General features: G+C 41.7%; 49 protein-coding genes (1 of these 49 only partly in view). 18 read left to right on the forward strand and 31 right to left on the reverse strand.

Annotated elements, in window-relative coordinates:
• Positions 1–892, forward strand: partial view of a histone deacetylase family protein gene (locus tag OIZ54_RS14550; RefSeq protein WP_264390680.1) — the 3' portion only. The gene continues 26 nt to the left of window position 1, outside the view; 892 of the gene's 918 nt are visible here — the last part of the coding sequence; its start codon lies off the left edge, out of view; its stop codon occupies positions 890–892.
• A gap of 48 nt (positions 893–940) precedes the next feature.
• Here the strand turns inward: OIZ54_RS14550 and OIZ54_RS14555 are convergent, their stop codons facing one another.
• The 14 genes from OIZ54_RS14555 to rsmD form a co-directional block, all read right to left on the reverse strand.
• A complete protein-coding gene (locus OIZ54_RS14555; RefSeq protein ID WP_264390681.1) occupies positions 941–1,234 on the reverse strand; it encodes a DUF4144 domain-containing protein in 294 nt (97 codons plus the stop codon).
• A 2-nt stretch (positions 1,235–1,236) separates the two neighbouring features.
• Positions 1,237–2,046: a DUF2797 domain-containing protein gene (locus OIZ54_RS14560; RefSeq protein WP_055252638.1), complete on the reverse strand. Its 810-nt coding sequence runs from the start codon at positions 2,044–2,046 to the stop codon at positions 1,237–1,239.
• A gap of 28 nt (positions 2,047–2,074) precedes the next feature.
• Positions 2,075–4,615, reverse strand: coding sequence for an EAL domain-containing protein (locus tag OIZ54_RS14565; RefSeq protein WP_264390682.1), 2,541 nt, complete (start codon positions 4,613–4,615; stop codon positions 2,075–2,077).
• 374 nt (positions 4,616–4,989) lie between these two features.
• Positions 4,990–6,273, reverse strand: coding sequence for a phosphoribosylamine--glycine ligase (gene purD / locus OIZ54_RS14570; RefSeq protein ID WP_024031418.1), 1,284 nt, complete (start codon positions 6,271–6,273; stop codon positions 4,990–4,992).
• 16 nt (positions 6,274–6,289) lie between these two features.
• Positions 6,290–7,111: a class I SAM-dependent methyltransferase gene (locus tag OIZ54_RS14575; RefSeq protein ID WP_024031417.1), complete on the reverse strand. Its 822-nt coding sequence runs from the start codon at positions 7,109–7,111 to the stop codon at positions 6,290–6,292.
• Between the two features lie 97 nt (positions 7,112–7,208).
• Positions 7,209–8,795, reverse strand: a complete 1,587-nt coding sequence (purH, locus tag OIZ54_RS14580; protein WP_004588631.1) for a bifunctional phosphoribosylaminoimidazolecarboxamide formyltransferase/IMP cyclohydrolase — start codon at positions 8,793–8,795, stop codon at positions 7,209–7,211.
• Positions 8,796–9,119: 324 nt separating this feature from the next.
• Positions 9,120–9,410, reverse strand: coding sequence for a DNA-binding transcriptional regulator Fis (gene fis / locus OIZ54_RS14585; protein WP_002957804.1), 291 nt, complete (start codon positions 9,408–9,410; stop codon positions 9,120–9,122).
• Between the two features lie 19 nt (positions 9,411–9,429).
• Positions 9,430–10,401, reverse strand: coding sequence for a tRNA dihydrouridine synthase DusB (gene dusB / locus OIZ54_RS14590; RefSeq protein ID WP_264390703.1), 972 nt, complete (start codon positions 10,399–10,401; stop codon positions 9,430–9,432).
• A 282-nt stretch (positions 10,402–10,683) separates the two neighbouring features.
• Entirely contained in the window at positions 10,684–11,565 is an 882-nt protein-coding gene (gene prmA, locus OIZ54_RS14595; RefSeq protein ID WP_264390683.1) for a 50S ribosomal protein L11 methyltransferase, read from the reverse strand.
• Between the two features lie 66 nt (positions 11,566–11,631).
• Positions 11,632–13,479, reverse strand: coding sequence for an RNA polymerase sigma factor RpoD (gene rpoD / locus OIZ54_RS14600; RefSeq protein WP_054983281.1), 1,848 nt, complete (start codon positions 13,477–13,479; stop codon positions 11,632–11,634).
• Positions 13,480–13,603: 124 nt separating this feature from the next.
• Positions 13,604–15,355: a DNA primase gene (gene dnaG, locus OIZ54_RS14605; protein WP_024031414.1), complete on the reverse strand. Its 1,752-nt coding sequence runs from the start codon at positions 15,353–15,355 to the stop codon at positions 13,604–13,606.
• Between the two features lie 372 nt (positions 15,356–15,727).
• The gene (locus OIZ54_RS14610; RefSeq protein WP_004588626.1) at positions 15,728–16,174 is read right to left on the reverse strand and encodes a GatB/YqeY domain-containing protein; all 447 of its coding nucleotides are present in this window, start codon (positions 16,172–16,174) and stop codon (positions 15,728–15,730) included.
• Between the two features lie 20 nt (positions 16,175–16,194).
• Entirely contained in the window at positions 16,195–16,410 is a 216-nt protein-coding gene (rpsU, locus tag OIZ54_RS14615) for a 30S ribosomal protein S21 (protein WP_002957797.1), read from the reverse strand.
• 145 nt (positions 16,411–16,555) lie between these two features.
• Positions 16,556–17,161, reverse strand: a complete 606-nt coding sequence (rsmD, locus tag OIZ54_RS14620; protein WP_004588625.1) for a 16S rRNA (guanine(966)-N(2))-methyltransferase RsmD — start codon at positions 17,159–17,161, stop codon at positions 16,556–16,558.
• Positions 17,162–17,368: 207 nt separating this feature from the next.
• Here rsmD and ftsY point away from each other — a divergent pair, with 207 nt between their 5' ends.
• The 5 genes from ftsY (at position 17,369) to OIZ54_RS14645 (ending at position 24,575) form a co-directional block, all read left to right on the forward strand.
• Positions 17,369–19,345: a signal recognition particle-docking protein FtsY gene (gene ftsY, locus OIZ54_RS14625; RefSeq protein WP_264390684.1), complete on the forward strand. Its 1,977-nt coding sequence runs from the start codon at positions 17,369–17,371 to the stop codon at positions 19,343–19,345.
• A 232-nt stretch (positions 19,346–19,577) separates the two neighbouring features.
• Positions 19,578–20,255, forward strand: coding sequence for a cell division ATP-binding protein FtsE (gene ftsE, locus OIZ54_RS14630; protein WP_004588623.1), 678 nt, complete (start codon positions 19,578–19,580; stop codon positions 20,253–20,255).
• Positions 20,252–21,238: a permease-like cell division protein FtsX gene (gene ftsX, locus OIZ54_RS14635; RefSeq protein WP_004588622.1), complete on the forward strand. Its 987-nt coding sequence runs from the start codon at positions 20,252–20,254 to the stop codon at positions 21,236–21,238. The genes ftsE and ftsX overlap by 4 nt, the downstream gene beginning before the upstream one ends.
• Positions 21,239–21,498: 260 nt before the next feature.
• Entirely contained in the window at positions 21,499–22,362 is an 864-nt protein-coding gene (rpoH, locus tag OIZ54_RS14640; RefSeq protein WP_004588621.1) for an RNA polymerase sigma factor RpoH, read from the forward strand.
• Positions 22,363–22,703: 341 nt separating this feature from the next.
• On the forward strand, positions 22,704–24,575 hold the full coding sequence (locus tag OIZ54_RS14645; RefSeq protein ID WP_264390685.1) for a methyl-accepting chemotaxis protein: 1,872 nt from the start codon (positions 22,704–22,706) through the stop codon (positions 24,573–24,575).
• Positions 24,576–24,633: 58 nt separating this feature from the next.
• Here the strand turns inward: OIZ54_RS14645 and OIZ54_RS14650 are convergent, their stop codons facing one another.
• The 4 genes from OIZ54_RS14650 to gpmM form a co-directional block, all read right to left on the reverse strand.
• Complete coding sequence (locus OIZ54_RS14650; RefSeq protein ID WP_264390686.1) at positions 24,634–25,365, reverse strand: divergent polysaccharide deacetylase family protein; 732 nt, start codon at positions 25,363–25,365, stop codon at positions 24,634–24,636.
• 224 nt (positions 25,366–25,589) lie between these two features.
• A complete protein-coding gene (locus tag OIZ54_RS14655) occupies positions 25,590–26,855 on the reverse strand; it encodes a S41 family peptidase (protein WP_264390687.1) in 1,266 nt (421 codons plus the stop codon).
• Positions 26,856–26,891: 36 nt separating this feature from the next.
• Entirely contained in the window at positions 26,892–28,031 is a 1,140-nt protein-coding gene (locus OIZ54_RS14660) for a murein hydrolase activator EnvC family protein (RefSeq protein ID WP_264390688.1), read from the reverse strand.
• Positions 28,032–28,034: 3 nt separating this feature from the next.
• The gene (gpmM, locus tag OIZ54_RS14665) at positions 28,035–29,579 is read right to left on the reverse strand and encodes a 2,3-bisphosphoglycerate-independent phosphoglycerate mutase (RefSeq protein WP_004588617.1); all 1,545 of its coding nucleotides are present in this window, start codon (positions 29,577–29,579) and stop codon (positions 28,035–28,037) included.
• A gap of 580 nt (positions 29,580–30,159) precedes the next feature.
• Between gpmM and OIZ54_RS14670 the strand changes: the two genes are divergently transcribed.
• The 4 genes from OIZ54_RS14670 to gpsA are packed head-to-tail and all read left to right on the forward strand — an operon-like array spanning position 30,160 to position 32,411.
• Positions 30,160–30,591, forward strand: coding sequence for a rhodanese-like domain-containing protein (locus OIZ54_RS14670; RefSeq protein WP_004588616.1), 432 nt, complete (start codon positions 30,160–30,162; stop codon positions 30,589–30,591).
• A 31-nt stretch (positions 30,592–30,622) separates the two neighbouring features.
• The gene (grxC, locus tag OIZ54_RS14675; protein ID WP_264390689.1) at positions 30,623–30,880 is read left to right on the forward strand and encodes a glutaredoxin 3; all 258 of its coding nucleotides are present in this window, start codon (positions 30,623–30,625) and stop codon (positions 30,878–30,880) included.
• 34 nt (positions 30,881–30,914) lie between these two features.
• Positions 30,915–31,400 (forward strand): protein-export chaperone SecB, encoded by a 486-nt coding sequence (secB, locus tag OIZ54_RS14680; RefSeq protein WP_004588614.1) that lies wholly within the window; start codon positions 30,915–30,917, stop codon positions 31,398–31,400.
• Positions 31,401–31,403: 3 nt separating this feature from the next.
• A complete protein-coding gene (gpsA, locus tag OIZ54_RS14685) occupies positions 31,404–32,411 on the forward strand; it encodes an NAD(P)H-dependent glycerol-3-phosphate dehydrogenase (protein WP_024031407.1) in 1,008 nt (335 codons plus the stop codon).
• A 97-nt stretch (positions 32,412–32,508) separates the two neighbouring features.
• Here gpsA and trmL read toward each other — a convergent pair whose 3' ends face one another.
• A complete protein-coding gene (trmL, locus tag OIZ54_RS14690) occupies positions 32,509–32,973 on the reverse strand; it encodes a tRNA (uridine(34)/cytosine(34)/5-carboxymethylaminomethyluridine(34)-2'-O)-methyltransferase TrmL (protein ID WP_264390690.1) in 465 nt (154 codons plus the stop codon).
• 159 nt (positions 32,974–33,132) lie between these two features.
• Between trmL and OIZ54_RS14695 the strand changes: the two genes are divergently transcribed.
• Entirely contained in the window at positions 33,133–33,999 is an 867-nt protein-coding gene (locus OIZ54_RS14695) for a cation diffusion facilitator family transporter (RefSeq protein WP_084554422.1), read from the forward strand.
• Here OIZ54_RS14695 and OIZ54_RS14700 read toward each other — a convergent pair.
• The 3 genes from OIZ54_RS14700 to OIZ54_RS14710 are packed head-to-tail and all read right to left on the reverse strand — an operon-like array spanning position 33,959 to position 36,991.
• On the reverse strand, positions 33,959–34,906 hold the full coding sequence (locus tag OIZ54_RS14700; protein WP_264390691.1) for an alpha/beta fold hydrolase: 948 nt from the start codon (positions 34,904–34,906) through the stop codon (positions 33,959–33,961). The genes OIZ54_RS14695 and OIZ54_RS14700 overlap by 41 nt on opposite strands.
• 2 nt (positions 34,907–34,908) lie before the next feature.
• A complete protein-coding gene (locus OIZ54_RS14705) occupies positions 34,909–36,324 on the reverse strand; it encodes an ATP-binding protein (protein ID WP_264390692.1) in 1,416 nt (471 codons plus the stop codon).
• Positions 36,302–36,991 carry a response regulator gene (locus OIZ54_RS14710; protein ID WP_004588608.1) on the reverse strand — a complete coding sequence of 230 codons (690 nt, stop codon included), beginning with the start codon at positions 36,989–36,991 and terminating at the stop codon, positions 36,302–36,304. The genes OIZ54_RS14705 and OIZ54_RS14710 overlap by 23 nt, the downstream gene beginning before the upstream one ends.
• Before the next feature lie 175 nt (positions 36,992–37,166).
• Here OIZ54_RS14710 and OIZ54_RS14715 point away from each other — a divergent pair, with 175 nt between their 5' ends.
• Complete coding sequence (locus tag OIZ54_RS14715) at positions 37,167–37,658, forward strand: Spy/CpxP family protein refolding chaperone (RefSeq protein ID WP_004588607.1); 492 nt, start codon at positions 37,167–37,169, stop codon at positions 37,656–37,658.
• A 67-nt stretch (positions 37,659–37,725) separates the two neighbouring features.
• Here OIZ54_RS14715 and yacG read toward each other — a convergent pair whose 3' ends face one another.
• The 7 genes from yacG to nadC all read right to left on the reverse strand — a co-directional run bounded on the left by yacG (position 37,726) and on the right by nadC (position 44,528).
• On the reverse strand, positions 37,726–37,956 hold the full coding sequence (gene yacG / locus OIZ54_RS14720) for a DNA gyrase inhibitor YacG (protein WP_024031401.1): 231 nt from the start codon (positions 37,954–37,956) through the stop codon (positions 37,726–37,728).
• 47 nt (positions 37,957–38,003) lie between these two features.
• Complete coding sequence (gene pilB / locus OIZ54_RS14725) at positions 38,004–39,680, reverse strand: type IV-A pilus assembly ATPase PilB (protein ID WP_029773362.1); 1,677 nt, start codon at positions 39,678–39,680, stop codon at positions 38,004–38,006.
• A gap of 146 nt (positions 39,681–39,826) precedes the next feature.
• Positions 39,827–40,447 carry a dephospho-CoA kinase gene (gene coaE, locus OIZ54_RS14730; protein ID WP_264390693.1) on the reverse strand — a complete coding sequence of 207 codons (621 nt, stop codon included), beginning with the start codon at positions 40,445–40,447 and terminating at the stop codon, positions 39,827–39,829.
• 1 nt (position 40,448) lies between these two features.
• Complete coding sequence (locus OIZ54_RS14735; RefSeq protein ID WP_319641008.1) at positions 40,449–41,351, reverse strand: A24 family peptidase; 903 nt, start codon at positions 41,349–41,351, stop codon at positions 40,449–40,451.
• A 152-nt stretch (positions 41,352–41,503) separates the two neighbouring features.
• A complete protein-coding gene (locus OIZ54_RS14740; RefSeq protein ID WP_264390694.1) occupies positions 41,504–42,727 on the reverse strand; it encodes a type II secretion system F family protein in 1,224 nt (407 codons plus the stop codon).
• A gap of 57 nt (positions 42,728–42,784) precedes the next feature.
• On the reverse strand, positions 42,785–43,207 hold the full coding sequence (locus OIZ54_RS14745; protein WP_319641009.1) for a pilin: 423 nt from the start codon (positions 43,205–43,207) through the stop codon (positions 42,785–42,787).
• 469 nt (positions 43,208–43,676) lie between these two features.
• Positions 43,677–44,528 (reverse strand): carboxylating nicotinate-nucleotide diphosphorylase, encoded by an 852-nt coding sequence (gene nadC, locus OIZ54_RS14750; RefSeq protein WP_264390695.1) that lies wholly within the window; start codon positions 44,526–44,528, stop codon positions 43,677–43,679.
• A gap of 215 nt (positions 44,529–44,743) precedes the next feature.
• Here nadC and ampD point away from each other — a divergent pair, with 215 nt between their 5' ends.
• Together ampD and ampE are read left to right on the forward strand one after the other, a co-directional pair.
• Positions 44,744–45,298 (forward strand): 1,6-anhydro-N-acetylmuramyl-L-alanine amidase AmpD, encoded by a 555-nt coding sequence (gene ampD, locus OIZ54_RS14755; RefSeq protein ID WP_264390696.1) that lies wholly within the window; start codon positions 44,744–44,746, stop codon positions 45,296–45,298.
• Positions 45,299–45,311: 13 nt separating this feature from the next.
• Positions 45,312–46,163 (forward strand): beta-lactamase regulator AmpE, encoded by an 852-nt coding sequence (gene ampE, locus OIZ54_RS14760; protein ID WP_264390697.1) that lies wholly within the window; start codon positions 45,312–45,314, stop codon positions 46,161–46,163.
• 82 nt (positions 46,164–46,245) lie between these two features.
• Here ampE and OIZ54_RS14765 read toward each other — a convergent pair whose 3' ends face one another.
• Positions 46,246–46,698, reverse strand: a complete 453-nt coding sequence (locus OIZ54_RS14765; protein ID WP_264390698.1) for an REP-associated tyrosine transposase — start codon at positions 46,696–46,698, stop codon at positions 46,246–46,248.
• A 667-nt stretch (positions 46,699–47,365) separates the two neighbouring features.
• On the opposite strand from OIZ54_RS14765, the gene pdhR reads away from it, so the two are divergent.
• From pdhR to lpdA, 4 genes are all read left to right on the forward strand, one after another.
• Positions 47,366–48,115: a pyruvate dehydrogenase complex transcriptional repressor PdhR gene (gene pdhR, locus OIZ54_RS14770; RefSeq protein ID WP_004588597.1), complete on the forward strand. Its 750-nt coding sequence runs from the start codon at positions 47,366–47,368 to the stop codon at positions 48,113–48,115.
• Positions 48,116–48,205: 90 nt separating this feature from the next.
• The gene (gene aceE, locus OIZ54_RS14775) at positions 48,206–50,872 is read left to right on the forward strand and encodes a pyruvate dehydrogenase (acetyl-transferring), homodimeric type (RefSeq protein WP_024031395.1); all 2,667 of its coding nucleotides are present in this window, start codon (positions 48,206–48,208) and stop codon (positions 50,870–50,872) included.
• A gap of 10 nt (positions 50,873–50,882) precedes the next feature.
• Entirely contained in the window at positions 50,883–52,793 is a 1,911-nt protein-coding gene (gene aceF / locus OIZ54_RS14780; protein ID WP_264390699.1) for a pyruvate dehydrogenase complex dihydrolipoyllysine-residue acetyltransferase, read from the forward strand.
• 175 nt (positions 52,794–52,968) lie between these two features.
• Entirely contained in the window at positions 52,969–54,396 is a 1,428-nt protein-coding gene (gene lpdA, locus OIZ54_RS14785; protein WP_264390700.1) for a dihydrolipoyl dehydrogenase, read from the forward strand.
• A gap of 10 nt (positions 54,397–54,406) precedes the next feature.
• On the opposite strand, the gene OIZ54_RS14790 is transcribed toward lpdA, so the two are convergent.
• The coding region (locus OIZ54_RS14790) for a hypothetical protein (protein WP_264390701.1) at positions 54,407–54,629 on the reverse strand (223 nt) is incomplete at its 5' end.

Here is a 54,629-nt window from a genome sequence, read left to right on the forward strand (position 1 = left end):
TCATTGCCGTAAACATAAAATGATTGACGATCATCCTGAGTGCCCAGAGCGCCTAGACTCTATTGCCGATAGACTTTTGGCAAGTGGTGTAGATATTGGCTTAACGCATCTACAAGCGCCTAAAGCGCAGCGTGAGCATTACTTATTAGCCCATGATGAGTCATTAGTTAACCTTGTGGAGCGCTTAGTTCCTGAGCAGGGGCTGCATAACCTTGATGGCGACACCTGGCTTTGCCCTGATTCGTTTAAAGCGGTAGAGCGCGCCGTAGGAGCAGGGTTGTTGGCTGTAGATGAAATACTCGCAGATAAACTCGATGCGGCGTTTTGCGCTGTACGCCCGCCAGGACATCATGCCAATGGACATGCTTCATCTGGGTTTTGTGTATTTAATAATTTAGCTATAGCGGTTAAGTATGCCCAAAGTAAAGGCATTAAACGTATAGCAATTGCTGATTTTGACGTACACCATGGTAATGGCACCCAAGACATATTTATAAACGATGAAAACATATTACTTTGTTCGCTATTTCAATACCCATTTTACCCAAACACGGCCGTAAAAAATAACAGCCACATAGTTAATTCCCCTTTGCCAATTGCCAGTAGTGGCGATGATTTAAAAGAAGTGTTTAATACCCAATGGTTGCCAAAATTAAAAGCTTTTAAGCCAGAGCTGCTATTTATTAGTGCAGGGTTTGATGCCCACCTAGAAGATGACATGGCAAGTTTAAAGTTTGTAGAAGATGACTACAGCTGGCTTACAGAGCAATTATGCGACGTTGCAAAAGAGAGTGGCTGCAAAGGTGTTATATCTTACCTTGAAGGGGGCTATGCGCTATCAGCATTAGGAAGAAGTGCTGTAGCGCATATAAAAGTGCTTAGTGAGTACTAATACCAATCCGCAATAATACTTAATTAAGCGAATTGGTATAACTAAGGGTTATAAACCCAGTAAATCAAACGCCTGCTTGGTATTAAGGGTTTTAATTTTGCCAAGGCAGCATTGCCCTTCATTTAATAAATAAGTGGTTACCAGTTGCGCTAGCTGCTCCTGTGAAAGAGGAGCGCATGCAGTGCCTTGCAGGTCAACGTACTCACCTTGCTTGTTTAACACGCGCACATTACTAAGCTCACTTTGCGTAACGCTGTGCAAACACGCTTCTTGTTCTTGTTTATCGTGCGCTATTTCAAGCTCATTATAAACAATTAATAACTGTGGAAAGCTGTTTAGCATAGTTACCCTACGGTTACCTCGTATGAGGTAAATTTACGCACATTAATAACGCCAGTATCAAAAATTAAGTACTGACCTTTTATACCTTGCAGCACGCCGCTTACTACTGGGTTTTTATCAAAATTAAACGAACTAATTTTAGTAGGGTACTCTGTCACCGGAAAGTTTAAATCAACCACGTCTTCATCAAGTTGCTCTATGGCTGTGGCACCAAATAACTCGCTTAGCTCGTTTAATTTATCGCTAATTTGCGGGATCAGCTCTGCCGCAGCGGCTTTAAGGTCAATGGCTTCGTTTTGACCCTTTAGCATGTTACGCCAATTGGTTTTATCGGCAATAAACTCGGCCAATGCCACCTCAACTAAGCCTGATTGCAAACGTGTTTGTACTTTAAAAATAGGCAGTGCTTGAGTGGCGCCTTGATCAACCCAACGTGTCGGTATTTGCGTATGGCGAGTAATGCCTACTTTAAGCCCAGAGGTGTTTGCTAAATACACATAATGCGGGATCATGCAGTTTTCTTCGCCCCATTGCGGCTCGCGGCAAGTGCCTTTATCGTAATGGCAGGTTTCTGGTTTCATAATGCACATATCGCAGCTAGCAAGCTTGCGCATACACACAAAACAGTGGCCTTGCGAGTAACTCTTTTTGGTTTTTTTGCCACAGTTTGAGCATAAAATGGTACCGCTAAACGTCAGCGTTAACTCTTTACCAATGAGTGCGTTTAGGTCGACTAGGTTGTCGCCCACAGGAAGATGATATTGAACCGGCTCTGTTAAGCTCGATTTTAATTTACGCAAAGTGCCTTGCATCTTTACTTGGCCCCTAAAGATGTTGATATTAAAACGTGGAGTTTAACATCTTTAAACTGTATTGGCTTTTTAAGAAATACAAATAGTCATCTAGGGGAAGTGGCTTAGCGTATAGGTAACCTTGCGCTCTGTCGGCGCCCATTTCTTTTAATAAGTGGTGCACATCTTGGGTTTCTATGCCTTCCATGGTTATAGATAGCCCTAGGTTATGTGCCATATCTATAGCGGTTTGCACAATCACTTTATTGGCGGTGTTATTTGTTAAGTCAAATACAAACGATTTATCTACTTTGAGCTCCGTAAAGCGATAATTAACCAAATAACTTAGTGATGAATAGCCAGTGCCAAAGTCATCAAGGACCACGCGCACCCCTAAATCAGAAAGCTCATTAACCAATGCAATAAGCGCTTCGTGGCTTTCGACTAATGCTGACTCCGTTAATTCAAACTTAAGAAGCTGCGCCGGAACTTGGTATTTTATAAGGACGTTTTCGACTTTTTCGGCTAGGTTTTTAATCGACAGATTTTTTGCACTTAAATTTACGCTAATTGGGTGATCGTTATAGCCTTGCTCGGTTAGTTTGACGATATCTTTACAGGCTTGCTCAATAACCCATAAGGTAAGCTCGTTAATAATACCTGTGTGCTCAGCAAGGGTGATCAGCTCTTCTATCGATACGCCTTTAAAAGCCGGGTCGGGCCAACGTAGCAGCGCTTCAGCGCCACATACTTGATTAAAGTTCAACCCTATTTGAGGTTGGTAATACAACGCTAGTTGGTTGTTTTTAATCGCTTGTTGTAATTTAGCGGCCAATGCCACATCCATTAATATATTACTGCCGTTAGAAGCGCTTACTACTAAATCGTTATTACTTTTAGCTTTTTTAAGTGCCAAGTAACCCCGTTTTGTCCAGTATTCAAAGTCGTCACTGTGGGCTGCGCTACTAATCCCTATGTTATAGGTAAGTTGTAAGTTTAAGCCTTGAATTTCGTATTGTTTGGGTAGGCTATTTATAACTTTAATTAAGGCCCCTTCAAGTGACTCCTGGTTTTGGTTTTTAGTAGATATGCAGGCAAATACCCCACTGCCTAAGTCGGCTAAGCGGGGGCTGTTATTAAAATCTGTATCTAGGTTGGTAAATTCGCGCTCATGGCTAAGCTCTAACTCTATTTGTTTAGCCACGTGCTTTATTAAAGTGTAGCCCTGCGATGGGGTAATAATGGTATTGAGCGAGTTAAAATGGCGAATTTTAATTAAACACAAGGTGGTATTACGCCCCTGTGCTTGTAAGCTCATAAACGCTTGTTTTAATTTGGCACTGTTAAGTAATTTAGTTTGCTGGGTATGTGTAGCATGATAAAGCGCACGCTCGCGCTGGTAGCGCACTCTATCGGCAAGTGCCATAGCCATTAAAATAACTTCACACAATATAGCCACTAAAAACGCGTGACGAATCGCAAAGCTATAATCCAAATAGCCCGTTAATTCTAATGGCTGTATTGCCGCGCCAACAATGAGGGGAACCCACGAAAAAACGTAAAACTTCGCCCACCTAAAGCCCGTGCGTAGTTTGTTATAAATTAAAATAACACACGTAATATATAACAAGCTTAATACACAAAAAAAGATGGGTGCTGCAATGTACTCGGGTATAAATAAAGTGGTGATTGATAATAAAGATATTAAAATAAGTAGCGCTTTACTCATTTTATAGCGCCAGCATTTGTCCTTGTGGTAGCGCAAAAACATGGTGCAAAAGGCGAGCGTAAAAAAGGCCATTGCGTAGTTTGAAAAAATCACTTTTTCGTGTAAGTACAATTGCCACTCTAGGGGCCACAAGTAAAAGCCAAAGCCCATTACAATGCCCATTAAACACAGCGCGCTAATTATATAGCCTATATAAACTAAATAAACGCGGTCTTTAATCCCAAAATAAAGCACTAAATTATACAGGGCAGCCATTAATAACACGCCGGCAAATATGCCCCAAATGCCGGTTTGCGAGCGAACTAAATCAACAAATTCTTTATGGCGATACAAATTAACTGGGGTTTTGCTGATCCCCGTTGTATCTATTTTTATGGCTAAGCGCTCTGTTGTTTTACTCTCAAGTGCAAAACGTATATGCGGTACGCTATATTGAAAAAGCGTAAGAGACTTTACTTTATCACCTAATTTATAGCTTTCTATAAGCTCATTTCTTTTGTTTAACCGATACACGCTTAGGTGATCAACCATCGGGTTATCAAAATGGGCAACAATGTCTTGAGCATCCAAGCTTTTATTTTCAAGGTCTATAAATAGCCAATAGTTTTGCTGCTTAAAGCTCCATTGAATATCGGTTAACGGTTGGTGGGTGATTAGCTCGGGATTTAAAATAATATCGTTGAGTGTGTGAGATTTACTTTCATCTATGTAGTAGGCAAAGTCTAAATATACAGGCGTGGTTTTATCGATGGTATAGCGAGTCGGCACAACCAGGTTAGAAGCGAGTGTGCTAATAATATAAAATATGAAAATCAGTATGGCTATGGCCGCGGCATGATAACGTAAAGCTTTCGTTTCCAACGTTGTATACTTGTAATAACTCTTTTAATTAGTGTAGCACTAAAAAGGCGCATATAAACTGCGCTTTTTTAGTTAAATTTTTAGGGCCTGCTTATCCTTCAGGATTAAAATTTGTTCTAACTAGGGACGATTTAATCGTGGCGCGAGGTTTGTAACCTAGTGGGCTAAGTAAAAACCGAGCAACAAAGAGTTAATCGTCCCTAGGACGAACCTTCGTGCAACGCGTGTTTGGTATTTATACTGCGTTATCGCCTATTTATGGGGAATAACCACACTACATAGGCTCTGCCTTGCCTAAATAGCAAACACACTGCTGCAAATTTAATCTCGAAAGATAAACAGGCCCTAAGTTAAACCAATAATTTAGTTACAGGCTACTGCTCTCGGGCAATCGCTCTGTAAGCAATATCGGTGCGGTACTCCATACCTTCCCAGCTAATTTGTTTTACAAGCTCGTATGCACGTTGCTGTGCCTCGGTAACGGTATTGCCGAGTGCCGTTGCACATAATACACGTCCACCTGCGGTGACAACGTTTTCGCCATCTTGCTTAGTACCCGCATGAAATACTTTTTCATCAGCAGGGTAGTTAACTTTAAGGCCTGATATTGCATCACCTTTAGGGTAATCACCTGGGTAGCCTTTAGCGGCAAGTACAACACCTACGGCTGCGCGCGGGTCAAACTCAATGGTTGTTTTATCAAGCTCTTCGCGGTTTGCCGCTTCAACTAGTTCAACCAAGTCTGATTTAAGACGAAGCATCATAGGTTGCGTTTCAGGGTCACCAAAACGACAGTTGTACTCAATTACTTTTGGCGTGCCCTGGGCATCAATCATTAAGCCTGCGTATAAAAAGCCTGTGTAAGGATGGCCTTCGCTTGCCATACCCTCAACGGTAGGAACGATGACTTCGTTCATAATGCGCTGGTGGATTTCGTCGGTTACTACAGGTGCCGGTGAGTATGCGCCCATGCCGCCAGTATTTGGACCTTCATCGCCATTGTATGCACGCTTATGATCTTGGCTTGTTGCAAATGGCAAAATGTTTTTACCATCAACCATAACAATAAAAGAAGCTTCTTCGCCTTCTAAAAACTCTTCGATCACGACGCGGCTGCCAGCCTCGCCAAAAGCATTACCAGCAAGCATATCGCGAATAGCATCTTCAGCTTCGCGTTCATCCATTGCCACAATAACGCCTTTACCAGCTGCTAGGCCATCTGCTTTTATTACAATTGGCGCGCCTTTTTCTTTTAAATAAGCAAGGGCAGGGTCAATTTGTTCAAACGTTTGGTAATCAGCAGTTGGTATGGCATGGCGAGCTAAAAAGTCTTTAGTAAACGACTTAGAGCCTTCTAGCTGTGCTGCACCGGCTGTTGGACCAAAAATAGCGAGACCATGTTCACGGAACTTATCTACTACGCCTAATACAAGCGGTACTTCAGGGCCAACAATAGTAAGTTCTACATTGTTTTGTTGTGCAAAGCTTAATAGGCCATCTAGGTCTTCAACGTTAATTGCAACGTTTTCTAGTTTTGGCTCAAGTGCAGTACCGGCATTACCCGGTGCTACAAATACAGTGTTTACTTTCGTGTTTTGAGCGGCCTTAAACGCAAGTGCGTGTTCACGGCCGCCGCTGCCAATGACTAATACATTCATGGCGAAATATTCCTATTTAAAGCGGTTTTTTAAATTTCAGCGTCATACGGTCGCTTTCACCAATAGCTTTGTATTTATCAGCGTCTTGTTCGCCAAGGCGTAAGCTAGGTGGTAGCGTCCACACCCCTTTAGGGTGATCGGCTGTATCTTTTGGATTGGCGTTAATCTCACTGCTTGCAACTAATTCAAATCCAGCTTTTTTAGCTAAATCGACTACGTAACTTTGCTTCATGTAGCCGGTTGATTTTTGATCCTCATCAGGTCGGCTTTCATCTAAGCGATGTTCAACTACACCTAATACGCCACCTGGTTTTAACGCTTTATAAAAAGACTTAAATGCACTGAGTGCGCCTTTAGTGTCTTTACCCATGTACCAGTTATGTACATTGCGAAAGGTTAATACCATGTCGGCAGTGCCGGCAGGGGCAATATCAGTGTGCGTTAATGGGGCAAACTCAGAAATTTTTACTTTGCTAAAACGCTCATCCTCGGCCACTTTTTTCTTAAAGCCGGCTAAAGAGCGCTGGTAGTAACCTACCGATGAATCACTCGGAAAATGCGCTGCGTAATATAAGCCTTGCTCTTTAAGTGCTGGGGCTAAAATTTCGCTGTACCAACCACCGCCTGGGGCAATTTCAACCACAGTCATTGTTGGTTTAAAACCAAAAAATGCCAGTGTTTGCTCAGGGTGACGGTATTCATCGCGGGCGCTATTTTTAGCGCTACGCTCGCTTGATTGAATAGCATGGCTAAGGCTTGACTCATGGTTATGGCTAAGTGCCATTGTTGAGGTCAGCGTAAGCGAGGCAACAAGTAGTGACTTTAGTGCAAATTTCATCGTTTGTTCCTTAACATTTTATATAGGTGTTGAACCAGAATACGTGAATTGATTGCAAACAAAAAGGGCTAAACGTTGTGTTTAACCCTTTGTGTGATTAGTGGCGGAAGTGGCGCATGCCGGTAAATACCATCGCCATGCCAGCTTCGTCAGCGGCGGCGATAACTTCTTCATCGCGCATTGAACCACCCGGTTGAATAACCGCAGTAATACCAGCGGCTGCGGCTGCATCTATACCATCACGGAATGGGAAAAACGCATCTGATGCCATTACAGAGCCAGGTACTTCTAGATTTTCATCAGCGGCTTTAATACCCGCTATTTTAGCTGAGTAAACACGGCTCATTTGGCCTGCGCCTACGCCAATGGTCATACCGTCGCGGGCATATACAATCGCGTTTGATTTAACAAACTTAGCCACTTTCCAGCAAAATAGTAAATCTTTAAGTTCTTGCTCAGAAGGTTGGCGCTTAGATACGACTTTTAAATCGCCTTGGGTAACCATGCCTAGGTCGCGGTCTTGTACTAAAACACCGCCGTTAACGCGTTTAATATCGTGGCCAGTTGCTTTGCCACTCCATTGACCACACGCTAATAAGCGTACGTTCTTTTTCGCTTCAACAATTTTTGCTGCTTCGCTTGAAACGCTAGGAGCAATAATTACTTCAACAAATTGACGCTCAACAATGGCTTGTGCTGTTGCAGCGTCAAGCTCGCGGTTAAAGGCAATAATGCCACCAAACGCTGAGGTTGGATCTGTTTTAAAGGCGCGGTCGTAAGCACTAAGAATATCTTCGCCAATTGAAACGCCACATGGGTTTGCGTGTTTAACAATAACACATGCAGGTACATCAAATTCTTTAACACACTCAAGTGCGGCGTCGGTATCTGCAATGTTATTAAAAGAAAGGGCTTTACCTTGTAGCTGAGTAGCTGTTGCAACAGACGCTTCGCTTACGTTGTTTTCAACATAAAAAGCAGCATCTTGATGTGAGTTTTCACCGTAACGCATATCTTGCTTTTTAGTGAACTGCATATTGATAGTGCGTGGGAATTTAGTCTCTTCAGCGGCTTCTTCAGTGTAATCAGGTACCATTTTGCCAAAGTAGTTAGCAATCATGCCATCGTACTGAGCTGTGTGCTCATACGCGGCAATGGCTAAATCAAAACGTGTTTTGTACGTTGTTGAGCCATTGTTGCTTTGCATTTCGCTAATAACGCGCTCGTAATCGTTTGCGTTTACCACGATGGTGACGTCTTTGTGGTTTTTAGCGGCTGCACGAACCATGGTAGGTCCGCCAATATCAATGTTTTCAATAGCATCTTCAAGGCTGCAGTTTTCTTGAGCGACAGTATTCGCAAAGGGGTATAAGTTAACTACAACAATATCGATAGCAGAGATGTTGTTATCTGCCATTACGCTTTCATCTTGTCCGCGACGCGCTAAAATACCGCCGTGAATTTTAGGGTGAAGGGTTTTTACGCGACCATCCATGATTTCAGGATGACCTGTGTGATCTGATACTTCAGTCACTTTTATGCCGTTATCAGCAAGGAGTTTGCAGGTACCGCCAGTTGATAAAATATCTACACCTTGCGCTTCTAGTGCGCGGGCAAATTCAACAATACCGGTTTTATCAGACACACTTAATAGTGCGCGACGAATAGGACGATGAGTATCCATTGTAGTTTAATTTCCTCAGTTAATGAGCTAGCTTAGAAGCGGGCATTTTAACTGATTACTACTCAAAAAACGACTTATAAAGCGCCAATAAGCGTGAGCATTTTGCAACATCTCTACTAAATTGTGCGCATAAAAAAGCACCCTAAGGTGCTTTTTTTGCATGATACCAATTGTATTGGATTAGTAAGCAGTTATAACGATAGAAAAACAAGTCTATAACAAGGCAAAAATTTTACAGTGTAGTTATTCTACATAAGAAATTTTTAACGCCGTTATGGGCTTGTTTAGCTCGTTAGCATGCTTACGCTTTCAATATAATTGGTATTAGTTCATGCCGTATTTTTTAAGCTTTTTACGTAAAGTACCACGGTTGATACCTAGTAAAATTGCCGCACGAGTTTGGTTACCACGTGTGTATGTCATTACTTCTTCAAGTAATGGCGCTTCTAGCTCTGAAAGAACAAGGTCGTAAACGTCTTGCACATCTTGACCGTTAAGCTGCTTTAAATAGTGGTGAACAGCTTTTTTTACTGCATCACGCAATGGCTGCGGTTTCTCGTGTGACTGAACATGAGGGTTTGTGATAAATGGAGAAGTCACGTTTTGTTCGAACATTATTTAATCTCTTTCTTTCTTAGTTAGCTGCTAGTGTTTTAAAGTATTGCGTTAATGCGTCAACCTGTGCTTGTGGGTTGTCGAGCGCATTAAATACTCGCCTAAACTGACCGTCACTGTCATGGGTTTGCAAATACCAAGATACATGTTTGCGAGCGATTCGCGCTCCCATTGGCTCGCCGTAAAACGCATGGAGGTTATCTAAATGCTCCATTAAAATACTTCGCACCTCTGAAATAGCAGGTGGTGGTAAGTGTTCTCCAGTTCGCAAATAGTGGTCTATCTCCCTAAATATCCAAGGGCGACCTTGGGCGGCTCGGCCAATCATGATGGCATCTGCACCCGTATAGTCCAAAACCTGCTTTGCTTTTTCTGGAGATATAATATCACCATTAGCAACCACAGGTATCGACACTGAGCGTTTTATATCCCTAATCGTGGCATATTCTGCTTCACCTTTGTACATACATGCGCGTGTACGCCCATGTACGGCAAGTGACGCAATGCCATAACGCTCAGCTATTCTCGCAATCTCTACACCATTACGGTTGTCCTGATCCCATCCTGTGCGGATTTTAAGTGTGACCGGGATATCAACAGCGTTAACCACTGCATCAACTATCTCTTCCACAAGTTCAGGAAACTGTAATAATGCAGAGCCTGCGAGTTTCTTGTTCACTTTTTTTGCTGGGCACCCCATATTGATATCTATGATCTGAGCACCGTTAGCAACATTGAATTGTGCGGCCTGCGCCATAAGCTCAGGATCAGCTCCTGCAATTTGCACCGCGCGTATACCCGACTCACCGCTGTGATCCATACGGTTCATCGATTTTTCAGTTTTCCAAACCTTCGGGTTTGACGATAACATTTCAGACACGGCCAAGCCTGCGCCTAAGCGGCGGCAAAGCTGTCTAAATGGTCTGTCTGTAATACCTGCCATTGGCGCGACTATTACATTATTCTCAAGTTGGTATGAACCGATACGCACTGTATTCAATAGGCCTCTTTTCAAGGGGCGCTAAGTTTACGGTTTTTTTAGGAAAAATCAAAGGCTATAAATTGAACAAAAGTGACTTTTTTTTGCCCTTTTCGTATTGACTTTTGATAACCGCATGACAAGCGGGTCGATTTGTTTGAAATTTAAACAAAAAATAATTTTGTCAAATTATGCGTGCTAATTTTCTAACTGTAAAAAAATAGTAAAGCCTGTTAAATACAGGCTTTACATGCAAGTTTTGAGTTAAAACTCTAAATTTATAAATGTATGCGGTTAGCTATTTTTTGTGCCGCTTACACGGGTCCAATCACCCTCTAGTGCAATATCGTCAAGCTCAATAAACGGTGCGTAAATATCGGCAACCGATTGGGCTTGCTCTTCTAATATGCCCGACATAGCAATTTTGCCACCCGGTTTAAGTAATCCCAAAATTACACTGTGAAGCTCACGCAGCGGTTGCGCTAAAATATTAGCTACTACAATATCAGCACTAAACTCAGGTTGGTTTTCTGGTAGGTATACCTCAAGCTTATCGGCTACGCCATTACGCTGTGCGTTATCTAAGCTTGCTTCAAGTGCTTGCGGGTCAATATCAATACCTATCATGCGCTCTGCACCAAGTTTAATGGCTGCAATGCCTAAAATGCCCGAGCCACAACCAAAATCTACTACCGTTTTGCCGGTTAAATCTTGGCTTTCTAACCATTTAAGGCACAGTGCCGTTGTTGCATGCGTACCCGTACCAAATGCAAGGCCTGGGTCGAGCAGTACATTAACTGCATCTGGATCTGGAATGTCGCGCCAGCTTGGGCAGATCCACAGTTTTTCGCCGAACTGGATTGGGTGAAAGTTATCCATCCACTCACGTTCCCAGTCTTTATCTTCTAGTTGCTCAATTTTGTATACCAGTGTGTCTTTAATTTCATCATGACGCTTAAGTAATTCAATTACCGCGTTCATATCATGATTGGCTTCAAATAGACCAATTACAGTGGTATCGGCCCAAAACTCTACGGTGCCAATTTTAGGCTCATAAATAGGCGTGTCTTTAGCGTCAATAAAAGTAACAGAGGCGCTGCCTGCCTCCATTAATAAGTCACTCACTGCATCTGCGGTTGCAGCATTGGCATTGATACGGATTTGGATCCAAGCCATGGTTGTTTCCTTTAAATAGAAAAAAGGCCGCTACAGCGGCCTTTTTAGTTTATATGAAGCGCTAAATTATTTAGCGTCTAAAAAGCTTTTTAGTAAATCAGAGCGAGAAGGGTGGCGTAATTTACGCAGTGCTTTCGCTTCTATTTGACGAATACGCTCACGTGTTACGTCAAACTGTTTACCTACTTCTTCTAAGGTGTGGTCGGTATTCATATCAATACCAAAGCGCATACGAAGTACTTTAGCTTCACGGGCTGTAAGGCCTGCTAGCACGTCGTTTGTTGCGCCACGAAGAGATTCCATTGTTGCCGAGTCGATTGGCGAATCAATAGTGGTATCTTCGATAAAGTCACCTAAGTGCGAATCTTCATCATCACCGATTGGTGTTTCCATCGAAATTGGCTCTTTGGCAATTTTAAGTACCTTACGGATTTTATCCTCAGGCATCATCATGCGTTCTGCTAATTCTTCAGGATTTGGCTCACGACCCATTTCTTGTAACATTTGACGAGAGATACGGTTAAGTTTATTAATCGTTTCTATCATATGTACTGGAATACGGATTGTTCTTGCTTGGTCAGCAATTGAGCGGGTAATCGCTTGGCGAATCCACCACGTAGCATAAGTCGAGAACTTATAACCACGGCGGTATTCAAACTTATCTACCGCTTTCATCAAGCCAATGTTACCTTCTTGGATTAAATCTAAGAACTGTAAACCACGGTTTGTGTATTTTTTAGCAATTGAGATTACAAGACGTAAGTTAGCTTCAACCATTTCTTTTTTCGCACGGCGCGCTTTTGCTTCACCAATGCTCATACGACGGTTAATGTCTTTAATACGCTCAATGCTTAAGCCTGTGCTTTCTTCAATTACACATAGCTTTTGGATGCAACGAATAATTTCAGGCTTCACTTCTTCAAGTTTAGCTGAATGTTTTTCGTTAGCATTTATTTCTAGGTCTAGCCACGCTGAGTCAGTTTCGTTATTAGCAAAGTGCTTAATAAACGTTTTCTTAGGTAGCTTAGCAATTTGTACCGCTTGTTTCATGATAAGGCGTTCTTGAATACGCACTCTATCCATCATTTCACGCATGTTGTTAACCATGCGATCAAACTGTTTTGGTACTAATTTAAAAGTTCTGAAAAGCTCGCCAATTTCAAAAATAGCGGCTTGAGAATCTGGGTGCGAACGCCCTTTTTCATCAAAGGTAGCGCGAGCTTTAACGTATAAATCACGTAAGTTTTCAAAGTGAATACGGGCTTCTTCTGGATCTGGGCCTGTATCTACTTCTTCTTCGTCTTCATCGTCATCGCTGTCTTTGTCATCTTCATCATCGTCTTCATCAAGTTGTTCTTCACTTAATTCAGAGCCAATGTGAGTTGCTGAGATTTGCGCTTCGTCTTCGTTAGGGTCGAAAAAGCCTGAAATAATGTCGCTTAAGCGCATTTCTTCTGCTTCAAACTTATCCCACTGTTCAAGTAGGTAAGTAATCGCTTCAGGGTATTCGGCAACAGAAATTTGTACCTGGTTGATACCTTCTTCAATACGCTTAGCGATTACAATTTCGCCTTCACGTGTAAGAAGTTCAACAGTACCCATTTCACGCATATACATGCGCACTGGGTCAGTTGTACGGCCAATTTCTTTTTCTACAGTTGCAAGGGCTGCAGCAGCAGCTTCTGCTGCGTCTTCGTCTGTCGTGGTTTCTTGCATCATTAATTCATCAGCATCAGGCGCGTTTTCGCTAACCTTGATACCCATGTCATTAATCATGCTAATGATATCTTCTACTTGATCTGAGTCGATTATGTCTTGTGGAAGGTGATCATTTACTTCAGCAAAAGTTAAGTAGCCTTGCTCTTTACCTTTTTGAATCAGAAGTTTTAATTGTGACTGAGGAGTTGGATCCATAGAGATTGTTTCTTCCACTCTGATAAGTTGATACAACAGGCGTCATCATAGAGTTAGCCTTTTAACTAACTTTAATAATGTGACGCAGTGAATAGCACAGTATAACAGTTTAAATCAAGTCTGACTAGCTGTTACTCGCTTTTAGCGCTGTCATAAGTAAATGACATTCTAGTTTTTCATCACTTGATAAGCCCTGTGTCTTGTCCTTTATTAATAGGGTCTCTAGTCGATAATTTAAACACTGATCTTCAATAAATTTAAAAGTATTTTGAAAAACAGTCTCTAAACGCTCATCACTAATTTGGTGCTGCCATGTGGCAAGCTTTACTAGTGGTTCGTAATCTTCGGAATCTCTAAATGATTCGAGTAAAACCGCTGTGTTAGCATTGTCTTTTTGCAGTGCGCGCTCTTGTAAGCGCAGTAGCAAACCAATGCCTGCTATGTTCATTTGCGCCAATTCTGGCAAATGGGGCACACTTTTAGCTAACTGTGGGTGCTGAATTAAAATACCAATAGCTTGGCGCATTGGGGTAATTTTAAATTTTCGTTCAACAGCGTGTTGTTGCTTTGGTGTTTTTAAGCGGCTATTTAGTTGCTCACGCGTACGGCCAATTAATCGCCCTAACTGCTCTAAAATATTTTCTTGGTAAAATTCACTCGGAATTTTTTCAATTAACGGCAAAGCGGCACTTAATAGCTTCGCTTTGCCTGAGTCGAGTGTTAGGTCTACTTCTTGGCTAAGCTTATTAAATAAAACTTTGGTAAAATCATCTGCTTGGCTTAAGCGTTGCTCAAACTGTGTTTTACCTTCTTGCTGAACCAGTGAATCAGGGTCTTCGCCGTCAGGTAAAAATACAAAGTGTAATGCTTTGCCATCGTTTAAGTAGGGCAGGGCATTTTCTAGTGCTCGCCATGCAGCGTCGCGGCCAGCTCTGTCGCCATCGTAACAACAAATAACTTTGTCGGTGGTTCTAAATAGCGTATGCATATGCTCGCTTGTTGTTGCGGTGCCAAGCGCAGCTACGGCATATTCAATACCTTGCTCTGCAAGTGCAACTACATCCATGTAACCTTCTACAATGAGTACATGTTCAAGCTTTTTATGTGCTTGTTTTGCCTCATACAGACCATATAGCTCAAAGCCTTTATGAAAAATGCGGGTCTCTGGTGAGTTGAGGTATTTTGGCCCTTGGTCGGCTTGCATTACACGCCCGCCAAAGGCAATAACACGGCCACGTTTATCACGAATAGGGAACATTAACCGATCACGGAAAAAATCAAACTGCCTACCTGGTGTTTTTTCTGAGGCGAGCTTAAGCTCGACCAGCTGTTCTTTTTGCTCTTTTGTTCGGCCAAGTTGTTGGCACAGCGCTTCCCATTCGCTCGGCGCATAGCCAATCATAAACTTTTTAACGGTTTCGCCACTTAAACCACGCCCTTTTACATAGTCAATCACCGCAGCAGAGTTACTGTGGTGCTTTAATTGATGCTGGTAAAAGCGTGCTGTGTGTAACATTAAATCGTAATCTGAGCGCTTTTGCGCTGCCGTGCGCTCAGGTGCTGAGCTACTGCCTTTCTCGCGAGGTACGTCTAAATTTAAAAGGCTTGCGAGCTCTTCTATAGCATCAACAAATTCAAGCTTGTCGTATTCCATAACAAACGAAATAGCGTTGCCATTAGCACCACAGCCAAAGCAGTGGTAAAACTGTTTATCTTGAGAAACAGTAAACGAGGGAGATTTTTCGTTATGGAAAGGGCAGCAAGCTTGGTAGTCTTTACCTGCTTTTTTAAGACCAACTTTAGAGTCTATTAGCTCTACAATATCTGTTCTGGCGAGTAAATCGTCAATAAAATTTCGTGGGATCTTTCCAGCCATGTTTTGTAAGTAGTCCTAACAATTGGTGAGGTGTAATTTCAACACAATGCGCGCATTTATAAAAGGGGTATCGGTAAGCTAAAAAGTTACATTATATCCATGGGCAATAATACTTAATCATTTTTAGGTGCTAAACCTGACGCTAACAGCATACAAAGCTAGGATATTGAAGGTAGAGCAGTGCAGGCGCAGTAAGTGATAGCCCTAAATAACCCATTTTACCTAGCCCTCGATGTGCTTTTGTAGTTACACAATAAATCACTTAATTACATGCACGAGCATTACTTAAAAGCGTTTTGTTTATCTACTTAAACGAAGAAACCGAGCACTAGGCTCGGTTTGCTTTAATCATACTTTGTGTATGTGGGAGTATTAGGCTGTTAATCGTTGCTTAATTAAACCAGAAAGCTTGCCCATATCGGCACGTCCTTCGGCTTTGCTTTTGATTATACCCATTACTTTACCCATGTCTTGCATACCTGCTGCATTAGTATCAGCAATAGCCGCATCAATAAGGGCAACAATTTCTTCTTCACTCAATTGTTGAGGTAAAAAAGTTTCTAGTGCTGCGATCTCATTGGCTTCAATTTCGGCTAAATCTTCACGCCCAGCATCTTTGTACTGAGTGTAAGAATCACGACGTTGTTTAACAAGCTTCACTATAACGGAGGTAATACCTGCGTCGTCTAGTGTTATTTGCTCGTCAATCTCACGTTGCTTGATTGCGGCAAGCACCATGCGAATAGGGTTAAGACGTTGTTTGTCTTTCGCTCTCATCGCATCTTTTTGCGCATCTTTTAGCGTTATTAAAAGGCTCATTTATACAAGACCTAATACTATTAGTATAATTTAACGCGACGTGCGTTATCGCGAGAAAGCTTCTTCATGTGACGCTTAACCGCTGCAGCTTTTTTACGCTTACGCTCAGCTGTTGGCTTTTCATAGTGCTCGCGACGACGAACTTCTGAAAGGATACCTGCTTTTTCACATGAACGCTTGAAGCGACGAAGTGCTACGTCAAACGGTTCGTTCTCTCTTACTTTAATTACTGGCATTAAAAATTCACCTACCTAAATTATGAGCGTTGCTCAAGTTGATCAAACATTGATCAAGTGGTTCAAAAATGGTGCGGTATTGTAATCCGAAGCAACACCACATGTAAAGGATAATATTAACAGAAATGCAGCGGCTTAAATAGTGTTAATTTGGCTGGCGTTGGTATAGCCTACAGAATACTTGCCCTGCTTTTTTCTCTTTAATTAACAGCCAGTTATCTGGTTGTGAAAAGCTGCTTAGCTCGGTTTCTACCTCAACATAAATGAGCGCGTCTTCGCTAAGCCATTGGTTATTTTCTAATAAATCACAGCTACTTTGCGCTAAGTTTTTACGAAATGGTGGGTCAACAAAAACTAAATTAAATGGTGAATTTGTATTCTTTTGCTCTAAATATGAGAGTGAATTAGTGTGTTTTACCTGTGCATTTTCAAGCTTTAAGGTACTAATATTTTGCTCAATTTGCTTAGCAGCCGAGGCATCTAGTTCGATAAACGTGGTGCTTTTAGCAAACCGAGAAAGCGCTTCAAAGCCAAGCCCGCCAGAGCCTGCAAAGCAATCGAGTACTGTTGCATCGCGCGTATCTTGCATTAACCAATTAAACACGGTTTCTTTAATGCGGTCTGTTGTTGGGCGTAGCCCTTCTACATTTTTTACCGGCAGTTTACGGCCACGAAATTGCCCGCTAATTACTCTAATAAAGCCGTCAGTAGATTTGCTAATTGCTTTATTTTTCGTTGTTTTTTTTCTCATTTAGGTCACTAAAAAATGGTATAAGGGATCTAGCTCAGATAATATTGTGCGTAGTTTACGTTTAGCTTCATTTTTCAACCGCATTAAAAGTGTTACTATTTAGCACTTACGTTTTGAACGGTTGTTTGGCCGGCACGCTTTGCTGAGCCACACCAAGCTATTTCAAATTTTAGTTTATCAGATTTTTATAAGTGGTTATTAGCAAGTATGGCAAAAAAAAGTAAATTCATGTCTTGGCTCGGTTTTGGTAAGTCAGATAAAAAACAAGCAGAAGCTGATAAACAACAGGCATTAGCTCAGCAACAAGAAGCTGAGCGCTTAGCGGCAGAAAAGGCCGAAGCAGAGCGTGAAGAACAAGCACGTATTGCTGCTGAAAAAGCACAAGCAGAGCGTTTAGCAATTGAAAAGGCTAATGCAGAGTTGTTTGCAAAAGAGCAAGCCGAAGCACAGGCGCAACAACAAGCACAAGCTGCTCGTCTAGCTGAGCAAGAAGCGCAAATGCGTTTAGAGCAAGAGCGAATGGCTGCACAGCGAGCTGAGCAACAACGTTTAGACACAGAGCGCGAGCAAGCTGAGCAAGATGAAAAATTAGCAATTGAAAAAGCCAACGCTGAGTTGCTTGCGAAAGAGCAAGCTGAAGCACAGGTACAACAACAAGCACAAGCCGCTCGTTTAGCAGAGCAAGAAGCGCAAATGCGTTTAGAGCAAGAGCGTGTTGCAGCAGAAAAAGCTGAAGCTGAGCGTTTAGAACAAGAGCGTATTGCTGCAGAAAAAGCAGAAGCTGATCGCTTAGAACAAGAGCGTATTGCAGCAGAACAGGCAGAAGCTGAACGTGTAGAGCAAGAGCGTATTGCAGCAGAACAGGCAGAGGCTGAACGCTTAGAACAAGAGCGTATTGCACAAGAACAGGCAGAAGCTGAACGCGCAGAGCAAGAACGTATTGCTGCAGAAGCAGAAGCTGAGCGTTTAGAGCAACAGCGAATTGCTGCAGAACAAGCAGAAGCTGAACGTTTAGAGCAAGAGCGTATTGCTGCAGAAGCGGAAGCTGAGCGTTTAGAGCAACAGCGAATTGCCGCAGAGCAAGCAGAAGCTGAGCGCTTAGAACAAGAGCGTATTGCACAAGAACAGGCAGAAGCTGAACGTGCAGAGCAAGAACGTATTGCAGCAGAGGCCGAAGCTGATCGTTTAGAGCAAGAGCGCATTACGGCAGAGCTTGCAAAAGAAGAAGCTAAACTTGCCGAAAAGCCTAAAAAAGAAGGCTTTTTTTCACGTCTTAAAAAAGGGTTATTAAAAACCCGTGTAAATATAGGCTCTGGCTTTGCATCTATTTTTAGTGGTAAAAAAATAGACGATGATTTATTTGAAGATTTAGAAACACAGCTTCTTACCGCCGATTTAGGTGTTGATACCACCATGAAGCTGATTGATAGCCTTACTGATGCCGCCGATCGCAAGCAGCTTAAAGATGGCGATGCGCTTTATGACTTAATGAAGCAAGAAATGGCCGCAATGCTTAAAACAGCTGAGCAACCGCTTGAGATACATGCTGATAAAAAACCATTTGTTATATTAATGGTCGGTGTAAACGGCGTAGGTAAAACGACAACCATTGGTAAGTTAGCTAAGCAATTTCAAAATGAAGGTAAGTCGGTTATGTTGGCCGCAGGTGATACCTTTCGTGCAGCAGCCGTAGAGCAGCTGCAAGTGTGGGGCGAGCGTAACAGCATTCCTGTTATTGCCCAGCACACTGGTGCAGATAGTGCCTCGGTGGTGTTTGATGCATTTCAAGCCGCTAAAGCGCGTAATGTAGATGTATTAATTGCTGATACAGCAGGGCGCTTGCAAAATAAAGATAACTTAATGCAAGAGCTTGAAAAAATAGCCCGCGTAATGAAGAAAATTGACCCCGATGCACCGCATGAAGTTATGCTAACCATTGATGCGGGTACAGGTCAAAATGCAATTAGCCAAGTAAACTTATTTAATCAATGTGTTGGTTTAACCGGTATTACCCTCTCAAAACTTGATGGTACTGCTAAAGGTGGGGTTATATTTGCGGTTGCAGATAAGTTTAATATTCCTATTCGTTACATTGGTGTTGGCGAAGGTATTGATGATTTACGCGCATTTAAAAGCGATGACTTTATTGACGCTTTATTTAGCCAAGATGAGGATGACGCTTAATACATAAAAGGGAGCTTGCTCCCTTTTTTGGTCTGTTTATCTTTTGAGATTAAACATGCGCTGCCCTTTGGGCTATTTACTTTTTATTGCTCGGTTTTACTTTGCCTTCTGGGCTATAAACCTTGCGCCGCGATTAAATAGTCTCTAGGCAGAGCAAATTTCAATCCTGAAAGGTCAACAGGCCCTAGCTAAGGAATTCCATTTTACTAATTTGGGACTGGCATAATAAAAAATGATAAATTTTCAGCAAGTAAGTAAAACCTATCCGGGTGGGCATCGCGCTCTCGAAAAAGTTACATTTCATATTAAGCCTGGCGAACTGGCTTTTTTAACAGGCCACAGTGGTGCGGGTAAAAGTACCTTATTAAAGCTCATTAGCTTAATGGAGCGCCCCTCTGCAGGCAACGTGCTAATTAATGGTGTTGATTTAAATAAAGTTAATTCTCGGCAAATTCCTTATGCGCGCCGCGATATTGGTATTATTTTTCAAAATCATCGATTGTTAGAGCGTTACACTGTGTTTGATAACGTTGCACTGCCGTTGATTATTGAAGGCACTCATCATAAACAAATCGCTAAACGAGTTCATGGTGCGCTAGATAAAGTAGGGCTGTTAGATAAAGTTAAATGCCATCCTTCTACACTCTCTGGTGGTGAGCAGCAACGCGTAGGTATTGCCAGAGCGATTGTAAATTCTCCGCCTATTTTATTAGCTGATGAACCAACGGGTAACCTTGACCCCGAGCTCTCTATGGAAATATTAAGGCTATTTGAAGATTTTAATAAACACGGTACGACAGTACTTATAGCAACACATGACCTTGGTCTGGTGTCGCGTTTAAAATACCGTAGCCTGACTTTAAAAGATGGCCGTATGCTTGAAGACCCACTTGCGGAGGGCACGCTGTGAGCTTGTTATTTAAAGGACGCCAAAATTCAAACGATAAACAAAAAAAATCAGCCATAGCTGGCGGTTATTTTTTTATTATAAATATTTTTCGCCAAGGGGTGCACAGTTTAGGTGAAATGTGGCGTACGCCACTTGCATCATTAATGACAATTGCTGTACTTGGGCTAAGTTTAACATTGCCTGCAACGCTTTATTTAGTCGTAAAAAATGTACAGCAAGTCAGTAGCGGGTTTGAAGAAGCCAGTGAAATATCGCTTTTTGTAAAAGAAAGTATGAGCGAACAAGAAACACAAACCTTAGTAAAGCGTTTAGCACTTTACGCCGAGGTAGAAAGTGTTGAATTTATTTCTAAGCAGCAAGCATTAACTGAATTTAAAGATGTGTCGGGGTTTGGGCAAGCTTTAGAGTACCTAGATAGCAACCCGCTACCCGATGTTGTATTAGTGACACCTACTAAGCGGCATCGCCAGCCTAATGCGGCTAAAGCGCTGCTTACAAAGCTTGAGAACGAGCGCGAAGTAGATTTTGGTAAGCTTGATATTGCTTGGCTTGAGCGCCTAAATGCATTATTAGACTTATTAAAAGAAAGCGTTATCACAATTGCTTTATTACTTCTTACCTCTGTCACGCTTATTATTGGTAATACGATTCGTTTATCGATTATGGATAAAAAAGAAGAAATACAAGTAATGAAGTTAGTAGGTGCTACCAATACATTTATACATGCTCCGTTTTTGTGGACCGGCATTTGGTATGGCGTTATAGGGGGCTTGTTTGCATTTATTTGTATTGCCTTAATGATGTGGTGGTTAACTAGTGCAGTAAGCAGCGTTGCAGGCGTGTATCAAACAAGCTTTTCGTTAATTGGTTTAACGCTTAATGAGTTTGGCGCATTAGTATTGCTAGCAACTAGCTTAGGCTTTATTGGTTCTTACTTATCGGTTAACCGATATATTAAAGAAATTGAGCCTGATAAAGTATAAGTACGGCTGCTAATGGCTGACTCAAAAATGTCATGTTTGTATATTATTATCCTCAAATGAGATTAGTTGTAAATGCGCTGTTACGCTTGCGCTAATCTCTTGCAATCCCTTAGTTCATCACTTATTCAGTCGCATGTAGTAGACTTAACATACACTAAAAAACCGCTTGATTTACGCTTAAAAAAAGTTTTAAATTGGGGTTAGCACTCTTAGAGAAAGAGTGCTAAGATGGTTTCAAATGTTTATCACCGAGGTGAAAAATGAGTAAAGATTTATACGCAATGGCACTTACAGTTGGGCAACAAAGCGCAAGCATGGACGGCTACCTTCAAGCGGTTAGCACAATTCCTATGCTTAAAGCTGAGCAAGAGAAAGAGCTAGCAACACGACTTCAAGAAGAAGGCGATCTTAGTGCTGCAAAGCAACTCATTATGTCGCATTTACGCTTTGTAGCACATATTGCTAAAAGCTACTCGGGTTATGGTTTACCGCAAGCCGACTTAATCCAAGAGGGCAATATAGGCCTGATGAAAGCGGTTAAGCGTTTCGACCCAAGTGTGGGTGTACGTTTAGTGTCTTTCGCTGTTCATTGGATTAAAGCAGAAATTCATGAGTTTGTGCTTAAAAATTGGCGCATCGTAAAAGTTGCGACCACTAAAGCGCAACGTAAATTGTTTTTTAATCTTCGTAAAAACAAAAAACGTTTAGGTTGGTTTAACCAAGCTGAAGTAAGCACTGTAGCTAATGAGCTAGGTGTGAGTGAAAAAGAAGTTCGTGAAATGGAATCGCGCATGAGCGGCCAAGACATGGGCTTTGACTTAACGGGCGACGATAACGACGACGCACCAACAAGTACATATTCACCAGTACAATATTTAACAGACGGCTCAGCTGATTTAGCTGACGATATTGAGCAGCAACAATGGCAAGAGCAGTCACATACTCGTTTATTTAGCGCGCTTAAAACGCTAGACGAACGCTCACAAGACATTGTAAGTGCACGCTGGTTGTCTGATGACAAAGCAACACTACAAGAGCTTGCTGAAAAATACAGTGTATCTGCTGAGCGTGTTCGCCAGCTAGAAAAAACAGCGATGAAAAAGCTGCAAAGTGCTATGAGCTAATAGCGCAAAAAATGTAAAACTTAAAAAGCCCTGCATTAATATGCGGGGCTTTTTTTTAACTAAAAAAGCTAACTAAAAAGGTTAATAGAAAGTATCGTTTGTCTTGTTCTGCTTACCTCTAGTCACATCTATGTATCTTTTAATTAAATGTACGCTATTTAAAATTAATGAATAAGTTTGGTTTTAATTTAAATAGATGATTTTAGTTTGTTTTTAATTTGGGTATATGAAAATATTCGCGCACCTGAGCGACTTATCGCTCAAATCGTAGCTTAATTAAGTCATTTAATTGCTGGTTTGTTGCCTTTCAATTTCATTTAACGCGAGTATTTACACTCAATATGAACTCATATTCACTAAAGAAAAAAATCTTGCTATCGGTCGTTCTTGCCCTAGCCGTTATTATTGTATTGCTGTCCTGGAATAGCTATACCTCTCAAAAAGCGTTACTGCTAAAAAGCAGTATTGATAACGTAAGCCAATCTGGTAAGCAACAGGCTACGAGTATTGAAAATTGGCTAGCTAGTCGTCAGCAGATAATTAAATCGGTTGCGAATAAGGTTGAGGACAACACGCTCAGCGCACTACAGCAAGCAGCATTTTCAGGTGGCTTTCAGTTAACTTACTTTGGAGATAGTAGCGGAAAAATGACTGACTCTGATCCCAGTATTGATCGCACCGGCTACGATCCGCGCACTCGTCCATGGTATAAACAAGCACTGCTTCAAAGTAGCACCGTAATTACCAAACCTTATTTAGATACCGCGTATAATCTGTTGGTTGTTTCTATTGCTAAAACCACGCAAAGCGGTGTGGTTGCGGGGGATTTATCGATTGAGGCCTTGGCCGATAGCGTCAATACAATGTCTTTGCCTGCGGATGGGTACGCCATTATGATGCATAAAGATGGCACTGTGGTTGCCTACAAAGACGCTAGAAAAGTAATGGCAGATATTACGCGTATTGACTCGAAAATAAATCATCAATTAATTTTATCTAACAGTCAAAACGGTGAATTTACTCCTGTTTACTTTGAGAGTGAAGACCGAGAGAAGCTAGTTTGGGGTGAAAACATTAACAATACAGATTGGCAGTTGCTGTTTGTATTGGATAAACAAACTTTAGAGGCTCCGCTTATTAGTTTATTGCTGACCCAATTAGTGCTGGTTGCAGTAGCACTTTTACTGAGTGTGTTGGCTATTTCATGGTTATTGGGTGTATTGCTCGCCCCTTTGAGCCGAGTGTCGCAAGCTTTATCAACAATTGCAGATGGTAACGGTGATTTAACCCAGCGTATAACTGTTGATACGCAAGATGAAGTTGGGGTTCTGGCTGGTAGTTTTAATCGTTTTGTTGGCAGCCAACATGAACTGATCAGTCATATTCGTCAATTAGCTACTGACTTAGACTTTGATGCAGAGAAAAGCTTGATCACCAACCAAAGCAGTGTCAGTGAGTTGCAGCGCCAGCAACAAGAAGTGGCTATGGTTGCTACCGCGGTCACAGAAATGGCGAGTGCAACCCATGAAATTGCCGCTAATGCAGAAAACACCGCAACCGCATCGCAACAATCGGCACAAAGTAGCCGTGAAGGTAAGCTGTTAGTTGATAAAACCAGAAACACGATTAATTCACTCGCGGGCGAAATAGACCAAACTACCACAGTTATTGGTGAATTAAGTTTGCATGCTCAGGCTATATCGAGCATTTTAACTACCATTCAAGAAATTGCAGAGCAAACAAATCTCTTAGCACTTAATGCTGCAATAGAGGCCGCCCGTGCGGGATCGCAGGGGCGTGGTTTTGCAGTGGTTGCCGATGAAGTGCGCGTGTTATCAAGAAGAACACAAAACTCTACAGCCGAAATTTATACCACTATAGAAACCTTACAAAACACCACTAAAAAAGCAGTGAGCTTGATGGACAGCAGTAAGGGCTATGCCAACAATAGTGTGGATGATGTAAATGCTGCCGCACACGCACTAGAAGAAATTACTTTGGCGGTAAATGAGATTTCTGATATGGCGGGTCAAATAGCGGTTGCAGCAGAAGAGCAAACGCAAGTGACCAATGAAATTACTAGAAATACGGTTGCCATTAAAGATGTAACCGATGAAATAACTACCTCAGCTACCGCGCATTTAAGCCAAGCCGAAGTATTAAAAGACAGAGCTACAGATCTAAATGCCAAGGTAGCGACATTTGTTTTATAAATACCATACTTATAATTGAGTTAAATTAACTGATGGAGTAAGGTGCTCGCTTACTCCATCAGTTTAATGAAATGGCTTGTTGTTGGGCTATTTGTACATACTTACGTTCTACCAGCTGTGAGATTGGTACCAGTTCAAAGCCTTGCTCAGTGAGCTTAGGTAGCGCTTGGCGTAAAAAGTCGATGGTTTCTGGGTAGGGGTGGGCAATCGCTATGGCAAAGTGATGTTTAGTCGCTTTATATTTTAGCTCATCCAGCCTTTGCTGCAGTTGCTCATGCGTGGTTATATTGTCTAAAAACACATGGCGGCCAATATTTTCAACCCCGATAAAATTTGCCGCATTTTGCGCTTGGCTTAAGTCGGTAGTACGGCTATCTAAAAAGAATAAATTACGTTTTTTAAGTACTTCCATAGTCCACTTCATGGCTTGGCTTTGTTGAGTGAGTGCCGACCCCATATGGTTATTAACCCCTTTTACTTGCGGTAAGCTTGCCAACGCGGTGCCTAAAGTTTTTTGTAGCTGTTCTTTATCCATATTTACGGTGAGCCCGCCAGGCCCGAGTGCTTTACCGTTTAAGGCTTGCATAGGTACATGCAATAAAAGCTCTTTATTTGCTTGGCTGGCAAGCGTGGCAAAAATTTGAGAGTAGGGTGTGTGGGGCAAAATTGAATACGACAATTGCCCTGGTAAGGTAAGAAACTCTAAATCTCGCTGATGATAGCCAATATCATCAATTACGATGGCTATTTGCTTTGCCCAAGCAGTGCTAGATACAAAGCAGATAGCCATCAACAGCCATTTTATTATTTTCACGTTTATAGTTTTTATTATCTTTTTAATTTATTAAGGATATTTTTTAATCTCAGCGCCGGGTAATAAAGCTATCTCAGCAGACATTTTTAGCGCTAACTGCGTTGAATTTACTTAAAACTTATAGCTAAAGAACAGCACAATCTAATAGTGTTAATATTTATTCTGTTATTAAATCGCTTAGCTAGGGTTCAGATTATTTACTATTGCATGCTAAGTAATTGCTTAGCTTTTACTAACTGCAAGTCGCCCAGTATTTTATGTTCAAATTGTGGTGCATTTTTGTTCTGCTCATTTTTTATTATAACGGCTTTATTTGATTGTGGAAGGGTTGCTTGCGCAATTGCTACATCGGGGGTAACTCCTACGCCTTCAATCGATACGCCCGCAGGTGTAAAGTACTTAGCAGTTGTTAATTTTAGCGCTGTATTACCATCACCAAGTGGGATCAAAGATTGCACCGATCCTTTGCCATAAGACTGATTACCAACCACTGTAGCACGCTTATTATCTTTTAAAGCAGCGGCGAGTATTTCAGCCGCAGAGGCCGAATTTTCATTAATAAGCACCACAATAGGCAAGCCTTTAAGTATGTCGCCTCGTTTAGCGTAGTAGGCTTGGTTAGCGTCGTAATAGCGCCCTTTAGTGGTGACTATAGTGCCGCTTTGTAAAAATAGATCCGCTACCGCCACTGCGCTTTGTAAAGTACCACCTGGGTTGTCACGTAAATCAATAACTAACCCTTTAAGGGGCGTGCGATAATCATTTTTAAGTGCAGCTACCTGCAGCGCCACTTCATGTAAGGTGTGATTAGAAAAATTATTTATGGCTAAATACCCAGTGCCTGAGTCGAGTAATTGGCTAGTGGCGCTTTCTAAGTTTATTTCTTTGCGATTTACCGCAAAGCTAATTGGTTGCTGCTGCCCTGCGCGTTTTATTGTTAGTTTAACCGCGTTAAAGCGGGTATCTTTTATCAACGCGGCTACTTGCTCTAAGCTACGTGTTTGCGTGTTTGTATCATTAACACTAACTATAATATCGCCCGCTAAAATACCGGCCTTTTTGGCTGGGGAGTTTTTAACAACGCCAACAATTGTAATATCACTGTCAATGTCTTTCACTTCAATGCCCACGCCAGTGTAATGGCCATTTGTATTATTAAACAAAGCGTCTAAGTCATTTTCATTGAGGTATTTAGAATAAGGGTCTAGCTGGTCGAGTAAAATTTCTACTTGCTGATTATTAAAGGCACCCTGTGCACCTTTTGTCAGTGATAAGTCATCAACATAATAGGCTTTAATGTTGAAGAGTATTTCAGAAATTTGCTGACTTTTAAGATCTTTAACTGAGCTGGCAAGTAATGAATTGCTAAAACAAAAAATAGCAATACAGGTCAATGCGCACAACAAAAACGAATAGCGCGTACGGGAAGAGGGAAATGAGCGTGTTTGTGGTATTTTTTGAGTCATCAGCTGCTCCTAATGCGGTGCAGCTGTTTTATTCACTTAAATACGTCTGCACCATTTAACAGGATTTACTGCGCGTCCTTTGTGGCGTATTTCAAAGTATAGACCAGAATTCGACTGTCCGCCGCTTTGACCTACTAATGCCAGCGTTTCGCCTTCTCGAACCATGTCGCCCACATCTTTTAATAATGTTTGCGCATGGCCGTATAGGCTCATAAAGCCCTCACCATGATCAACCACAATAACCCAGCCAAAGCCTTTAAGCCAATCAGCAAAAACAACTTGGCCATTATTAATACTGTTTACATTAGTGCCTTCTTTTGCACCAATTAACACGCCTTTCCAGTCTATGCCGCCATGTTTGCGCTGACCAAATGTGTGTTTTAGCTTTCCTTTGCTGGGCCAATTAAGCTTGCCTTTGCTTTTATTAAGGCCGAGCAATTCAATTTTTTGAGTCTTCTCTTGCTCAAGTTCTTCAATGGTGGTGATTAATGTTTGCTCGTTGTCTTTTAAGTAATTAATCGAGCTTTTAGTGCTATTGAGCTGTGCTTGTAAGTTTTTAAGATTAGTTTGGCGCTCGCTTTGGGCATTTACTAGCGCGCTTTGGCGTCTTTTTTGTTCTTCAAATAAGGCGGCTAATTTTTGTTTGGTTTTGGCAAGTGCAGCTTGGTTTTCTGCAATTTGTTGTTGTAGTACTTTAAGCTCTTCAATTTGCTCTATGCGCGCTTTATTTAAATAGTTGTAATAGCTTAAGGTACGCTCAAATTTAGCTGTGTCTTGTTGGTTTAAAAGCATTTTGGGGTAGTCGTCGCCCCCAGCCATGTAAGCACTTTTTAGCTGGGCCGCTAAAATGGCTTGAAATTGCGCGTGTTGCGCTTTTAATTGCTGTGCTTTTTGTTGCTGTGCTTGTTGTTTTTGCTCGGTTTCTTTTACTGATTGCTCAGCCATATTGAGGGCTTTGGCATTTTTAGCTATTTCTAACTCGTGTTTTTTTAAGTTTTTTTGCAGTGCAGCAATTTTTTTTCGCTGTGCGTTGTACTCTGCTTGGCTTTGCTCTAATGCAGATTGCACTTCAGATAGGTCTTTTTTAGTGCGGTTTTCGTTAGCGATTGCAGGGGCAACCACTAACGAAACCAATACAAATGTATAAACACTAAACCAATTTACTGGTTTGCTCATGTGTTATTTCAACGTCATGATTGGCGTACCGGTCATTTCGCTTGGTTGCTCCATGCCCATAAGGTGTAGCATAGTAGGTGCTACATCACTTAATGCTTTGCCTTCACTTGGCGTTGCATCGCGTCCTACATAAATAAATGGCACTGGCTCGCTAGTGTGAGCGGTATGAGCTTGGCCCGTGGCAGTATTTGCCATTTGCTCTGCATTACCGTGATCGGCTGTGATAAGCGCTTCACCACCAAACTCATCTAGCGCTTCTACCACGCGGCCTATACATGCATCAACTGCTTCACAGGCTTTAACCGCGGCTTCAAACACACCAGAGTGACCCACCATATCGCCATTCGGGTAATTACAAATAATGGCATCAAACTTACCGCTTTTAATGGCTTCAATAAGTTTGTCGGTTAGCATTTCAGAATTCATTTCTGGCTGAAGGTCGTAAGTGGCAACCTGTGGAGAAGGAATTAATTCGCGTGATTCGCCTTCAAATTCATCTTCGCGTCCGCCACTAAAGAAAAACGTAACATGAGCGTATTTTTCTGTTTCAGAGATACGTAGCTGCGTTTTGCCATTTTTTTCAAGCCATTCACCTAATACGTTTACCAGTGGCGTAGGGCCAAATGCGACAGGGGCATCAATATCGGCTGAGTATTCTGTCATCATTACAAATGCGCTTAACTGTGGTGATTTTTTCTTTTCGAACCCATCAAAGCCTGGCTCTACAAAGGCACGGGTAATTTCACGGGCACGGTCGGCTCTAAAATTAGCAAAGATGATGGTGTCGCCATCATTAATTTGTGCTGCTTCAGTGCCTTGTGGCGTAATGGTGGTTGGTGCTACAAACTCATCGTTTTCGTCGCGCTCATAGGCGGCTTCTAATGCCGATACACCATCAGCATAATTAAATTCGCCTTCACCTAATGCCATTACATTGTAGGCTTTTTCTACACGGTTCCAACGGTTGTCTCTGTCCATGGCGTAATAACGGCCCACAAGAGACGCTAAGCGGCCACAATTTAGCTCGGCAAATAAGGCTTCTATACGCTCTATTGATGCTTTAGCACTGCGTGGTGGTGTATCACGGCCATCTAAAAAGCCATGAAAGTATACTTCTTTTGCACCGCGTTTAGCGGCTAATTGAATACTTGCGACAATATGATCTTCGTGGCTGTGAACACCACCTGGGCTTAATAAACCCATAATATGCACGGCTTTGCCTGCAGCGACTGCTTTATCGATGTTTTCAACAAGGGCAGGGGTTGAGTCAAATTCGCCATCGTTGATTGCTTTGGTAATGCGAGTAAAATCTTGATAAACAACACGACCAGCACCTAAATTTACATGGCCTACTTCTGAGTTACCCATTTGCCCTTCAGGTAAGCCTACATCTAAACCTGAGCCTGAAATTAATGTGCGTGGACGGGTTGCCCATAGGTTGTCTAAAACGGGGGTGTTGGCCGCAAGAATCGCATTGCTTTGCTCATCTTCGCGGTATCCCCAACCGTCTAAAATCATTAATACCAGTGGTTTTTTATGCTCTGTCATAATAGCTCCTGAAAATTAGCACCTGTTGATGGGTACTGTGCGCCGAAAAGGTTATCTGGTTAGTTTTAGCATACCGTGTTTTAGCGCCAGAATCAGCACTGAGAACAAGATATTAAATTTTTTACTTACTTTCATATATGGGGTGCTTTATGTGTTTTTAAAGCGCAGCAAACTCGCATTTTAACTTGGTTTGGGTATACTTGCGTGGCTAAAGTACAAAATACCTAGAATATTAGGGCGTGTTGCACTTTGGTGGCTGAATTTGCAGCAGTATGTTTGGTTTTTAGGTAAGGCAGAGCCTATGAAGTGTGGTTACCCCTCATAAATAGGCGATAACGTAGCATAAATACCAAACATGCGCTGCCCGTTGGGTTCTTTCTAGGGACTATTACCTTTTTGTTACCTACATGGATGTAGGTAAGGGGCGTGAGCAGGACGCGGAAGCTTTGCTTGGTTTTTACTTAGCCCACTAGGTTACAAATCTCGCGCCGCGATTTAATCGCCCCTAGATTGAATAAATTTCAATCCACAAAGGCCAACACGCCCTAGGTTTAGAACATAATTTCATAGTGGAAGTAGAATGGATCAATATATTGAATTTATTACAAATCATCCTATTTTAAGCCTAGCTTGGGTTGGTCTTGTATTCCTTATTGTAAGCGGCTGGATAAAGAGCAAGTTTTCAGCAGTGAGAGAAATAAACCCACAGCAATTAACACTTCTTATTAATCGTGAAGATGGCAAAGTAGTTGATATTCGTGCTCAAAAAGAATTTAACGCAGGTCGTATTGCGGGTGCTGAACACTTAAGCCCTGAAAAAGCAAAACAATCTGACTTTTCAAGCCTTGAAAAGCACAAGAGCAAACCCATTATACTAGTATGTGCCACAGGCATGACTGCTCAAGGTATTGCTAATGCAATGCATAAAGCAGGCTTTGAATCGGTTTATGTATTATCAGGTGGTATGGGGTCGTGGCAATCTGCCAGCCTTCCAACTACAACAGGTCGCTAATCAGTTTAGTAGTACCGATAGAGGATTTATTATGAGTAATGTTGTTTTATACACCAAAGCGTACTGTCCATTTTGCCAACGTGCTATTGCACTTTTAAACAGTAAAGGCGTTGAGTACACAAATATTGATATTGGTGTTCAACCAGAGCTTCGCGATGAAATGATTGCTAAAGCAGGTGGTGCAAGCACAGTACCGCAAATTTTTATTAATGATGAACATATCGGTGGCTGCGACGACATGATGGCTATTGAAGCGCAAGGTAAACTTGACGCTAAGCTAAATGCTTAATTTTAATTATAAAAACTAACACGTAGGAAGCACAATGAACGAAGAAAATCAAAACGCAGCAGCACAAGAAGGTGGCGCACAATTTACTATTCAACGTATTTACACTAAAGATGTATCGTTTGAAACGCCTAACTCGCCTGCGATTTTTCAAAAAGAATGGACGCCAGAAGTTAAGCTAGACCTAGACACGCGCTCTAATAAGCTAGACGAAGGTGTGTTTGAAGTGGTTTTAGCACTAACGGTTACTGCTTCTATCGGTGAAGAAACTGCGTTTTTATGTGAAATTCAGCAAGCCGGTATTTTTACAGTTGGTGAGCTTGAAGAAGTACAACTAGCACATATGCTAGGTGCATACTGCCCTAACGTGTTATTCCCATACGCGCGTGAAGCCGTATCTAATCTTGTTAACCGTGGTACTTTCCCACAGCTTAACCTTGCGCCAGTGAACTTTGATGCGTTATTTGCACAATACATGCAACAACGTACTGCGCAAGCTGAGCAGGTTTCAGCAGACGCATAATTTATGAGTACAGCAACTTCAGCTGTTACTGTATTAGGAGCGGGGTCTTACGGCACCGCTCTTGCTATTTGCTTAGCCCGAAATGGTCACCAAGTGACACTTTGGGGTCGCAATAGCGACGACGTTGCCACGCTTGCAGCTGAGCGGAAAAATCAACGTTACCTTCCTGATGTACCATTCCCCGACACTCTTTTATTACAAGCCGATTTACAACAAGCCGTAGCCAGCAGTGCCATTGTACTTGTGGTTGTGCCAAGCCATGCCTTTGCAGATACATTGCAGCAAATTAAACCTGCGCTGGTTGAAGGTGCGCAAGTTGCGTGGGCAACAAAAGGGCTTGAGCCAAATACTGGTCGCTTGTTACAAGAGGTTGCCCTGCAGGAACTAGGTGATGAAATGCCGCTTGCGGTTTTATCAGGCCCAACCTTTGCAAAAGAAATGGCAATGGGGCTACCTACTGCTATATCGGTGTCGTCTACCTCAACGGAGTTTGCGCAACAACTTGCAGATTTACTCCATTGTGGGCGCTCGTTCCGCGTGTACAACAACGATGACTTTATTGGCATTCAGTTAGGTGGCGCGGTTAAAAACGTAATAGCCATTGGTGCTGGTATGTCTGATGGGGTGGGCTTTGGAGCTAATGCACGTACTGCACTGATCACTCGCGGCTTAGCTGAGCTAACGCGCTTAGGATGTGCCTTGGGGGCAAAGCAAGAAACCTTTATGGGTATGGCTGGACTTGGCGATTTAATCTTAACATGTACCGACAATCAATCGCGCAACCGTCGCTTTGGTTTGGCTTTAGGTAAAGGTGAAGGGGTTGATGCTGCTATTGAGTCTATCGGGCAAGTTGTTGAAGGCTTTAGAAACACAAAAGAAGTGTATTTATTAGCACAACGCGCCGGTGTAGAAATGCCTATTACTGAGCAAATTTATAAAGTACTTTATGAAAATAAAGATATGAAAGAAGCCGCCATGGCACTATTAGGCCGAGAGCAGCGCGCCGAATAAATGAGCATATAATGCTCACTTTATTAAAAGCATGAACTTGCTTTGCTATTAAAAAAACCGACGCTATGTCGGTTTTTTATTGTTTAGTACAAGGTGCTTATTGCGCGTTAGGAAAGCCTAGCTGGCGCCATGATTCATAAACGAATACTGCTACAGCGTTAGATAGGTTCATACTACGGCTATTGGGCTGCATAGGAATGCGCACACGCTGATCGTTAGGCAGCGCTTGAATCATCTCATCGGGGAGACCGCGAGTTTCGGGTCCAAACACCAAGCAATCACCGGCTTCATAACTGGCTTCGTAATGAAACTGGCTGCCTTTAGTGGTGCATGCATACACTTTTTTAGGTTGGCACTTTTCAAGGTAGGCTTCAAACGAGGCATGGCGCTGTACGTTACTAAACTCGTGGTAATCTAGCCCGGCACGTTTTACTCGCTTATCGTCCCACTCAAAACCTAATGGCTCAATTAAATGCAATGAGTAACCTGTGTTTGCACACAAGCGTATGATATTTCCTGTATTTGGTGGAATTTCAGGTTGATATAAAACGATATCCAGCATAATGCGCCTTTCTATTAATCTATAATTTGACGAGTGGCAGTATACACGAAACCGGTAAAAAAAATGATATACTCGCGCCATTGAATACCGCAAGTAGTGAATATTAACGTGCATCACCGTAGTTACGAATTTTGGGTTAAAACATCAAGCATAGTTACCATGGTTATGGTTAGCTTAATGATAGCCGCTAAAACCTGGGCGTGGTTGGCATCGGGTTCAGCTTCTATGCTTGGCTCATTAACCGATTCATTAATGGATATTACCGCCACGGCCATGAGCTTTTTAGTGCTAGGGTATGCACTGCGCCCAGCAGATGACGATCACCGTTTTGGTCATGGCAAAGCAGAAGCCCTAGCCGGACTTGGTCAGGCTGCGTTTATAGCAGGGTCGGGGTGCTTATTGGCGTTTCACGGTATTGAGCGATTATTTAACCCAATTGTGCTTAGTCATTCACTGTTGGGTGTGTGGGTGAGTATATTTGCTATTGCTTGTACGTTAGTGATTGTGTTTTTTCAGATCAAAGTGGTTAAGCATACCGAATCCATCGCTATTAAAGCAGACTCGGTGCATTACAAAGGGGATTTAATTTTAAATGCCGCGGTATTACTTGCTATTTTGCTCTCATACTATGGGGTGTTATACGCAGATCCGCTGTTTGCCATAGGCGTTGCCGGTTACTTACTTTATAACAGTTGGGATATTGCGTGTGAGAGTGCCGATCATCTTATGGATAAAGAACTCCCAGATGATGAAAAGCAAAGTATTTTAGATATTGCTAATGCACATAAAGATGTACACGGTGTACATGATATCCGCACTCGCCAAGGCGGTAAAATTAAGTTTATGCAAATGCACTTAGAGCTTGATGACCATTTAAGTTTAATACGTGCCCACAATGTAGCTGACGATGTAGAAAAGGCGCTTGCCGAGCGCTTTGACTCAGAGGTTGATATTTTAATTCATCTAGATCCGCTCTCGGTGGTACCTAAGTATCAAACGAAGAACAAAACTGATACAAGCGCATAAGCACAGGTTTTCTAATTTCGTCGCGTTCAAACAATAACTCGTGCTTAGCCCCTGCAAAGCTTTTCAGCTCGGCATTAGGGAGCCTATTTACGAGCTTTTGTTGCGCGTTGTTATCAACCACTTCATCGTTTTGTGCGCTGGCAATAAAAATAGGGAGGTTGATTGTGTGGGTATCCACGGCAGACATAAAAGCAAAGCTTGCATTTAACCAGCCATATGTAACGCCACCTAACTGTAAAAGAGGCTGTTGCTGATAAGTGAGCCTAAATAGGTTGTACCGCACTTGGCTGCTGGTTAAGGTATTAAGCGCAAATTCTTCTGGGTTGTAATCGTTTTGCCCTAGCGCATAACTGTAGCCAAAACCGAGCTTTGTGGCGGCGCGGGCTATAAATTTAGCCACCGGTTTAGGAATACCTTTAGTGTAAATATCAAACATGGGCGCTGATAAAAACGCACCGCTGAAAGTATGCGGGTAATTTGCAAAATAATCGTACGCTATAGCGCCGCCCATAGAGTGGGCTAATAATATTTTTTTGCCTTGCCAGTTTTTATTTACAATATGTTGATTAAATAAATCTAAGTCGGCACTGTAGTCACTAAAGCGTTTTACATACCCTTTGTGCTTATTTTTTAACGGTCGATACGAGCGGCCTTGCCCTTGGTGGTCGGCTATAAATACCGCATAGTTATTAGTGTAAAGCTCCCACAGCAGCTCTTTGTATTTTTCAAGCCCTTCTATGCGCCCAGAGCTAATTACTATGGCAGTGTTAGCTGTTTCTGGCACTGCGTAAGCAAAAAACAGTTTACCTTCAGATGCATTAAAATAGTTTTTATTAAGTACATTTTCGTAAAAGTGATTAATGCGTGCTTGGTTACTTTCAAGCGCTGATTCGGTACTGTAAAACATGCTTACTCTTTAATTAGTGGCAGGGTGATATTGGCACAAAGCCCGCCTTTTTCTTTATTAGATAGCGCTAAACTACCGCCGTGGGCAATAATAGCATTTTTAGCGATAGCTAAGCCAAGCCCTGTGCCGCCACTTACTCTGTCGCGAGCGTCAGATTGCCTAAAAAAGGGCTCACAAAGCTTGCTCAGTTGCTCATTTGGAACGCCAGGGCCATCGTCGCAAATCTCTATATAGATTTGGTTGTTATAGTTTACGTTAAAGCTAATGTTGCTGTGCGCGTATTTTATTGCGTTACGTAATAGGTTTTCGAGTGCGCTGGCAATTAATGATTCATCGCAGCTTAGCATTACATCGGCATTGCCACTAAAAGTAAGTGTTTTAGTATTTTGCTTGGCTTCAAACTGCGCATCGTTTAATACGTGCTCTACTATATCTTTTAACGATTGCTTTTGTAGTGACAGTGTTTGGCTTTGCGCTTCTAAACGCGACACTTGCAGGACGTCGGCAATCATTTTATCAAGCTGGTTTGCTTCTTTTTCTATACGTAATAAATACGATTGGCTTGCCTCGTTGGCTTGCATTTGTGCAAGCCCCGTTGCCATTTTTAAACGCGTAAGTGGGGAGCGCAACTCATGAGATATATCAGCCAGTAAGCGCTTTTGGGCACTAATAAGTTGTTCAAGCTGATTAGCCATACTGTTAAAGTCGCGCCCAAGCACCCCTAACTCGTCTTTTCTGCTTGCAGGTATGGCAACTCGCGCTGATAAATCGCCTGATGAAAGCTTTATAGCTGCTTTTTTAAGGCTGTTAATTGGGGCGATTAAATTGCGACTAAAAATAAAACTCAGGATTAAAGAGGCAAAAATAGCTACGAGTACTTTCATCCAATTCGGCATTAACTTAAAGCGCATGAGCAAAGGAGGTTGGTGGTTAATGTCTATTTCGTAGAGGTAAAACTGCCCCTCTGGCACGTTAATATTAACAGGGCCGAAAGCTTGGTATTTTTCGGTAAAAATGACCTGTGGCGCCAAGTTTTGACTAAAGCTAAGTAAGTTTAAATCTATTTCAGCGGGGATCTCTTTATTGCTTAATGCGTCTTCGGGTTGTGCTGCGCCTAAAAATAAAATCTTTCGTTTTGAAAGCCTAGGGTGCGATAAAACATCAGCAAGGGTGCGCTTGTGCTTAGTGGCGCTTCGCTCAATGCTTTTGGCAGTATAAATTAGGTTTTTTTTCATTGGCCCACGCAAAGGCTCGGTGCTTACTGCATTAATTGCCGTAATGTTGCTTAAGAATATAAGCGCAGCCACCGTGCCTGTTATTGTTAGCCAAAACCAAATAAATATTTTAAAAAATAAATAATGCCGAGGGTGCTTTAGCCATGCAAAGTAATGTTTATTACTCACCTTGGATGAAGACATAACCTGTTCCTCGCATTGTTTTTATTCGCTCGCCTTGAATATGCTCAGCTATTTTTTTACGAATATTGCTAACGTGCATATCAATTGAGCGGTCGAACGAAGCTAAGCGCCTGCCTAATACTTCTTCACTTATTTGCTCTTTACTGACAACTTCGCCGGCGTTTTTAATTAGTAACACCAGTACTTCGTACTCTGTGCCAGTAAGCGTGAGGGTGTGCTCGTTAATAGCGGCCTCTCGGGCTGCCAAATTAACCGTAATGCCATTTATATTCATTTTGCTAGGCGTTGCAACGTTTAGGCTATTTATGTGCTCTATACGGCGGGTAATGGCTTTTACACGGGCAAGTAACTCGCGGTGATTAAATGGCTTGGGTATGTAGTCGTCTGCGCCAAGCTCTAAGCCAAAAATGCGATCAAAGTCTTCGCCTTTTGCAGTGAGCATAATAACCGGTGTTAGCTTTGTTTGCCTAAGTTGTTTAAGTACTTCAAAGCCATCAAGGGTGGGGAGCATGACATCAAGCAATATCAGCGCGTAGTCATTTGATAGAGCAAGCTTTAAGCCTTGCTCGCCATCGTGAACGCTTTGTACGTCAAAACCTTGCGCGGCTAAATATTCAGTAAGTAGTTCGCACAAACCTGTGTCGTCATCAATCATTAATAGCTTCATTTCAAACCCTTAGGCAATTTCTATATGGTTATTTTACTTCTTAAATTGTGCAAAAGTGAATCTTTACACAACCTTTACACTGCTTTGCGTTACTTTGCGTTGAGTTATGTATAGTTAACTTACTGGCTTAGCAGTCACAACCAAATTCAATCCATCCAATATTAAGGTGATGATTATGACTAAAGTAAATACACTTTCAAAATTAGTACTTATTTGTGGTCTAGCAACGGCTACACTTGGCGCCGGTAGCGTATTAGCAAAAGGCGGCATGCACGATAAGCAAGGCCATTCTCAAGCGCGTTTTTTATTATCTGAGCGCGGTGCCGACAAGCTTGATTTAACGCAAGAACAGCAAACTAAGCTTGAAGCTATTTTTGAAGCGCAAAAAACACAGATGAAAGCACTACGCGGCGATGATAAAGAAGCCCGTAAAGCACAGCGTAAGGCTCAAAAAGAGAAAATGGATGCTCTACTTAGCGCACCAACATTTGACGAAAACGCAGCAAAAGAGTTATTAGCTGCACGCCATGAAAAAGGCACTGAGTTTGGCTTAATTAAGCTAAAAACACAGCATCAAGTAATGCAGGTACTTAACGCAGAGCAGCAAGAAAAGTTTGCAAAAATGCAAAAGCGTATGGGTAAAAAACACCGTAAGCAAAGAGACTAATTTATAGATTACACACTAAAAAGCCAGCTTAATGCTGGCTTTTGTCGTTTAAGAGGGTGAAAAACGCTTATTTAAAAAAGTCGTCATCGTTTTTAGCCATCATCTCTTCAATATCTTCAATCATGTCTTGGCTAATTTGGTTAGCCGAGGTAATAGGCGTTGATATTTTATTGTTCTCAAAAGACCATTCACCTAAATCAATAAGCTGGCAGCGCTTAGAACAAAAAGGACGATGTGGGCTTTGCTGTGACCATTCAACTTTGTTTTTACAGGTTGGACAGTTAACAATTGTTGGCATACTTTACTCTCTACAATGTGTTTTAGCCCAAATTAGGGCTATCACTTTTACATATTAGTTACGCGATTAATTTCAGCCAGAGACGTTAAACCATCGGCGGCTTTTCGTAAACCCGATAATCGCAAGTTATTAAACCCAGCTTGTAGCGATACCTCTGCGATTTCGAGCGAATTGCCACCGCGCATAATAATTTGTGCAATTTCAGGGGTAATTTGCATTACTTCGTAAATACCCACACGGCCTTTGTAACCATCGGTGCAATTTTCGCAGCCTTTGGGTGCGTATAGTGTCATGTCTTCAATTTGTGTTGTGCTAAATCCTTGACGAGCCAATTCTTCTGCTGGCAGTGTTTCTGGAGTTTTACACTTAGGGCATAAACGCCTAGCTAAGCGCTGGGCAATAATCAAACTTATAGAGCTTGCCACGTTATACGCAGGCACGCCCATATTTAATAAACGCGTTATGGTTTCGGGCGCTGAGTTGGTATGTAGTGTAGATAACACTAAGTGACCCGTTTGCGCCGCTTTAATTGAAATTTCTGCGGTTTCTAGATCACGTATTTCACCTACCATCACTACATCTGGATCTTGACGTAAAAAGGCACGCAGGGCGTTAGCAAAGGTCATTTCGGCTTTAGGGTTAATTTGTACTTGGTTAACCCCTTCAAGGTTTATCTCAACCGGATCCTCGGCGGTACTAATGTTACGCTCTGGCTGGTTAAGTATATTTAAACCGGTATAAAGCGATACGGTTTTACCAGAGCCCGTTGGGCCGGTAACAAGTATCATGCCTTGTGGTTGCCCAAGCGCATCCATGTAGAGCTTTTTTTGATCCTCTTCGTAACCTAATACGTCAATACCTAGCATGGCGCTTGATGAATCAAGAATACGCATTACTATTTTTTCGCCCCATAACGTAGGCATAGTACTTACACGAAAATCGATGCTTTTACGCTCTGTAATTTTTAATTTAATACGGCCATCTTGTGGTTTACGTTTTTCAGCAATATCGAGCCTCGACATTACTTTGATACGCGCCGACAGTTTACTTGCTAAGGTATTGGGTGGGTTGGCAACTTCATGCAAAATACCATCAATACGAAAGCGAATACGGTATTTGTGCTCGTAAGGTTCAAAGTGTAAATCAGAAGCGCCTTTTTTAATGGCATCCATTAATATTTTATTGATATAAACAATGATTGGCGCATCGTCTTTATCATCATCTTTAGGTGTGGTTTCTTTAGGGCCTTCACTATCTAGGTCGGCAAACTCTTTAAATTCATCGGCGCTTAAATCTAAGCTGCCTGCAGCATCAAGTAGTTGCTCAATTTTGTTATCTAGCTGAATATAGTCAACCACGACTATTTCGCACGATAAGCCGGTGCTAAACTCAAAGTTTTCAAAGGCACCGTAGTCAGTCGGATCTGAGGCGGCAATGTATACTTTTCTGCCTTTTTGAACCAACGGTAAAATGTGGTGTTTACGTATTAGCTTTTCTTTAACTAAGTCTTCGGGGATTTGTGCAGGGTCGAAGTCTTTTAAATCAAAATACGGTACGCGAAATAAGTCTATACATTGTTCAGCTAAGTCATTGCTGTCAATTTTTCCACATTTAGATATAAGCTCAGCGGTTGAGGCAAACTCTTGCTGTTTTGCTTTTACGGTATCGGCATCAATGCGGCCAAGCGTTATAAATTTTCTCAATAACGGTGAGTTAATATTCATTGCGCACCTATTTTAGTCCTTCAATAGTTAACAATTTATCAGAAAAAAGCAGGTGATTAAATTCGCTGTGCTTATCAACACCTTTTTTGCTAACCAAATTACGAGTTTATGTTGTTATGACCGCATTAAGGGGCATTAGTTGTATTTTATACTGCATATTGTAGGTAATTTTTATGAAGAACAACAAGTTCTGCATGAACAAGTGATAAATCGCGGTCATTATTTAGAATATCATCGGCTTTTTGTTGTTTTTCTTCCCGTGGCATTTGTGACGCTATAATGCTATTTACCTGCTCAAGGCTAATATTGTCGCGTTTTATAGTACGTTCAATCTGCACAGGCTGTGGTACATCAATTAATAAAGTACGGTTGCAGTATTTGTTAAGTTTATTTTCAAACAATAATGGTGCAACCAATACAACATAAGCACTGCTTGCATTATTTAAATCGGTGAGTATTTTCTCCCGAATAAGCGGGTGTAATAGTGCGTTAAGCCACTCTTTATCATCATTGTTGGTAAATATTTTAGTGCGCAGTGCTGCTCTGTTTAATGTGCCATCGGGTAGTAAAATACCCTCGCTAAAGTGTTCAATGATTGCATTTAGCCCTGTGCTATTAGGCGCTACCACTTGGCGGGCAATAATGTCCGCATCAACAACGCAAATACCCAGTTCTTCAAACATATTACTAACAGCCGTTTTACCGCAGCCAATACCACCTGTTAAACCCAATACCCAATTGTTTATTTTAGTTGCTGGCTTATTCATACTAATAACCAATTAAATTAAAATACGCAGCTTGAATTTGAGCGCCCCACAGCAGGGTTATCCAACCCGCGATAGCTAAGTAGGGGCCAAATGGAATGGGTGTTGCTTTGTCTTTACCTTGTATGCTTAGAAGGGCAATACCAATAATGGCGCCCACCACGCTTGAAAGCAAAATAATGGTTAATAGTGACTGCCAGCCAAGCAGTGCGCCAAATACGGCCAGTAACTTAAAATCGCCATAGCCCATGCCTTCTTTACCGGTTAATAGCTTAAATAACCAAAATACACTCCACAGGCTTAAATAGCCGCAGGCTGCCCCTACTATTGCTTCGCCTGGGCTTATTGTTATACCCATTACAGCGGCTATAAGCGCAAGCCATACTAAAGGCAAAGTGAGCTGATCGGGCAGTAGCATGTGGTCAATATCAATAAAGGTGAGCGCCACTAAAATCCAGGTTACAAAAATATATAAAAGGGCGTGCTCAGTAGCGCCAAAGCTGTAGGCAATAACTAAACTTAATAGTGCGGTAATGGCTTCAACTATCGGGTAACGCGCTGATATTGGGTTACTGCAATTAGCGCATTTACCTTTAAGCACAATCCAACTAATAATAGGGATATTCTGCCAAGGCTTAATCGTGGTTTTGCATTTAGGGCAGGTGGAATTAGGTTTTACTAAATTAAATGGCTCACTGTTACTGGCTTGTGTAGGTTTTGCTGTTAGTTCATCTTCTAATAATAATCTACATTCACTTTGCCATTCTCGCTGCATCATTAACGGCAGTCGATAAATAACTACATTTAAAAAACTACCTACACATAAACTAATTAAGCCAACCGTGGTTAAATAAAACCACTGCTGACTTTGCATCGCAGTGGTTATATCAAGAAAAAGATTTTCCATTAAAATACCTAACTTCAGGCCATTTATAGGCCAATTTTATTTCGCTGTATTGAATAGTTCTTACTATTCATTTTATCTTGCAAGCTATTAATTAGCGTTTGAAATTTTGCTTACAGCTTACAGCTTACAGCTTACAGCTTACAGTTATGTTTTTAAATAACAGAGCCTAACTGGAAAATTGGCAAGTACATGGCAACAATTAAGCCACCTACAAGCACACCAAGTACAGCCATAATAAGCGGCTCTAATAAGCTAGATAAGCCATCAACTGCATCATCAACTTCTTGCTCGTAAATAGTCGCTACTTTAGCAAGCATGCCATCAAGCGATCCTGATTCTTCACCAATGGCCACCATTTGAATAACCATATCAGGGAATATTTTAGAGTTACGCATTGCCCAGTTCATCTGGTTACCCGAGCTCACCTCCGCTTTAATATCTAAAATAGCATAGCGATACACAGCATTACCGGATGCACCAGCAGCTGAGTCGAGTGCATCAACAAGTGGTACACCTGCTGCAAAAGTAGTTGAAAGTGTACGGGCGTAACGGGCAACCGCCGCTTTATTTAAAATCATGCCAATTACAGGGAGTTTTAGTATAGTTCTGTCGGTTGCATCTCTTAGTTTTAAACTTCTTAAACTAGCCTCTTTAAAAGCCCAACCTGCAGCAACAATAGTAATTAATGCTACCCACCAATACTCCTGCATAAATTCAGATATGCCAATTACAAATAGAGTGAATGCTGGTAGCTCTGCACCAAAACCATTAAAAATATCTTGAAACTGTGGCACCACAAATATTAAAAGTATTGAAGTTACAATTACAGCAACAACCAATACAGCAATTGGGTAGAACATGGCTTTTTTTATTTTTGATTTTAGTGCTTCAGATTTCTCTTTATACAGTGCAACACGATCAAATATTTTATCAAGCGCACCCGATTGCTCACCTGATGCTACTAAGTCGCAATATAAATCATCAAAGTAACGGGGGTGCTTTCTAAGTGCTTGTGAGAGAGGTTGGCCTGCTTTTACTTCATCGCCAATGGTTTCCATTAACTTGCCAACACTTTTATTGGTTGAGCCAGAGCCAATCATTTCAATGGCTTGAATTAATGGAACGCCGGCCATTAACATAGTGGCAATTTGGCGTGTAACTAACGCAATGTCTTTAGGGGTAATCTTTTGAACGTTTTTGATACCAAATAGCGGTTTGGGTTTGCGTTTTACTTTAGAGGGGGTGATGCCTTGTTTACGAAGTTGCGCTTTAACTAGGGGGATGCTTTGGCCGCTTAACTCACCTTCTAAACGCTTACCCCGGGCGCTAACGCCGACCCAAATGAAAGTATCTAAACTTTTGTCTTGGTTTGCCATTATAGACCTGTACTTTTTCGGGAGGGAAGGTAGCGAAAAAGCTACCTTGTATTAAATTTATCGACAATTTGCAGGGAGGTATTTAGTATCGACGGTACCTGAACATACCCATGTTAGAGAGCCATTTGCAATTGTTGGTGCGAGTAGAACGTTACCAGTAGCCTTGCCATCTATATCTACAACATATTGTAACTCTCCAGCATTAGGCATAGTCAAGGCTGTAATATACGAGCTTGCAATACTTGCAGTATCAACCCCTGCTTTATCTAAATCAGTAGGTAAAGCATTTTCGGATTGATAAAACTCTACAACGGAGTTCTTGTGTGCTCCTGCCTGAACAAGTACTTCAGCCATTTTTGCTCTTATAGTATAATCTTGGTAAGCAGGCAGTGCTACCGCAGCAAGAATACCGATGATTGCTACAACAATCATCAATTCGATTAGGGTGAAACCCTGTTGTTTTTGAGTCATTGTTTTCATGTTTCCTCTCCTAAAGGATAATGTTTTGTAAGGTAGTCAGGTTACTGGCGAAAGTGCCAAACTTAATTTACCTGATTAACTTTACAGATTTACTTAAAAATAAATTTTCACGTACTTTTAGCCTTAGGTATGAAACACAAAAGCTAAATGTGAGTTCATTATGTTGCAACTTGCACAGGCTACCTAAACACAAAGTAGACTAAATATAGGAAAGATACTGAACATTTGCTTCAATCTTTTAGGTATTTTTTTAAGATTAAAACAAAAAGCAGTTACTTATTACTATATTTTTCAAGGAAGTAATACAACTGGGTTAGTGTAACACTTTTTTTATGCCTAAAGCACACATATTTTTCTAAAAAGGATACTTTATTTAACAAAATGTTACAAAGTAGCTCTTTTGGCTTATTTAAAGTCTTTTTTCTTAGATTGTCAATTGATTAGCTATAGTAAAGGTAAATTTACTGTTTTAAAATTGCTCAAAACGCATCGATAAATCGATTGATTGTAAATTTTTTGTAAGTGCACCGCTGGATATAAAGTCGACACCTGCCTGCGAGTAAGTTTTAAGCGTTTCTAGCGTCATATTACCAGAAACTTCCAATTTAGCGCGCTTATTAGTAGTGACCACAGCTTGCTGAATTTGTTCAACGCTAAAATTGTCGAGCATGATTATGTCGGCGCCTGCATTAATGGCTTGCTCAAGTTCATTTAACGACTCAACCTCTACTTCTACGGGTTTTGTAGGGTGGTTTTGCTTGGCTTGTGCGACTGCTTTATCAATACCGCCACATGCTGCTATGTGGTTTTCTTTAATTAAAAACGCATCAAATAAGCCTATACGATGATTTGCACCGCCGCCGCATTTTACAGCGTATTTTTGAAGTAGCCTGAGTCCTGGTATTGTTTTACGGGTATCGAGCAGCTGGGTTGTGGTGCCGCTAAGCTCTTTTACATAATTTGCAGTTGTGGTTGCGGTACCCGAAAGCGTTTGTACAAAATTAAGTGCGGTACGCTCTGCAGTTAAAATAGCGCGGGCAGAACCTTTAGCTGTAAATAAGGTGCTATTTGCTGGCACAAAATCGCCATCATTTACTAATACGTTTACTTCAACGCTTGGATCTACTTGCTTAAACACTTCTATTATGATGTCTTTACCGCAAAAAACGCAGTCTTCGCGGGTAATTACTTTAGCATTTGCGTGCTCGTTTTTTGGGATAAGCTGCGCGGTAATGTCGCCGTCTTGTGCTGATTGATAATTTAGATCTTCATCTAAGGCGAGGGTGACAAGTTGAGTAATAAGCGTGTGCGAAATTGACATATGAAGGCTCATAAGTGTTAATAAATTAAGCAAATTTTACTATGTTTAAATAACTAATAGAAGCGCTTTTAAATGGGCGGGGTTTATTACACCTACATATATAGCATGGCTGCTAAAAGTTATGCTACCTGCTGAATGTTAGCTAACCGCAATGGCTATCATTCTTTATATAAATCCTTTAGCATCAAGTTTATGTATACCGTGGTATTAAAATAATGCAGATAGATTCAAGCGGAGTTGCCGCTAATATAACGCAGCGGCCTTGTACGCATTTTGATGAGCGCCCTGAAAATACCGATATTTCGCTGTTGGTAATTCATAATATCTCCTTGCCGGCTGGGCAATTTGGCACCGAATACGTTGATGCACTGTTTATGGGTGAGATTAACTGTAATGCGCACCCCAGTTTTTGTGATTTAAATGGGCTTAGAGTGTCAGCGCACTGTTTTATAAAACGTACTGGCGAGATTATTCAATATGTGCCATTTAATAAACGTGCGTGGCATGCCGGGCAATCTGAATATGAAGGGCAAAGCGCATGTAATAACTTTAGTATAGGCATTGAACTTGAGGGTACAGATACCACACCTTACACTCAGGCGCAGTACACCAGCTTACATAGCCTAACAAAGGCAATTATGACCCGTTACCCGCTTATAACCACTAAGCGAGTTGTAGGGCATTGCGATATAGCACCTGGGCGAAAAACCGACCCTGGGGAAAGTTTTAATTGGCCTGCTTATATAAGCAGGCTAGAACAAGCAAATTAAGTGAGTCGCTATCATGATTTTAGTTTCTATAATTATTGCACTAATACTTGAGCGTTTAGGTGCGCGATCACAGTATTGGCAAATAAGCCATTACGTTAATGGTTATTTAAATCGATCGGGTAGATTACTTAGTGAAAACGGATTGTTTAGCTCGGGAATTGGCTTTTTAATTTGGTTAGTTTTGCCGGTAGTGGCTGTTGCGCTTATATATGTACTCTCTGACTTTGTACTGTGGCAATTAGCTATAAATGTTGTGGTTTTATTGGTTTGTTTTGGTTGTGCTAAGCACCGCGCTTTATATAAGTCGTATTTAAATGCACTAACGCGGGATGATAAAACCGCGGCCTCATTATACGCACTACAAATGGGGCAAAAACACCTAGAGGGTGAAGAGGGCGGAGAAACATTTGGGCAAACCTTAGCGTGGATTAATTTTAGATTTTATTGCGCCGTTATTTTTTGGTTTGTAATGCTTGGCGCCCCGGGAGCCGTGTTGTATGCAATAGTGCGTACGTTGGCCGATTTAGTTAAAGAAAACCATAAAGTGGTGTTTGCAAATCGTTTTACGCTGCTGCATAAATTATTATTTTGGCTAGATTGGCTACCAGCGCGTGTTGCAAGCTTTGGCTACTTAGTTATTGGTAACTTTAATAAAGGTACAAGCTGCTGGTTGCATTATGTATTGGATTTTAAAACGCCAAATCGCAAAGTAGTTACATGTACAGCACTTGCGGCTGAGCAAGTAGAGCAGCGTTATTACGGATGTGCTATTGAAGCCACTTGTATGATTAAATTAGTTAAACGCAACGTGCTTTTTTATTTAGTACTGATTGCACTGCTTACTTTATTTGGTGGTTTATCGTAGTCGCGATTTTACATCGCGCAATGTAAGCCGCGCCTACGGTGAGTATCGGGGGGAGGTAGTTAGTCGCGGGGTAAACCCGCTGCTACGCGTTTAAATAAATGCTGTCCCAATATGGGTAATCTGCAATGTTTTTTATTAAATGTGCACGTAATGGGTTGGCGACTATGTATCTAGCGCAATGAGTTAAATCTTCATCACTTCTGACTAAATGGTCATAAAACCCTTTCTGCCAAAGTTTTTGTTTACTGAATTCTCGGTACGCAGTTGCAGAGCGCCCTTTAAAATTTCTGATTACCTCACTTAATGTTGCTATATCGTTTAATTGAAATAACCAATGAATGTGATTCGGCATTGATACAAATGTATTTGAGTTAATTTGTTTCTCCTTCTCTAGCTTTTTCATTTCATTGATTACTGCTCTATTAATTATTAAATTTGTGAGTAGATTTTCCCGTTCGTAGCAAACTAACGTAATAGCATAATAGTGGTTTGCTTTAGATACTCTTCCTTTACGTAATAAATATGAGCTATGCATACCATTCCTGCATTTTAGTAATTACAGACCGATTAATTTTAAGCGTAGCAATTTTTATGGACTTGCGTAGTCGCGATTTTACATCGCGCAATGTGTATCTTTCTTAGGGTGAGTATCGCGGCAGGATAATTGGTCGCGGGGTAAACCCGCTGCTACGGTTTTGCGTAGTCGCGATTTTACATCGCGCAATGTGTATCTCTCTTAGGGTGAGTATCACGGCAGGATAATTGGTCGCGGGGTAAACCCGCTGCTACGGTTTTGTGTAGTCGCGATTTTATATCGCGCAAGGTGTACCTCGCTTAGGGTGAGTATCGCGGTGAGGCTGTTGGTCGCGGGGTAAACCCGCTACGACCTTCTCCAATTTAAAAATTAATTTCTTCAATAAATTCAACTAGAGTGAATATTCTAATTCACTCTGGTCAGACCATTTGTTTTCATCTTGTTAACGTTTGAATAAAACAACCTTAATTGTGCATTGTTTGAACTTCGTTCAAAATGCGTTACGCTACTCTAATTGCTCAAATAACCCGTAAATTGACAGTTATTTGCCTTTTTGATACCTTATTGAAAATTTTTGGTATGACCAATTTACCTTTTGGGTAAATTGTCAAGCTCTAGGCCTTAAAAATTAGGCTTTTTAGTATTTATGCAACGTGGACGTTGATTAATGTCTTTAAAGATTAAAGCAGCAAAATTATCTGATGTTATTTTACAGCAACTTGAGAATATGATTCTTGAGGGCTCATTAGCGCCAGGTGAAAAACTGCCGCCAGAGCGCGAACTAGCAAAACAGTTTGAGGTGTCTCGCCCCTCACTGCGTGAAGCTATCCAAAAGCTAGAAGCAAAAGGATTGGTCACTCGCAGGCAAGGCGGTGGCACGTTTGTAAAAAATCAGCTTGAAGAAGGACTCACTGATCCGCTGTTTGATTTGATCAGTAAGCATCCTGAATCACAGTTCGATTTACTTGAATTTCGTCATGCGCTTGAAGGGATTGCTGCATATTATGCGGCGCTTCGTGGTACCAGCACCGATTTTACCAAGGTTAAACAAAGCTTTGATAAAATTGCTCAAGTTAATAACGATTTACAATTAAAAGCCAAAGCAATTAATGCGTTTCACTTTAGTGTAGCCGAAGCCTCACACAACGTGGTTTTACTTCACTTAGTGCGAGGCATGCAAGCGCTACTGGAGCAAAATGTATTGCAAAACTTAACGGTTTTATTAAAAAAACCAGATATTAGCAATCAATTAGCCCAGCACCGGCGCTTATTAATGGATGCCGTAATTGAGGGCAATCCAGAACAAGCCCGTTTAGCAAGTAATGCCCATTTAGCCTTTATTGAAGAAGCATTACTTGAAGCGGGTAAAGAGCATTCGCGAATTGAACGTAGTTTAAGACGCACAAAACAAAATTAAGCTAATACGCTGTACTTAGAACACACTAAATTAGGTATACGTGGTATTAAATTAACAACATTCGTATTTTAAACATAAGGAAACCTCCATATGTCTGAAGTCAATAAAATTGACGTAGACGCGCTAGAAACACAAGAGTGGTTACAAGCTCTTGAATCAGTTGTGCGCGAAGAAGGTGTTGAACGAGCTCAGTATTTACTTGAGCAAGTGTTAGAGCAAGCCCGTTTAGACGGCGTTGATATGCCAACTGGCACAACAACTAACTACGTTAATACTATTCCAGTAGATCAAGAACCGGCGTACCCAGGGGATGTAAACCTTGAGCGTCGTATTCGTTCGATTATTCGTTGGAATGCAATCATGATTGTATTACGTGCATCGAAAAAAGATCTCGACTTAGGCGGCCATATGGCGTCTTACCAATCATCAGCTGCGTTTTATGAAGTGTGTTTTAACCACTTTTTCAAAGCGCCAAATGAGGTAGACGGCGGTGACTTAGTTTATTACCAAGGTCATATTTCTCCGGGTATTTATGCGCGTGCATTTGTTGAAGGTCGCCTTACGGCTGAACAGCTTGATAACTTCCGTCAAGAAGTAGATGGCAAAGGTTTACCGTCATACCCGCATCCTAAATTAATGCCTGAATTTTGGCAGTTCCCAACGGTATCTATGGGCTTAGGTCCAATCGCGTCTATTTACCAAGCACGCTTTTTAAAATACCTAGACGGCCGTGGCTTAAAAGACACTAAAAACCAACGTGTATACGCGTTTTTAGGTGACGGTGAAATGGATGAGCCAGAATCACGCGGCGCAATCTCTTTTGCTGCACGTGAAAAGCTAGACAACCTATGTTACCTAATTAACTGTAACTTACAGCGTTTAGATGGCCCAGTAATGGGTAACGGTAAAATTATTCAAGAACTAGAAGGCCTATTTAAAGGCGCTGGTTGGAACGTAATTAAAGTTGTATGGGGCAGCGGATGGGATATTCTGCTAGCTAAAGATACATCAGGTAAATTACTACAGTTGATGAACGAAACAATTGATGGTGATTACCAAACATATAAAGCGAAAGATGGCGCGTACGTACGTGAGCATTTCTTTGGCCGTTATCCGGAAACAGCTGCACTTGTTGCAGATATGACTGATGACGAAATTTTTGCGCTTAAGCGTGGTGGTCATGAGCCATCAAAACTTTATGCTGCATTTAAAAAAGCTGAGCAAACCAACGACCGTCCTACCGTAATTCTTGCTAAAACTGTAAAAGGTTACGGCATGGGTGAAGCGGCAGAAGGTAAAAACATTGCGCACCAAGTGAAAAAAATGGACATGAGCCATGTTGAACACTTACGTGACCGTTTAGGCCTACAAGATTTAGTATCAGAAGAGCAAATTAAAGATCTTCCATACTTAACGCTTGAAGAGGGTTCGGAAGAATATAAGTACTTACACGCACGCCGTGATGCACTTAAAGGTTACACACCTACACGTATTCCTAAATTTACTGAAGAGCTAAAACTGCCAGAAGTAGACGCATTTAAGCCGCTACTTGAAGAGCAAAAACGTGATATTTCTACCACAATGGGCTTTGTACGTGCACTTAACGTGTTACTAAAAGACAAAGGCATTGGCAAAAACATTGTGCCAATTATTGCTGATGAAGCACGTACATTTGGTATGGAAGGTTTATTCCGTCAAATCGGTATTTACAATCCACATGGCCAAAACTACACCCCTCAAGACCGCGATATTGTTTCTTACTACAAAGAAGCTACATCAGGCCAAGTACTTCAAGAGGGTATTAACGAGCTAGGTGCAATGTCGTCATGGGTAGCTGCTGCAACATCTTACAGCACTAACGATTTACCTATGATCCCATTCTACATTTACTACTCTATGTTTGGTTTCCAACGTGTTGGCGACATGGCATGGATGGCGGGTGACCAGCAAGCACGTGGTTTCTTATTAGGTGCAACAGCAGGTCGTACTACACTAAATGGTGAAGGTCTACAGCACGAAGATGGCCACAGCCATATTCTTGCAAATACGGTTCCTAACTGTATTTCTTACGACCCAACGTACGCATTTGAAGTAGCGGTAATTATTCAAGATGGTATTCGTCGTATGTACGGTGAAAACCAAGAAAACATTTACTACTACCTAACGCTTATGAACGAAAACTACCATCAACCAGCAATGCCAGAAGGCGCTGAAGAAGGTATTCGTAAAGGTATTTACAAGCTTGAAAGCTACGAAGGTAAAAAAGCCAACGTACAGCTATTAAGCTCAGGTACTATTATGACTGAAGTGCGCAAAGCTGCAGCCATTTTAAGCGAAGAGTACGGTATTGCTTCTGATGTTTACTCAGTAACATCATTCAATGAGCTTACCCGTGACGGTCAAGACGTTGAGCGTTTCAACATGCTTAACCCAGAAAGCGAGCAAAAAACGCCTTACATCACTAGCGTATTAAACGATTCAGTGACTGTTGCTGCGACCGACTACATGAAAAACTACGCAGAGCAAGCGCGTTCATTTATTCCAAGCAGCAACTATAAAGTGCTTGGTACAGATGGTTACGGACGCTCTGATAGCCGTGAAAACTTACGTCGTCACTTTGAAGTTAATGCAAGCTACGTGGTTGTTGCTACGTTATCTGAACTTGCTAAACGTGGTGATGTTGAAAAGTCAGTGGTTGTTGAAGCAATTAAAAAGTTCGACATTGACACAAACAAACTAAATCCACTGTACGCATAAGAGGTTTGCAATGAGTATTGAAATTAATGTACCAGATATCGGTGGCGATGACGTAGAAGTAACCGAAATCTTAGTAAGCGTTGGCGACAAAGTAGATGTTGATCAATCGCTACTAACCGTTGAAGGCGATAAAGCATCAATGGAAGTACCTGCTGCGCAAGCAGGTACAGTCAAAGAAATTAAAGTAAGCGAAGGCGACACGGTAACAACAGGGTCGTTAATCATGATTTTTGAAGGCGAAGCGTCAGGTTCACAAAGTGAGCCAGAAGCGCCAGCTAAAACTGAGGCGTCTGCACCTGCAGAAGCTTCAGGTTCTTCAACTAAAGAAGTAACCGTACCAGATATTGGTGACGACGAAGTTGAAGTAACAGAAATCATGGTCGCTGTTGGTGACAGCGTAGATGAAGAGCAGTCAATTTTAAGTGTTGAAGGCGATAAAGCATCTATGGAAGTACCAGCTCCTTTTGCCGGTACTGTAAAAGAAATTAAAGTAGCCGAAGGTGACAAAGTAAAAACAGGCTCTTTAGTGTTTGTTTTTGAAGTAGCTGGCTCAAGTGCACCTGCATCAGATGCGCCAAAGCAAGAATCTGCGCCAGCAGAGACTACTCAAAGCGCCGAGCCAAGCACAAAAGAAGTAAACGTGCCTGATATTGGCGATGATGAAGTTGAAGTAACTGAAATCATGGTTGCTGTTGGCGATACGGTTGAAGAAGAGCAATCTATCTTAAACGTTGAAGGCGACAAAGCGGCAATGGAAGTACCAGCCCCGTTTGCTGGTACCGTTAAAGAAATTAAAGTGGCCGCTGGCGATAAAGTCAAAACTGGCTCACTTGTGTTTGTTTTTGAAGTTGCAGGCAGTGCGCCAGCAAAAGCAGCAGAACCGGCTGAGCAAAAGCCAGCGGCTGCACCTGCTAAAACCGAGTCTGCGCCAGCTCAAGCTGCACCTGCTGCTAAAGCAAGCGACGAAAGCTTTGAAAACAACAGCGCATATGCCCATGCATCGCCAGTTGTTCGCCGCTTAGCGCGTGAGTTTGGTATTAATTTAGCAAACGTTAAAGGCTCAGGGCGTAAAAACCGCGTAGTAAAAGAAGACGTACAAAACTATGTTAAAAACCTAGTTAAGCAAGTTGAATCAGGCCAATTACCAGCTGGTAAAGGCAATGCGGGCGGTGGTGAGCTTGGCTTAATTCCGTGGCCGAAAGTAGATTTTGCTAAATTTGGTGAAATTGAAGAGAAAAAACTATCGCGTATTCAAAAGCTGTCGGGTAAAAACCTACACCGTAACTGGGTGCAAATCCCACATGTTACACAGTTTGACGAAGCTGATATCACCAGCCTTGAAGTGTTCCGTAAAGAACAAAACGTGTTAAGCGAGAAGAAAAAGCTCGGCGTTAAAATCACACCACTTGTGTTTGTGATGAAAGCGGTAGCGAAAGTACTTGCTGAGTTCCCAACGTTTAACTCGTCATTGTCTGAAGACGGTGAAAGCCTTATCCTTAAAAAGTACATCAATATTGGTGTGGCAGTAGATACGCCAAATGGCTTAGTTGTTCCAGTATTTAAAGATGTGGACAAAAAAGGCATTATTGAACTATCTCGCGAGCTGATGGATATTTCTAAAAAGGCGCGTGAAGGTAAGTTAACGTCATCTGATATGCAAGGCGGTTGTTTTACTATTTCAAGCTTAGGCGGTATTGGCGGTACGGCATTTACGCCGATTGTTAATGCACCAGAGGTGGCTATTTTAGGTGTATCTAAATCTGAAATGAAACCTAAGTGGAATGGTAAAGACTTTGAACCAAAATTAATGGTTCCGCTTTCTATGTCGTACGATCACCGTGTGATTGACGGTGCTCTAGCTGCACGCTTTACCGCAACGCTTGCTAGCTACATGAGCGACATACGTCAATTAGTGATGTAATCGCTACAATATGAACAAAATCAAATCCCAGCCAGTTGTTTTTAGCTGGGATTTTTACTATATGCAATGATACAATCTTTGCACTATTTGTGAATTGCTCTGATTTTCTGCCCATGCAGAAACATGGCAGTTAAATTTTAGGGCAGTGTCCCGTTCAAACAATTAAGGTAATAGCATGAGCAACGAATTAAAAACTCAAGTTGTTGTACTAGGCGGTGGTCCTGGTGGTTACTCTGCGGCTTTCCGTGCTGCTGACTTGGGCTTAGAAGTTACATTAGTAGAATTGCGTGAAACATTAGGCGGCGTATGTCTTAATGTTGGTTGTATTCCTTCAAAAGCACTTTTACACGTGGCTAAAGTGATTGATGACGCTGCAGAAATGTCATCTCACGGTGTTACTTTTGGCGCTCCGCAAATTGATTTAGACAAAATTCGCTCTTGGAAAGAGTCGGTTGTTGGCCAGCTTACAGGTGGCTTAGACGGCATGGCTAAGATGCGTAAAGTTAAAGTTGTACCAGGTTACGGTAAATTCACTGGCAGCAACACTTTAGACGTTGAAGGTGCTGACGGCACTACAACTATTACATTTGATAACGCAATCATTGCTGCGGGTTCTAAACCTGTTAGCTTACCGTTCATCCCAGAAGATGACCGTGTAATTGATTCAACTGGCGCATTAGAACTTAAAGACGTACCAGAGAAACTACTTGTTTTAGGTGGTGGTATTATCGGTCTTGAAATGGGTACGGTTTACCGCGCACTAGGTTCTGATATTGATGTAGTTGAATTTGCAGATCAGTTAGTTCCGGCTGCGGATAAAGATATCATCAAGATTTACCAAAAATACGTAAACAAAAAATTCAATGTTATGCTTTCTACTAAAGTTGTTGGCGTTGAAGCGAAAGATGATGGCTTATACGTTACTTTTGAAGGCAAAAACGCACCAGCTGAGCCAGTACGTTACGACAAAGTACTTGTTGCTGTAGGCCGTACGCCTAACGGTAACTTACTTGATGCTGATAAAGCAGGTGTTAATGTTGATGAGCGTGGCTTTATTAATGTTGATAAGCAATTACGTACTAACGTAGACCATATTTTTGCAATTGGTGATTTAGTTGGCCAACCTATGCTTGCGCATAAAGCGGTACACGAAGGCCATGTTGCTGCAGAAGTTATCTCTGGTCAGAAGCACTTCTTCGACCCTAAATGTATTCCTTCAATTGCGTACACTGACCCAGAAATCGCATGGGTAGGTGTGACTGAGAAAGAAGCAAAAGAGCAAGGCTTAAGCATTGAAACTGCGGTATTCCCGTGGGCTGCATCAGGTCGCGCAATTGCATCTGCACGTACTGAAGGTTCTACTAAGCTTATCTTTGATAAAGACAGTGGCCGTGTAATCGGTGGTGCTATGGTGGGTATTAACGCAGGCGAAATGCTTGGCGAAATCGGCTTAGCAGTTGAAATGGGCGCAGACGGTGAAGATTTAGCACTTACTATTCATGCTCACCCAACATTGAACGAGTCTATTGGCCTTGCAGCTGAAATTTTTGAAGGTTCAATCACTGATTTACCAAACAAAAAAGCAGTTAAAAAGAAGAAGTAAACTCTTTTAGTTAACTGTTTAAAAACCCAGGCCTCGGCTTGGGTTTTTTGTTTTTATAGTCGTCAGCCGCCAGTTTAAGACAAGCTCGTCTTGACACGTAAGTTAATATGAGCAAAATTTCTAGCTGATAGCTGATAGCTGATAGCTGATAGCTGATAGCTGATAGCTGATAGCTGATAGCTGATAGCTGATAGCTGATAGCTGATAGCTGATAGCTGATAGCTGATAGCTGA

Origin of the sequence: Pseudoalteromonas sp. A3, from assembly GCF_025942345.1 — a bacterium.
GTDB classification, from domain to species: Bacteria; Pseudomonadota; Gammaproteobacteria; order Enterobacterales; family Alteromonadaceae; genus Pseudoalteromonas; species Pseudoalteromonas atlantica.

Coding starts and splice junctions, on each gene's coding strand:
- OIZ54_RS14555 (WP_264390681.1), bottom strand. CDS start 1,234: ATGCTAAACAGCTTTCCACAGTTATTAATTGTTTATAATGAGCTTGAA.
- OIZ54_RS14560 (WP_055252638.1), bottom strand. CDS start 2,046: ATGCAAGGCACTTTGCGTAAATTAAAATCGAGCTTAACAGAGCCGGTT.
- purD (WP_024031418.1), bottom strand. CDS start 6,273: ATGAATGTATTAGTCATTGGCAGCGGCGGCCGTGAACACGCACTTGCG.
- OIZ54_RS14575 (WP_024031417.1), bottom strand. CDS start 7,111: ATGAAATTTGCACTAAAGTCACTACTTGTTGCCTCGCTTACGCTGACC.
- purH (WP_004588631.1), bottom strand. CDS start 8,795: ATGGATACTCATCGTCCTATTCGTCGCGCACTATTAAGTGTGTCTGAT.
- fis (WP_002957804.1), bottom strand. CDS start 9,410: ATGTTCGAACAAAACGTGACTTCTCCATTTATCACAAACCCTCATGTT.
- prmA (WP_264390683.1), bottom strand. CDS start 11,565: ATGGCTTGGATCCAAATCCGTATCAATGCCAATGCTGCAACCGCAGAT.
- rpoD (WP_054983281.1), bottom strand. CDS start 13,479: ATGGATCCAACTCCTCAGTCACAATTAAAACTTCTGATTCAAAAAGGT.
- dnaG (WP_024031414.1), bottom strand. CDS start 15,355: ATGGCTGGAAAGATCCCACGAAATTTTATTGACGATTTACTCGCCAGA.
- OIZ54_RS14610 (WP_004588626.1), bottom strand. CDS start 16,174: ATGAGCCTTTTAATAACGCTAAAAGATGCGCAAAAAGATGCGATGAGA.
- rpsU (WP_002957797.1), bottom strand. CDS start 16,410: ATGCCAGTAATTAAAGTAAGAGAGAACGAACCGTTTGACGTAGCACTT.
- rsmD (WP_004588625.1), bottom strand. CDS start 17,161: ATGAGAAAAAAAACAACGAAAAATAAAGCAATTAGCAAATCTACTGAC.
- ftsY (WP_264390684.1), top strand. CDS start 17,369: ATGGCAAAAAAAAGTAAATTCATGTCTTGGCTCGGTTTTGGTAAGTCA.
- ftsE (WP_004588623.1), top strand. CDS start 19,578: ATGATAAATTTTCAGCAAGTAAGTAAAACCTATCCGGGTGGGCATCGC.
- rpoH (WP_004588621.1), top strand. CDS start 21,499: ATGAGTAAAGATTTATACGCAATGGCACTTACAGTTGGGCAACAAAGC.
- OIZ54_RS14645 (WP_264390685.1), top strand. CDS start 22,704: ATGAACTCATATTCACTAAAGAAAAAAATCTTGCTATCGGTCGTTCTT.
- OIZ54_RS14650 (WP_264390686.1), bottom strand. CDS start 25,365: ATGGCTATCTGCTTTGTATCTAGCACTGCTTGGGCAAAGCAAATAGCC.
- OIZ54_RS14655 (WP_264390687.1), bottom strand. CDS start 26,855: ATGACTCAAAAAATACCACAAACACGCTCATTTCCCTCTTCCCGTACG.
- OIZ54_RS14660 (WP_264390688.1), bottom strand. CDS start 28,031: ATGAGCAAACCAGTAAATTGGTTTAGTGTTTATACATTTGTATTGGTT.
- gpmM (WP_004588617.1), bottom strand. CDS start 29,579: ATGACAGAGCATAAAAAACCACTGGTATTAATGATTTTAGACGGTTGG.
- OIZ54_RS14670 (WP_004588616.1), top strand. CDS start 30,160: ATGGATCAATATATTGAATTTATTACAAATCATCCTATTTTAAGCCTA.
- grxC (WP_264390689.1), top strand. CDS start 30,623: ATGAGTAATGTTGTTTTATACACCAAAGCGTACTGTCCATTTTGCCAA.
- secB (WP_004588614.1), top strand. CDS start 30,915: ATGAACGAAGAAAATCAAAACGCAGCAGCACAAGAAGGTGGCGCACAA.
- gpsA (WP_024031407.1), top strand. CDS start 31,404: ATGAGTACAGCAACTTCAGCTGTTACTGTATTAGGAGCGGGGTCTTAC.
- trmL (WP_264390690.1), bottom strand. CDS start 32,973: ATGCTGGATATCGTTTTATATCAACCTGAAATTCCACCAAATACAGGA.
- OIZ54_RS14695 (WP_084554422.1), top strand. CDS start 33,133: ATGGTTATGGTTAGCTTAATGATAGCCGCTAAAACCTGGGCGTGGTTG.
- OIZ54_RS14700 (WP_264390691.1), bottom strand. CDS start 34,906: ATGTTTTACAGTACCGAATCAGCGCTTGAAAGTAACCAAGCACGCATT.
- OIZ54_RS14705 (WP_264390692.1), bottom strand. CDS start 36,324: ATGTCTTCATCCAAGGTGAGTAATAAACATTACTTTGCATGGCTAAAG.
- OIZ54_RS14710 (WP_004588608.1), bottom strand. CDS start 36,991: ATGAAGCTATTAATGATTGATGACGACACAGGTTTGTGCGAACTACTT.
- OIZ54_RS14715 (WP_004588607.1), top strand. CDS start 37,167: ATGACTAAAGTAAATACACTTTCAAAATTAGTACTTATTTGTGGTCTA.
- yacG (WP_024031401.1), bottom strand. CDS start 37,956: ATGCCAACAATTGTTAACTGTCCAACCTGTAAAAACAAAGTTGAATGG.
- pilB (WP_029773362.1), bottom strand. CDS start 39,680: ATGAATATTAACTCACCGTTATTGAGAAAATTTATAACGCTTGGCCGC.
- coaE (WP_264390693.1), bottom strand. CDS start 40,447: ATGAATAAGCCAGCAACTAAAATAAACAATTGGGTATTGGGTTTAACA.
- OIZ54_RS14735 (WP_319641008.1), bottom strand. CDS start 41,351: ATGGAAAATCTTTTTCTTGATATAACCACTGCGATGCAAAGTCAGCAG.
- OIZ54_RS14740 (WP_264390694.1), bottom strand. CDS start 42,727: ATGGCAAACCAAGACAAAAGTTTAGATACTTTCATTTGGGTCGGCGTT.
- OIZ54_RS14745 (WP_319641009.1), bottom strand. CDS start 43,207: ATGAAAACAATGACTCAAAAACAACAGGGTTTCACCCTAATCGAATTG.
- nadC (WP_264390695.1), bottom strand. CDS start 44,528: ATGTCAATTTCGCACACGCTTATTACTCAACTTGTCACCCTCGCCTTA.
- ampD (WP_264390696.1), top strand. CDS start 44,744: ATGCAGATAGATTCAAGCGGAGTTGCCGCTAATATAACGCAGCGGCCT.
- ampE (WP_264390697.1), top strand. CDS start 45,312: ATGATTTTAGTTTCTATAATTATTGCACTAATACTTGAGCGTTTAGGT.
- OIZ54_RS14765 (WP_264390698.1), bottom strand. CDS start 46,698: ATGCATAGCTCATATTTATTACGTAAAGGAAGAGTATCTAAAGCAAAC.
- pdhR (WP_004588597.1), top strand. CDS start 47,366: ATGTCTTTAAAGATTAAAGCAGCAAAATTATCTGATGTTATTTTACAG.
- aceE (WP_024031395.1), top strand. CDS start 48,206: ATGTCTGAAGTCAATAAAATTGACGTAGACGCGCTAGAAACACAAGAG.
- aceF (WP_264390699.1), top strand. CDS start 50,883: ATGAGTATTGAAATTAATGTACCAGATATCGGTGGCGATGACGTAGAA.
- lpdA (WP_264390700.1), top strand. CDS start 52,969: ATGAGCAACGAATTAAAAACTCAAGTTGTTGTACTAGGCGGTGGTCCT.